We start from the raw sequence: 49,394 nt of genomic DNA on the forward strand, positions 1-49,394 counted from the left end.
GATATTGCCCTTGTACAGTTTGAATTTTACTTCGCCTGTCACATATTCCTGGGTGGACTCAACAAATGCCTGGACAGCCTCGCGCAGAGGTGTAAACCACTTGCCCTCATAAACAATCTGGGCCAGCTTATCAGCCATGGTCTTTTTCGTCTCCATGGTGGCACGGTCTAATACCAGCTCCTCTAACTGCTGATGGGCTTCCATGAGAATGGTTCCGCCCGGTGTCTCATACACGCCGCGGGACTTCATGCCAACCACACGGTTTTCCACGATGTCCACAATGCCGATGCCGTGTTTTCCGCCCAGCTCATTTAACTTGCGGATAATATCGGAAACCTTCATCTTCTGTCCGTTTACGCTGGTGGGAACACCTTTTTCAAAGGTCATGGTCACATACTCGCCCTCATCCGGTGCTTTTTCGGGAGTCACGCCAAGTACAAGCAGATGCTCGTAGTTGGGTTCCTGTGAAGGATCTTCCAACTCCAGGCCCTCATGGCTGATATGCCATAAGTTCCTGTCACGGCTGTAGCTGCTGTCTGCGGAGAAAGGCAGGTCAATGCCGTGCTGCTTGCAGTATTCAATCTCGTCCTCGCGGGACTGCATGGTCCATACATCGGTCATGCGCCAGGGAGCGATGATCTTGATATCCGGGGCCAGAGCCTTGATACCCAGCTCAAAACGAATCTGGTCATTGCCCTTGCCGGTAGCGCCGTGGCAGATGGCTGAGGCGCCTTCTTTACGTGCAATATCAACCAGTCTCTTGGCAATGGCAGGACGGGCCATGGAGGTGCCTAAGAGGTATTTGTTTTCATATACTGCATTGGCCTTTACGCAGGGCATGATGTAATTGTCGCAGAAATCATCTACTAAATCTTCGATATATAATTTGGAGGCACCGGATAATTTGGCTCTCTCGTCCAGTCCGTCTAATTCGCTGCCCTGACCGCAGTCAATGCAGCAGCAGATGACTTCATAACCAAAATGCTCCTTTAACCACGGAATGATTGCGGTGGTATCCAGTCCGCCGGAATAAGCTAAAACTACTTTTTCTTTCATATTGATATCCTCCTGAGATTGCTGTACTGATTGAACTTTCATAAATATACAACATTATGTGATAAAATGCAAGTGCTAAATAAAAATATTTAAAAGATGTTGCATATTATGCATTTATAATGTATAATTATGAAATCCAAACGGGAACCAGGAAACAGGGTTCACAGAAATGCTTCTTTTCATTTAAAGAAAAACTGACTATAATGAAGGCAGCAGCCAATATTTATAAATATAAGGAGATACGGATATGATTAAGGCAGGTATTATCGGTTCCACAGGATATGCGGGAGGAGAGCTGGCAAGGCTCCTGCTCCAGAGGGATGACATAGAGATTAAATGGTATGGTTCCAGAAGCTACATAGACCAGAAATATGCATCCATCTACCAGAACATGTTCCGAATCGTGGACGATGCGTGTATGGATGATAATATGAAGGAGCTGGCAGATCAGGTGGATGTGGTGTTCACCGCCACCCCTCAGGGACTGTGCGCCTCCCTGATGGACGAGGACGTATTATCTAAAGTAAAGGTCATTGATTTAAGCGCCGACTTCCGTATTAAGGATGTGTCGGTTTATGAGAAATGGTATAAGCTGACCCATGCATCCCCGCAGTTTATCGGTGAGGCCGTATACGGGCTGCCTGAAATCAACCGGGAAAAGGTGAAGAAGGCCAGGCTCATTGCCAATCCTGGATGTTTCCCCACCTGCTCCTTCCTGTCCACCTATCCTCTGGTAAAGGAAGGGCTCATCGACCCCAATACCCTTATCATTGATGCCAAGTCAGGCACATCCGGCGCAGGCAGGGGAAGCAAGGTGGACAGTCTGTACTGCGAGGTCAATGAGAACATTAAGGCTTACGGGGTGGCCTCCCACAGACATACGCCGGAGATAGAGGAGCAGCTGTCCTATGCAGCAGGAAAGCCGGTAACCATCAGCTTCACCCCCCACCTGGTACCCATGAACCGCGGAATCCTGGTGACAGCCTATGCATCCCTTACAAAGGAAGTATCCTGCGAGGAGGTAAAGGCTGTATACGATAAATATTATGGGGATGAATATTTTGTGCGCGTCCTGGAAAAGGATGTGGTGCCTCAGACCCGGTGGGTGGAGGGCAGCAATTTTGCAGACGTGAATTTCAAGATAGACACCAGGACCAACCGGGTGGTTATGATGGGAGCCATTGACAACATGGTCAAAGGAGCGGCAGGCCAGGCCATACAGAACATGAACCTGATGTTCGGCCTGCCGGAGAATACGGGGCTTAAGCAGATTCCCATTTTCCCCTGATGGTTCAGGCTGTTGGTTTAAAGACATCTCTGAAAAGGATGAAAGAGGGAAAGAGAAAGGAAATATGAGATCATGGCAGGTACAATGGATATCCTTATCCGCGAAATGACAATAGCGGATTACGACCAGGTTTACGGCCTGTGGACAGAAATCAAGGGCTTTGGAATCAGAAGTATTGACGATTCACGGGAGGGCGTGGAGCGCTTTCTTGGGAGGAATCCCACTACCAGTGTGGTGGCTGTCCAGAACGGTCATATTATAGGAAATATCCTCTGCGGCCATGACGGCAGGACCGGTTGTTTTTATCATGTGTGCGTGGCGCCGGGATACAGGAAACACGGCATTGGATACCGCATGGTGCGCTTTGCCATGGAGGCCCTTCAGAAGGAAGGAGTCAGCAAAATCAGCCTGATTGCGTTTAAGGGTAATGAGGTGGGAAATGCGTTCTGGCAGGGAATCGGGTGGCAGGAACGGGAGGATGTGAATACATACGAATTCATACTGAATGAGGAAAACATCACCCGGTTTGTACGGTAAAATGAAAGGATAGTGCACCGTGATAAAGGCAGGTGCATCTTCATATGACATAAAGGTATGGAAATAAATGGAGGAATGAGTGATATGGATGAGACAGGCATGGGAATCAAAATCATAACCGGCGGCGTAACGGCTGCCAGGGGCTTTAAGGCTGCTTCAACAGCAGCCGGAATCAAATATAAGGACCGTCAGGACATGGCTATGATTTACAGCCAGGAGCCCTGCAGGTCGGCAGGAACCTTCACCACCAATATTGTGAAGGCAGCTCCTGTAAAATGGGATAAGAACCAGGTGACAAGCGGGGCGCCTGCCCGGGCAGTGGTTATAAACGCAGGCATTGCCAATGCCTGCACCGGAGAGGAAGGCATGGGGTACTGCGGACAGACAGCAGAGGCAGCGGCCCTGGCCCTGGGAATTTCTGCTGAAAGCGTCCTGGTGGCATCCACAGGCGTCATCGGCATGCAGCTGCCCATGGACAGGATTACGGCAGGGGTCAAGGCCATGGCTCCTTTGCTGGACGGAAGCCTTGAGAGCGGCACAGGCGCATCCAGGGCCATTATGACTACGGATACAAAGAACAAGGAGGTGGCTGTCCGGTTTGAGCTGGGAGGAACCACGGTGACCATGGGAGGCATGTGCAAGGGCTCCGGTATGATTCATCCCAATATGTGCACCATGCTAAGCTTTGTGACTACGGATGCGGCCATCAGCAAAGAGCTGCTCCAGGAGGCACTCAGCCAGGATATACAGGATACATACAACATGATTTCCGTGGATGGGGACACATCCACCAATGACACGGTTCTCCTTCTGGCAAACGGTCTGGCCGGCAACAAAGAAATTACAGAGAAGAATGAGGATTACCATACCTTCTGCAGAGCCTTAAAGATTGTAAACGAAACATTAGCCAAGAAAATGGCAGGCGACGGCGAGGGCTGCACCGCTCTGTTTGAGGTAAAGGTAGTGGGGGCAGAGACTAAGGAACAGGCCAAGATTCTGGCAAAATCAGTAATCTGCTCCAGCCTTACCAAGGCAGCCATCTTCGGCCATGACGCCAACTGGGGCAGGATACTCTGCGCCATGGGTTATTCCGGGGCACAGTTTGATCCGGAAAAGGTGGACCTGTATTTTGAGAGCGCGGCAGGAAAGATGCAGATTATTAAGGACGGCGTGGCCGTGGACTACAGCGAAGAGCAGGCTACCCGGATACTGTCAGAGCCGGAGGTGACGGCTGTGGCCGACATCAAGATGGGGGATGCAAAGGCCGCTGCGTGGGGCTGCGATCTGACCTTTGACTATGTTAAGATTAATGCGGATTACCGCTCATAACGAGCCGCTGCACTAAGCTCGAAAAAGACCTCGCCAAGTGCCAGTGACATGTATCGCACGTAAGCGCCTGAAGGACAGGCGCTAAGTGCTCATAAGGAGGAGTATGAAAATGAATTTGGAACCAATGCAGAAGGCGGCCGTGCTCATTGAGGCACTGCCTTATATCCAGCGTTTTAACAGGAAAATCGTGGTGGTAAAATACGGCGGAAGCGCCATGGTGGATGAGGAACTGAAGAAAAAGGTTATACAGGATGTGGTGCTTCTTAAGCTGGTAGGCTTTAAGCCCATCATTGTGCACGGAGGCGGGAAGGAGATCAGCCGCTGGGTAGGCAAGGTGGGAATGGAGGCCCAGTTTAAGAACGGACTCAGGGTTACAGACGAACCCACCATGGAGATTGCCGAGATGGTCCTTAATAAAGTCAATAAGAGCCTGGTCCAGCTGGTCAGTGAGCTGGGTATCAATGCGGTGGGAATCAGCGGCAAGGACGGCATGATGCTTAAATGCCGTAAGAAATACGCCGGCGGAGAGGACATCGGGTTTGTGGGAGATGTGGAGGAAGTGAATCCCAAAATCATATATGATTTGCTGGAAAAGGATTTTCTGCCCATCATCTGTCCCATAGGCTTTGATGAGGATTTCCTGAGCTATAACATCAATGCGGATGACGCGGCCTGTGCCATTGCCACGGCAGTGGAGGCGGAAAAGCTTGCTTTTCTCACGGATGTGGAGGGCGTGTATAAGGATTATGAGGATAAGTCCTCCCTTATCTCCGAGATGACGGTGGAGGAGGCCCAGAATTTTGTGGACAGCGGAATGCTGGGAGGCGGTATGCTTCCCAAGCTTCAAAACTGCATCAACGCCATAAAAAACGGCGTATCCAGGGTGCATATCCTGGACGGGCGTATTCCTCATTGCCTGCTGCTGGAAATCTTTACTGACAAGGGTATTGGAACCGCTATCTATAATTCCGAAGAAGACGAGAGGTATTATCATGGCTGATAAACAGTTGATGGAACGGGCAGAACAGGCCCTTTATAAGGTGTACAACCGGTTCCCTGTGGTGTTTGACCATGGGGAGGGAGTGAAGCTCTACGATACAGAGGGAAACGAGTATCTGGATTTCGGTGCTGGCATTGCGGTCATGGCGCTGGGATATGGGGATGAGGAGTATACAAAGGCCGTGGAGGAACAGCTTCACAAGCTGACCCATATCTCCAATCTGTTCTACAACCAGCCCTCCATTGAGGCCGGCGAGAAGCTGCTTCAGGTATCCCATATGGATAAGGTGTTTTTCACAAACAGCGGTACCGAGGCCATTGAGGGAGCTCTTAAGATTGCAAAGCGCTATCACTATAACAAACTTCATGAAACCATGGGAGACGGCTGCGACGGCTGCGAGGACGCGGAGCCGGACATGACCGGGGAAATCATTGCCATGAACCATTCCTTCCATGGAAGGAGCCTGGGCGCACTGGCCGTCACCGGCAATGCCCACTACCAGGAGCCCTTTAAGCCCCTTATACCGGGAATCCGCTTCGCTGATTTCAATGACCTGGACAGCGTGAAGAAGCTGATTAACAGTAAGACATGTGCGGTCATTATGGAGACCATCCAGGGAGAGGGAGGTATCTATCCTGCAACGGAAGAATTCATAAAAGGGGTCAGGGCCCTGTGCGATGAACATGACCTGCTCCTTATACTGGATGAAATCCAGTGCGGCATGGGCCGTTCCGGGGAAATGTTTGCCTGGCAGCATTACGGCGTGAAGCCGGACGTGATGACAGTGGCCAAGGCTCTGGGAAACGGGCTTCCCGTAGGCGCTTTCCTGGCATGGGGCAAAGCGGCCAGCGCAATGGTTCCGGGCGACCACGGCACCACCTATGGCGGCAATCCGCTGGTGACGGCGGGAGCCAGCGCAGTGCTTGATATTTTTGAGAAACGCCGTATCACGGAACATGTAAAGGAGATTGGCGCCTATCTCTATGAGAAGCTGGAGGAGCTGTCAAAGGAACTGGATTGCATCAGGGCACACCGGGGAATGGGATTGATTCAGGGATTGGAGTTCTCTGTACCGGCAGGCCCCATTGTGTCAAAAGCGCTGCTGGAGCAGAAGCTGGTGTTAATCAGCGCCGGGACCAATATCATCCGTTTCGTTCCGCCTCTGGTGATTGAGAAGGCGGATGTGGATGAGATGATGAAACGTCTTAGGGCAGCGGCAGCAGAGTAGGGAATCGGTAACAGCGCAGGGAATAAGCAGCAGAGCAGAGAATAAGCAGCAGAGTAACGGTAACGGACCAAGGAATTGATTTAGAGAAAGAATCGGTTTCAAAGTAAGAATAGGCGGGTAGGGCAAAGGAAGATGCCCTGCCCGCCAAAGGCGGCAGGAAATACCTGTGTTACAGGGACCTGCCGTTTTTTTGTATGGTTGCCCCTTTCCTTAAGTAAATCTTTCGTTTTCATTTATGAAATGTTATGAAAATACAGGATGAAATATTTATGGCAAACCTATATAATAGCCTTATTAAATGAACAGCAATGGCGCAAATGTTTATTTTTTGTTGTATAAGTATGCCATATGTGATATAACTGTATTAATATAAATAATACAGTATCCGCTGGTATTAAGGAGGGAGTCATGGGAACAGAGAAAAAAGCTGGTGATTTAGAGGAAATCCAGGTTTTGGAAGGCATTTCAGAGTCTGAGGAAATTGACCGCCGCGTGGAGGAGCTGATGGCTCCGGAGGAGGAAGGAAACGGAAAGAAAAAGAAGAAAAAGCAAAAGCAAAAGACCGGACACCGGTCATCGGAGGGAGGCTTTCACCCTGTCCGGCGCTTTAAGGGGTTCAGCCGGAAGCGCAAGATAATCACGGTCCTGGTACTGGCGGCAGTGGTTTTGTTTGGGTTCTCCCGTATGTCCGGAGGAAAGAAGGAGCTGGGGATCCCGGTTGCCGTGATGCCCCTTGCCAAACAGGACGTTCAGGAAAAGCTTACGGTAAGCGGTCCTGTATCAGGCACAGACAGCGTGGATGTGGTGTCCAATATTCATGCGGAAATCACTGCTATGAATGTGAAGGAGGGTGATACCGTGACAAAAGGACAGGTGCTGGCCGTGGTGGACAGCACGGATCTGGAGCGGGAAGTGCAGATTGCCCAGAACGCCTACGACCTTGCGGTGGCTAATAAGCAGGAAAAAGATAAGGAAGCAGCCCTTGGATACGAAAAGGCGGTCCAGGATTTCCAGAAGGCCAGCCTGGATCACAGCAGGAACAGCCAGCTCTTTGCCACCGGCGACATTTCACAGATGGAGCTGGAAGCCAGCGCCAATGCCCTGAATGACGCCAGAAGGCAGATGGAAGGCTATACGGTTGAGAATGGGAGAGGCGTTGCAGATTCGTCCTACGGCATACAGATACAGAACGCAGCCTTTGATTTGGAAAAGAAAAAAGAAGAACTGGATAATACCCAGATAAAGAGCACCATTGACGGCACTGTGGTCCGTGTCAATTCCAAGGTGGGCCAGTTTGCGGATAAGGTGGAGGATGATAAACCTATTCTCAGCATCGAGAATCTGGAGCAGCTGGAGCTGGAAATCAAGGTAAGCGAGTTTTCCATCGGCAAGGTAAAGGTGGGACAGATGGCGACCATCACAGCGGATATCCTGGACGGTGAGACTGCAGAAGGCGAGGTCGTAAAGATATCGCCCACAGGCGAGGAAAAAGGCGGCGGATCCACGGAGAGGGTTATTCCCACTACCATACGGGTGGACGGTGGAAGCTCAAAGCTTATTGCGGGAATCACGGCAAAAGCAGAACTTTTAATCAGGGAGGCAAAGGATGTTTTCGTCGTTCCCTCATCGGCGCTTTTTGACGACGGGGAAGTGACATACATAGCCATTGTGCAGGATATGAAGGTTAAACGAATACCTGTGACCATGGGAGTGGACGGCGACGTGGTGGTAGAGGTCATTCCCACAGACGGTACAGTGCTGGAGGAGGGAATGCAGGTTATCACCAATCCGGGACCCCATCTCATGGACGGTGCTGCCGTGCTGATTACCCAGTAGCAGGAGGCGCCGTATGAAGAAGTGGATGAAGTTTTTACACAGGGACAGCATGATTCAGGAAGAGGTCTATGACGGACCCCTGATTAAGCTGGAGAATCTGGTCAAGATATATGATACCGGGGCCATTAAGGTACTGGGACTAAAGAAGATAAACCTTACCATTGAACGGGGGGAGTTTGTGGCCATCATGGGACACTCCGGATCCGGAAAATCCACCCTGATGAACATACTCGGGTGTCTGGACCGGCCTACCCTGGGACATTACTACCTGGACGGCATTGACGTGGCAGACATGACGCCGGACCAGCTCTCCGATATCAGGAACCGGAAAATCGGGTTTGTGTTCCAGTCCTTTAACCTGATATCCAGGACATCGGCCCTTAAGAATGTGGAGCTGCCCATGACCTATGCCAGGGTGCCAAAGGCCAAACGGGCGGTCAGGGCCCAGCTGCTATTGGAACGGGTGGGGCTGGGAGCCAGGAAGGAACATATGCCAAACGAGCTCTCCGGAGGTCAGAGGCAGAGGGTTGCCATAGCCAGAGCCCTTGCCAATGAACCGCCCTTAATTCTGGCAGACGAGCCCACAGGAAACCTGGATACCGCCTCCTCGGTGGAAATCATGGAGCTGTTTACAAAGCTTCACCAGGAAGGGGCTACCGTGGTGCTGGTTACCCATGAGGAGGATATAGCAGCCTTTGCCCACCGCGTGATACGGTTCAGCGACGGGCAGATACAGAGTGACAAATTGAATGCGGCCAGGGTGACTTCTGAGGACGGGAAGGGGGGAGAGCAGAATGCTGATTGAAAACATGAAGATGGCATTTTCAGCCATCCGGTCCAATAAGATGCGTTCCGCCCTGACTATGCTGGGAATCATCATCGGCATTGGCTCCGTCATAGCCATCGTGTCCATCGGAGATACCATGCGCGGACTTTTCTCTGATTTATACAAGGATGTGGGTATTACCCAGGCCTATATATCCATTGGTTACTGGGTAGATGATGTGCGGCAGAGCGATTATTTTACCCTGGACGAGATGGAGCGGGCCAAGGAGGCCTTTAAGGACCAGGTCGCCTATATAGACAGCAGCGCCTATACCAGCAGTGATGCCGAGTATAAGCGGACTAAGATTAAATTTGACTATCAGGGAATTGACTACAATTACCAGGATGTGCAGCCGGTGAACGTGGTGTACGGCCGCTATCTCAACGAGGGAGACATCCTGGGAAGAAGGAAGAATGTGGTCATGGATACCAAGAGCGCCCAGATGCTGTTCGGCACTGAGAATGCGGTTGGGCGGTCCTTCAGAACCACCTTATATGGCTCTACCGACGACTTTACGGTGGTGGGTGTGTACCGCAAGGAGGTCAACGCCTTCCAGGCCCTGATGATGGGCAACAGCGATGACAAGGGGTCGGCATTCATTCCATACACCCTTCTGACCTGGCCCAACGACTATTTTTACCAGCTTCATGTGTATGCAAAGGACGATGTGAACCTGGACCAGTTTTTCAGCCAGTTCAAGGCATATGCGGCCAAGATGCACGGCAGGCAGCCGGAGGATATGTACATGTATACGGCCATGCAGGAAATGACCTCAGTGGACAGCATGATGGGCAGCCTGTCCATGGCAGTGGGCGGTATCGCGGCCATTTCGCTGATGGTGGGCGGAATCGGCATTATGAATATCATGCTGGTGTCCGTGACGGAGCGTACCAGGGAAATCGGCATCCGGAAAGCCCTTGGAGCAAGGACCAGGGATGTGTTAATACAGTTTTTGACGGAGTCAGCCATATTGTCAGCCTGCGGCGGCATTATCGGTGTCATACTGGGAGTGGGAACCGTATCCCTGGGAGGATTCCTTCTGGGATTTGCGGTGGTCATAAAACCGGGGGTCATCGTGGTTGCAGTGTCATTTTCAGCAGTGGTCGGTATCTTCTTTGGATTATATCCTGCATCCAAGGCAGCCAAGGCAGACCCGATAGACGCGCTGCGTTACGAATAGACGGGATATCCCGACGGAGCAAATCAAGGATGCGGCCGGAGGAAATCAATGATGCGGCTGGAGGATATCAAAGGATGCGGCCGGAGGAAATCAAGAATCGAGACAGGAGGAAAGCAAGTGAGACGGATGAGCGGTACATGGAAGAGAGCAGGAGCCATGGGATTGGCCCTGATGCTGGCCCCGGTTCCGGGCATGCTGCGGCCGGTGACTGCATGGGCCAGCCCGGAGTTTGCCTATTCTGCGGACAAATGGGCGGCGCTGAGGGATGATGTGCTGGAATACGGGGAGCTGGCTGACCTGGTCCACGAATACAATGCCACGGTTATCAATAACCGTCTGGAATACGACGACTACAGGGGCAAGGACCACGATGAAATGAAAAATGCCTACCAGGATATTGCTGACAGGCTCTATGATTCCAGCGATAAGATAATGGATTCCGTCAATGAGGACCAGCCGGGATATGCGGGAACAGCGGTGGGGGCCATAAGCGCCCGCCTGCAGGCTGAACAGAACCAGGAGCTGGCTGATTCACAGAATGAGGACGGACGGGTGAAGAAGCTGGAGTACGACAGACAGGAGGCTGTTCTTGTAAAGGATGCCCAGACAAAGATGATATCCTACTGGCAGAAGGCCAAGGCGCGTCCTGCCCTGGAGGAGGATGTGAACCAGGCCAGGTCAAAGTATGAGGCCATGGCAGTGAAAGCAGGCCAGGGCATGGCTACCCAGGCTGAGCTGCTTGGGGCCCGGGAAAAGATGGAGGCAGCCCAGGCAGCCCTGGAGACCAATGACAGGGAGAGGGACGGACTGCGCAGAGAGCTCTGCGTCATGACGGGTTGGGATCACAATGCCCAGCCGGATATCAGGGAAGTGCCGGTGCCGGATGCCGGGGAGATGGATCAGATTGACCTGGAGTTTGATAAGGAAAGGGCCATAGAGCAGAACTTTACCCAGACAGCCAATGAGCGCCGTCTGACATTTACAGGCAACGGGACCCAGTGGGATGTGATGAACCAAAAGGTGGAGACTGGCCGCAGGCAGATTGAGGCGGATGTGGAGGCCAGATATAAGCTTTTGGAGCAGGCCAGGGCTGATTATGAACAGGCGGCGGGCGAGCTGGAGCTGGCCCGTACCGGGGCCCAGACAGCCGAGCGCAAATACAGCCAGGGCATGATTTCCAAAAATGAATATATACAGCAGCAGGGAACCATGGCCTCCAGCCAGTCCGCATGCGACACGGCAGGCCTGAAATACAGGCAGGCCCTGGAGGATTACAGATGGGCGGTCAACGGCCTTGCACAGACAGAGGGGGCATAGGATATGGTGAAAAAATACTTACTGCTCTTCATGGGCCTCTTCTTTGCCTGCCTGTACCCTCTGGAGGCCCATGCAGATGCAATGCCCGATGTCATTCGTTATGAGGAGTTAGAGACGCTGGTAAAAGCCAGCAGCCCCCAGATACAGATGGAACAGGCGCAGTATGACAGCCGCCTGGCGCGGTACGAGAATGCCAGGGAGGAAATCATGGAAACCAGACGTCTTCTCAGGGAGGAGGCCGAGGACCTGGAGAAGAACGGGGACAAAGACAGTGCCGGCCAGTACCGGGCCCAGGCCAAGACCCTGGAGGATGCGGCCAAGGATATGGATAAGCAGATCCGCTCTGCCCAGGGCAGCCAGGCGTCCATGTCCCTTCGCAGGATAGAGGATACCGTACTCTGGACAGCCCAGAATCTTATGGGCACCTATAATACCCTTAAAGCGGAACAGGATGCGGCTTTGGCTCAGGCAGAGTGGAAACAGAGCCAGTATGAGAAGCTGCTGCGCCAGGTCCAGACAGGAAGCGCCTCTGCCGCCCAGGCGGACCAGGCAGGAAAAGAGGCTGATGCGGCAGCTGCCAAGGCAAAGGCTGTACAGGACGAGATGGAACGGGTGAAGAAGGAATTATTCATTCTCACCGGATATCCGGAAGGCTCCCAGGCAGAAGTCGGTCCCATGCCAGCGCCCCGGCCTGAGCGTGTCCTGGAAATGGGAGGCAGCACCGACAAATGGCGCGCGCTGGGCAACAATTATTCCCTGAGGGAACAGAGGAGCGGAGGAGCCAGCTCCAATAAAGAACTCCATGCCCGCCAGCGGGATATCCGCCAGAGTGAGGAGGCTATGTACGGCCAGCTGGATACACTGTATCAGGATGTCCTGGCCAGCCAGACACTCTGGACCAGCGCAGCAACGTCCATGGCATCCCAGGAAGCCGCGTTCCAGGCAGCATCCAACAAGCTGGCCCTGGGAATGCTGTCGCGCCAGGAATATCTGGAGGCAAAAGCGGCCTACATGGATGCCGCCGCTGCCAAAGAAAGGGCAGACACAGGCTTCCAGCAGGCCATGGATACATATGACTGGGCTCTGAAGGGTTTCATGACATAAATAATGACATAAATACCATCGGATTTCATCTATTGGTTGTATAATCCCTTACCGCTTCATCATCCGGTAACCCACTCCCACGTGGGTCTGGATGTACTGGGGCTGTGAGGGATTTTTTTCAATCTTTTTCCGCAGGGAGGCCATGAAAACGCGGAGGGAGGCCACGTCCCCTTCCCAGGCTGCACCCCATATTTCCCGGGTTATGTAGGAGTGGGTCAGGACCTTTCCAACATTGTGGGCAAGGAGGCAGAGAAGCTTGTATTCATAGGGAGTCAGGTGCAGTTCCTCCCCGTCCAGGCAGGCGCATCCCGCCGCATAGTCAATGGTCAGCCCGCCGTTGGCAAACAGGGAGGTCTGTACTTCCTCCAGAGACTGCATATAGCTTAACCGTCTCTGGGTGGAGCGGAGTCTGGCCAAAAGCTCGTCCACGGAAAAAGGCTTGGTCAAATAGTCGTCCGCCCCGGCGTCCAGGGCCGCTATCTTGTCGCTGTCCTCGCTTCTGGCGCTGATGACAATAATGGGGGTATTGGTCCAGGAACGGATTTTAAGAATCACGTCCACTCCGTCCATGTCCGGAAGCCCCAGGTCCAGTAAGATGATGTCAGGTCTCTGGGAAGCAGCGGACAGGATGCCCTGTTCTCCCTTATCCGCCCATATATAATGGTAATCGTGCATCTCCAGGGTGGTGGCGATGAGATTTTTCACTGCTTTGTCATCCTCTATAATCAGGATGGATGGCTTATTCATGTAAGGATACCTCCTTGGCTGGTAATGTAAGCCGGAATATGCTTCCGGCAGGTTTGTTGTCTAAAACTTCGATGGTGCCCTTGTGGGCGCTCAGTATTGCCCTGCAAAGGGGCAGTCCCAGTCCCATGCCCCGCTTTCCGTCTGCGGATTTGTGGCCGGTGGTATAGAACATTTCAAAAATTTTTTCCTTTGATTCATCGGGAATACCGGGCCCGTTGTCGCTGACGTCAATGACGGCAGAGGCGCCTTCCTGGCGGCTGTTTACCATGATGGTGGAACCTTCCGGCGTGTACTTCACCGCATTGTCCACCAGGTTGGTTATGACTTGTATAATCAGCCTGGCATCCATGTCAGCCAGGATATAGTCACCCACCTGATTTACCCTGATGGTGTGGTGTTCGTGACGCCGGTTGATATGGCGCATGGCTTCGTCTATGACTTCCTCCAGCAATTCGGTTTCCATGTGCAGGTGGACGCCCTGGCCTTCCATACGGGTGATGGACAGAAGGTTTTCCACCAGATTGATAAGCCACATGGAATCATCGTATATGTCCCTGTATATCCGGCTACGGTGTTCGGCCGACAGGTTCTCCCCATCGCTCATCAGGACACCTGCATTGCCGGATATGCTGGTGAGCGGGGTGCGCAGGTCATGGGAGATGGAACGCAGCAGATTGCTCCGGAGCTGTTCTGCCCGGGCCATGGCCGCTTCCTCCTCCCGCTTCCTGGAAATATATTCTTTTTCCAGCGCCATGGAACACTGGGCTATGATGGCTACTGCCAGACTGTTTTCAAAGTCGCCGGGAGGCGTGGTGCCCACATGGATTCCCATGACGCCATAGACAGCGCCTGAGCTTTGAAGGGGCAGGAAGTGGTAAGCTGCTGCAGGAAACAGCCCTGTGGCAGCCCCTGTTTCCTTTCCCTCCTGAAAGCATTTCCGGGCAGCAGTCAGTTCCTCTAAGGTGTCAGGGGCCGGTCCCCTTCCTGTTGCGGGAGAAGAGTACTCACGGAAACAAAGGGGGGACTTAAGGCCGGCTCCATCCTGTTCAAAGCAGGTAATGTCCCTTTTGAGCAGCTTGTTCAGCTGTATGGCGGTACAGGTCAGGATATCCGCCGGTGCAGCGGCCTTCTGGAGCATCTGGCTGGTGTCCAGGATGACGCCGGAGCGGTAGGCATCCTGTTGGGAAAGCCGTGCCTTTTCTTTCATCTGCACGGTGAAGGAACTGGTAAATACAGCTGCCAGAAATGTAATCAGAAGGGTAAGCTGGGTGCCTGCGTCCTCTGCCTTCAGGACGAACATGGGCTCTGTAAATATGTAGTTGAACAGCAGTACGCTGGCCAGGGAAGCGCTGATGCTGTACCAGCGGCTGGCTGTGACTGCCGCCACCACCAGGACTCCCAGAATATATACGGTAATGATATTGGCCTGGGACAGGCCAAGGGTTTCTAACAGGAATCCAATGGCAGTGGCTGCGGCCAGGACTGCCATGGTTTTTAGGGTGTCAAGGATTCGGGAATGGGCCATGGAATGAAAAACCTCCTTCATTGTCTACCCGGACAGTATATCATATCTTTGGGTTAAATGACTGTATCTTTATATAATATTTATATAATCTTTATACCGGAGGCGGTTCCGTTATACCTGCTTTATGCCCTTAGTGGTAAGCTTGAAGGCACTAGGAGGTGATTATATGAAGTATCTGGAAAGGCAGTCTCCGGCCAGAATCATTGCCATTGGTTTTCTGGCCGTTATTCTTACAGGATCTTTTTTGCTGATGCTGCCGGTGTGTATAAAGCCGGGAGTCAGGCTTCATTATGTGGATGCTCTGTTTACATCCACCAGCGCAGTGTGTGTTACCGGTCTTATAGCCGTGGACACAGCCGATACCTATACGGCTCTGGGCCAGACCGTGGTGGCTCTTTTGATTCAGATTGGCGGTCTGGGTGTGACCTCAGTGGGCGTGGGCGTGATTCTGGCTCTTGGAAAAAGGGTGAATTTAAAGGAACGCCTTCTGGTAAAGGAAGCCCTTAACCTGGATTCCGGCAGGGGAATCGTGTGTCTGGTGAGAAATGTACTGATTACCACCCTTTGTTTTGAGGGCGTGGGAGCTGTCTTAAGCTTCCTGGTATTTTCCAGGGATTATCCGCCCTTAAAGGCGGTTGGCATCAGCCTGTTCCACTCTGTGGCCGCGTTTAACAATTCGGGATTTGATATACTGGGGGGACTTAAAAACCTGACGGGATATCAGGACAATGTGCTGCTGAACCTGACTACGGCAGGACTGATTATATTTGGAGGGCTGGGCTTCCTGGTCATCATGGATTTGATAAAGAACCGCTCCTTTAAAAAGCTGTGCCTTCACTCCAAGGCGGTGATTGTGACAACCCTGATACTTTTGGCATCCGGCACAGTACTGATTTGGCTGACAGAGGATATTACCTGGCTGGGCGCGTTCTTTACCAGTGTATCGGCCAGGACAGCGGGCTTTTCCACATTTCCTCTGGGAGAATTCACTTCCGCCGGACTGCTGAGCGTTTCCGTGCTCATGTTCATCGGCGCTTCACCGGGGTCCACAGGAGGCGGCATCAAGACCAGCACCTTATTTACTTTGTTTCATACCATCAAAGGTGCTGCCTGCAATGAGGAGCCCCATGCCTTCCATTACCGGATTCCCCAGGAGGCATTTTACAAGGCAGCCATTGTGACGGCGCTGTCGGCCCTGGTGGTGTGCCTGGGAACCTTTTTCATGTGTATCCTGGAGCCTGGGATTCCTTTTGAGGATATTCTGTTTGAAATCACATCGGCTTTCGGAACCGTGGGTCTGTCCACCGGCATTACGCCGGGACTCAGCTCCCTAAGCAAGCTTCTGGAGGTGCTGGTAATGTATATCGGCAGACTGGGGCCGCTGACCATTGTGACGATTTGGGTATTCAAACCCACTAAATCCGTATCCTATGCGGAAGGAAGCATTTCCATCGGATAGGGGAAGATAAGTGAAATAGCGGTAAGCACATTTTGAATGGATAGAGGAGGTTTTATATATGGCACGGAAACAGACAGAGGCAATGTCCTATGGAATCATAGGTCTGGGAAGGTTTGGAAGCGCACTGGCGGCAACCCTGGCAGAGGCGGATAAGGAGCTTATGGTGCTGGACAGAAGCGAGGAAAAAATCAGGCAGGCCAGAAACTACACGGAACATGCGTATGTGGTAAAGGATCTGCAGAAGGAGACACTGCGGGAGACAGGAATACAGAACTGCGATGTGGTGGTGGTCTGCATCGGTGACAAGGTGGATGTGAGCATTCTCACCACTCTCAATGTAATCAATCTGGGTGTGCCCCAGGTGGTGGCCAAGGCCAACAGCCCGGAACAGGGCGAGATTCTGGAGAAAATCGGAGCCCAGGTGGTATATCCTGAAAGGGACATGGCAGTCCGCCTGGCCAGAAGGCTTATCTCCAAGCGCATATTTAATCTCTTTGAGCTGGATCAGAACGTGGATATATCTGAAATAAAGACCACCAGGAAGCTTACGGGCCAGTCTGTGCGGGATGCACAGCTGAGGAACCGGTACGGCATCAACATAATCGCCATCACCAGAGGCGGATGGCTGACCACAGATGTAAGCCCGGATTATGTGTTCCAGGACGAGGATACGGTGATTGTGATTGGGGAGCGGGAGAAGATCAAGCGCCTGGCAGACGATTTGGCGCGGTGACAGAGGATGGGAAGCGTGGGGGAAAGTCATTTAAACAGATGACCAAACAGCTCTTTCTCTTTAAAAATGTAAAAAAACCAGGAGGAAATTTTCTTGATGGAGAGTTCCTTCTGGTTTTTTGCATAGGTTCATAACCGGCCTGTTTCTTCTGCTGTTATACTGTTTCTGTTAACCGGAATAAACAAAATCACACCGTAAAACGGCGTATGCCAGCCGTAAACCGTCCGGCGTTCCGGACACGTTTGGGACAGCTCCTCCAGCTGGCGGATCTATATTAATCATATCGTTATATTTTTAGAAGAATATTGGTTTCGCACAAAGAAAAAGGAGGAATTTCATATATCTGCCAATTATTTTATACAAAATGTAGAAAATGCACAAAAAACACAAGATATATTGACATTGAGTTGTCTATTGTGATAGACTCAAGATGTCAGAAGATGACGCAATAGAATAGAAGTATAAGTATTCAAAACTTATATATGCTCAAGATAGGTTGAGCGTTTCTACCAACTACCGTAATAGTTGACTATAAGTTTTCACATCAGGTACTGCCCGGGGCGCCGGAGACAGGCTGATGTGAAGCCTTAGGAACAGCGGTGGTTTTTTTGTTTGCAAAAAAATGCAGATAGAAGCCCGGGCCCGCCGCTGTACGGGTGAATACAAGGGTGCGCCGGTCACCGGCGTATCACGGAAAAGGAGGAGCATATGGCAGAAAATTTTGTATTAAAGGGCAATATCTGCTACAGCCAGGATTCCCGCACACTGATTTGTGTGGAACAGGGATATCTGGTATGTGCAGACGGCGAATCAGCCGGCGTGTACAAAGAACTTCCGCAGATGTATGCAGGCTTTCCTCTGACGGATTATGGAGACAGGCTGATTGTGCCGGGTCTTACGGACCTTCATCTCCATGCCCCGCAGTATTCATTCAGAGGTCTGGGTATGGACCTTGAACTATTGGAATGGCTGAACACGCGGACGTTTCCAGAGGAGGCCAAGTACAGCGATATGGAGTATGCCGGGAAGGCGTATACCATATTTGCGGAAAACATGAAACACAGTGCAACCACAAGGGCTTGTATATTTGCAACCATGCACAGGGAGGCTACGGAGCTTCTCATGGATTTGATGGAGGAGACCGGACTTAAGACCATGGTAGGCAAGGTGAATATGGACCGGAACAGTCCGGATATCCTGGTGGAGGAGACAGAGGAATCCCTGAGGGAGACCAGACAATGGCTGGAGGACATAAAGGGACGGTACAGGAACACGGCTCCCATTCTCACGCCAAGGTTCATTCCCACCTGCTCCGACACCCTGATGGAAGAGCTCAAGAAGATTCAGATGGAGTATGATCTTCCGGTCCAGTCCCATCTGTCGGAAAACAAGGGAGAGATTGACTGGGTGAAGGAACTTTGCCCGTGGTCTGAGTTTTACGGCGATGCATACGACCATTTCGGCATGTTCGGCAGCGGCGTGAAAACCATCATGGCCCACTGTGTGTGGCCGCCGGAAGAGGAAATACAGAGAATGAGGGACAACGGCGTATACGTGGCCCATTGTCCCCAGTCCAACACCAACCTGTCCTCCGGCATTGCGCCCGTCAGGACCTATCTGGAACAGGGTATCCCCACAGGACTTGGCACGGATGTGGCCGGAGGCGCGGGAGAGTCCGTGTTCAGAGCCATGGCTGACGCCATCCAGGTGTCGAAGCTGCGCTGGAGACTGGTGGATGAGACATGCAAGCCCCTTACGGCAGAGGAGGCATTCTACCTGGGAACAAAGGGCGGCGGCGGATTCTTCGGAAAGGCCGGAAGCTTTGAGGAAGGATATGAGTTAGACGCGCTGGTGCTGAACGACGAGAGCCTTAAGCATCCTCAGTCTCTGAGCTTAAAGGAGCGGCTGGAGCGGTTCATTTACCTTTCGGATGAGCGCCATATTGACGCCAAGTATGTGGCGGGCAGAAAGATATTTTAACAGAAGATGTTTTAAATGAAAATTGAATAGATACATAAAAGGGCGGAAAGGGGTACCGTTCTTTAAAATAGAAACAGCGGAAAACTATAGGTATGAATTCAAGGAGGTATGAAGTATGGAGAACAAATCAAATCAGGGATTCCTGGAAAAAGTATTTCACCTGTCGGAAAACCACACAGATGTCAAAACAGAGGTAATTGCCGGTATCACCACGTTCATGACAATGGCCTACATCCTTGCAGTGAATCCGAACATCCTGAGCGCCACGGGAATGGACAGAGGTGCTGTCTTTACAGCCACTGCCCTTGCATCCCTGGTTGCCACCCTGCTGATGGCTGCATTTGCCAATTATCCTTTTGTGCTGGCGCCCGGCATGGGACTGAATGCTTACTTTGCATACACCGTAGTACTCCAGATGGGTTATACCTGGCAGATGGCTCTGGCAGCCGTATTTGTGGAAGGCCTTATCTTCATCGCACTGTCTCTTACCAATGTGCGTGAAGCTATTTTCAATGCCATTCCCATGAATCTGAAACACGCAGTATCCGCAGGTATCGGGCTTTTTATCGCCTTCATCGGTCTGCAGAACGCTAAAATCGTGGTGGAGAGCGCCACCCTTGTATCCGTATTTTCATTCAAAGGCTCTCTGGACGCAGGAACATTTAATTCTGTTGGAATCACTGTACTGCTGGCCCTTATCGGCGTACTTATTACCGGTATCCTGGTTGTTAAGAACATAAAGGGAAACATCCTCTGGGGTATTCTCATCACATGGATTTTAGGTATTATCTGCGAAGTGACAGGGCTGTACCAGCCAAATGCAGAGCTGGGAATGTTCAGCGTACTTCCTGATTTCTCCAGCGGTTTCGGTATCCAGAGCATGGCGCCCACCTTCTTTAAGATGGATTTCAGCGGCATCCTGTCCCTGAACTTTGTAACCATCATGTTCGCGTTCCTGTTTGTGGATATGTTCGATACACTGGGAACACTGATTGGCGTGGCATCCAAGGCCGACATGCTGGATAAGGACGGAAAGCTTCCTAAGATTAGAGGCGCCCTTCTGTCTGATGCCATCGGTACCTCCCTTGGCGCTGTATTCGGTACCTCCACCACAACCACATTCGTTGAGAGCGCTTCCGGTGTTGCGGAAGGCGGAAGAACCGGACTTACATCCGTAGTGGCAGCTATATTCTTTGGTCTGTCCCTGTTCCTGTCACCGATTTTCTTAGCCATCCCGTCCTTTGCAACGGCACCGGCTCTGATTATCGTAGGTTTCCTGATGATCAGCTCAATTTTGAAGATTGATTTCAACGACTTTACAGAGGCAATTCCAAGCTACATCGCCATCATCGCCATGCCTTTCATGTACAGCATTTCCGAAGGTATTGCAATGGGCGTTATCTCCTACGTGGTTATCAACGTTGCAACCGGCCATGCGAAGGAGAAGAAAATCAGCCTTCTGATGTATATATTGGCTATATTATTTGTACTTAAGTATGTATTAATTTAAAACGAGCAGCATATAATGCAGACGCCTGGAATACAGGCGTTTGCGCATTCAGGATAAGGAGGTAGAGCACACCATGGGAATTGGTAAAAACATGACCCGCGTTGACGCATTTGACAAAGTCACAGGCAGTGCCAGGTATACAGCCGATTTAGAGCCACAGGGTCTTCTGGTGGCAAAGGTAATACGCAGCACCATCGCCAACGGCGTGGTAAAAAGCTTTGATTTGGAAGAAGCACGGAAGGTGCCGGGGGTAGTGAAGATTGTTACGTGCTTCGATGTGCCGGACATCCAGTTCCCCACACCCGGCCATCCATGGTCCGTGGAAACGGCCCATCAGGATATTGCGGACAGGAAACTTCTCAATACCAGGGTGCGGGTCTATGGAGACGATATTGCAGCCGTGATAGCGGAGGACGATATAGCGGCAGCCAGGGCAGCCAGGCTTGTGAAGGTGGAGTATGAGGAGTATGCTCCCCTGCTGACCATGGAGGACGCCATGGCAGAGGGCGCATCCCGACTTCACGATGAAAAACCGGGAAATGTCATTGCCCATTCTTCTTTTGTGGTGGGCGAAGGGACTTACGGGGAAGCAGTGAAGGAGGAGGGACTGGTGGAGATAGAAAAGGACTACCGGACCCAGAGCGTGCAGCACTGCCACATAGAAACGCCCATCTCCTTTGCCTATATGGAAAAGGGAAGAATCATCGTCACCACATCCACACAGATCCCCCATATTGTGCGCCGTGTCATCAGCCAGGCGCTGGGACTGCCCATGGGCCGAATCCGTGTGATAAAGCCCTACATCGGCGGCGGATTCGGCAACAAGCAGGATGTACTCTATGAGCCCTTAAATGCTTTCCTTACCACCCAGGTGGGAGGAAGAGGGGTAAGGATGGAGATATCCAGGGAAGAAACTCTGGGATGTACCAGGGTGCGCCATGCCATCGAGTTCAAGGTAAAGGCAGCGGCCAGGAAGGACGGCACGCTGGTTGCCAGGAAGCTGGAGGCATATTCCAACCAGGGCGGATACGCGTCCCATGCCCATGCCATCGTAGCCAACTCCTCCAATGAGTTCAAGCAGATTTACAAGGATGAGAAGGTGCTGGAGTCCGATGCCTGGACTGTGTACACCAATCTGGCCACGGGCGGCGCCATGAGGGGATACGGAATTCCCCAGGCAGCGTTTGCCGCGGAATGCATGGCAGACGACCTGGCCCTGGCCCTTCACATGGACCCGTTGGAATTCAGGAAAAAGAACTGCATGAGGCCGGGATACGTTGACCCCCACACTCATGTGAAATGCAATACATACGGCCTGGCGGAATGTATGGAAAAGGGCCGGGAATTCATCCGCTGGGATGAGAAACGCAGGGAATATGAAAACCAGACAGGACCCGTGCGAAAGGGAATCGGTATGGCTATCTTCTGCTATAAGACAGGCGTATATCCCATATCCCTGGAAACAGCGTCCTGCCGCATGATACTGAACCAGGACGGCTCCATGCAGCTGCAGATGGGGGCAACGGAAATCGGCCAGGGCGCCGACACCGTGTTTACCCAGATGGCGGCAGAGGTGACCGGAATCACGGAAGATAAGGTAAATGTGCTGTCCACCCAGGATACGGACGTAAGCCCCTTTGATACCGGCGCATATGCTTCCAGGCAGACCTATGTCAGCGGTATGGCAGTGAAGAAAACCGGCGCTATATTTAAGGAAAAGATACTGGATTACGCTGCTTATATGCTGGAGAAGCCCCAGGATACCCTGGATGTGAGGGATAACCACATTGTGGATAAGGAGACCGGAACGCAGCTGCTGCCCATGGAGGAGCTGGCCACCACGGCATTTTACAGCCTGGACCGCTCCGTACATATCACGGCAGAGGCCACCAGCCATTGCAAGACCAATACATTTGCCACGGGTGCCTGCTTTGCGGAGGTGGAGGTGGATATGCCTTTGGGCAAGGTGAAGGTGACCAATATCGTCAATGTACATGACAGCGGGAAACTGATTAACCCCAAGCTGGCTGCTGCCCAGGTACACGGCGGCATGAGCATGGGACTGGGCTACGGACTCAGCGAGGAGCTGCTCTTTGACGCAAAAGGGAGACCGTTAAACGACAATTTGCTGGATTATAAGCTGCCAACAGCCATGGATACTCCGGACTTAAACGCACTCTTTGTGGAGTTGGATGATCCCACAGGTCCCTTTGGAAATAAGGCGCTTGGGGAGCCGCCGGCGATTCCGGTTGCCCCGGCTGTGCGCAACGCAGTGCTTAACGCCACAGGCGTTGCAGTGGACAGTCTGCCCATGGATCCACAGAAGATGGTGAAGCATTTCAAGGAAGCAGGATTAATATAGAAAGGGCGGTGAAACAGCATGTATGATATCGGAAAATTTTATCAGGCAGCAGATGTGCAAGATGCGGTGCGCGCCCTAGTGGAAGACCCTGAGGCAGTGGTCATCTCCGGAGGCAGCGATGTGCTGATTAAAATCAGGGAGGGAAAGCTGGCCGGCTGCTCCCTGGTTAGCATTCACGGGATTAAGGAGCTGGAGGGCATAAGAATGGAGGAGGACGGAACCATTGTCATAGGTCCGGCCACCACATTTTCCCATATTACCAATAATGACATCATTCAGAAGCATATTCCCATGCTGGGAGATGCGGTGGACATGGCAGGCGGTCCCCAGCTGCGCAACATCGGAACCATAGGCGGCAATGTGTGCAACGGCGTGACCAGCGCGGACAGCGCCAGCAGCCTGTGCTGCCTGGCCGCGGACCTGGTCCTTAAGGGGCCTGACGGCGTCAGGGAGGTGCCTATCAGCCAGTGGTACACCGGGCCGGGAAGGACTGTGAGGAATCACGATGAAGTGCTGACGGCTATCCGGATAAAGAAAGAGAACTACCAGGGCTACGGCGGTCAATATATCAAATACGGCAAGAGAAATGCCATGGAGATCGCCACCCTGGGGTGTGCTGTAAGCGTGAAGCTGACAGAGGATAAGAAACACATACAGGACCTTCGCCTGGCATACGGGGTGGCTGCGCCCACTCCGATCCGCTGCCATACGACGGAAGAGGCTGTAAAGGGAATGGAAACAGGGGAGGCCCTGGCCCAGGCTGTGGGAAAAGGCGCTCTGGAGGAAGTAAATCCGCGTTCCAGCTGGAGGGCTTCCAGGGAGTTCAGGCTGCAGCTGGTGGAGGAGCTGGGAAGGCGTGCCGTAAAGCAGGCCGTAATCAACGCAGGAGGTGAGTGGGATGCTTAACATAGTGCATATGACTGTTAATGGAAAAGAAGTGGAGTTGGCAGTGGACCCAAGAGAATCCCTTCTGGAGACATTGCGGAACCGCCTGGGACTGACCAGTGTGAAAAAGGGCTGTGAAGTAGGGGAGTGCGGCGCCTGCACAGTGCTGGTGGACGGAGAGGCCATAGACAGCTGCATCTACCTGACCATGTGGGCGGAAGGCCGCAGCATCATGACAGTGGAAGGGTTAAAAGGGCCAAACGGCGAGCTGAGCACCATCCAGAAGGCATTTATAGAGGAAGCGGCAGTTCAGTGCGGTTTCTGTACGCCGGGACTGATCATGACAGCGGTGGAGATCGTAGGTACCGGAAAGCGGTATAACCGCGATGAGCTGCGCAAGCTGATATCCGGCCACCTGTGCAGATGCACAGGGTATGAAAACATTCTCAACGCCATGGAGCGTATTGTGGAGGAGACGTACAAGGTGGTGGGAAAATAAAAGAGGTATGCAGGTGCGGTAAAGGCGGCAGCCCTGAGGAAGCTGCGGCTGACACCTGGGTATACAGGATTTTAGGATAAGAAACGAAGGACCATAGTGAAAAAGAAGGGCGCCGCGGAATGGAAGCGGAGCCTTTCTTTTTTAACCACTTATTTTTAACACAGGTGGTTACTAACATTGCGGAGGCAGATTAAAATCACAAATATAATAAACCAGTTGAAAAAATACATATTTTAGGTAAAATATGGAGGGGCATTATTTGTATTTTCATGGATATACAACTGGTCTTACAATGACATTTATGTTAACATATAAATAGGACCTGACGGCTGAGGAGGATACAAATAGGAGCACACAAAGAGAAGCAGATTCTCTTTGAATACGGGATGATAGGTGAGCATGAATCATGTTTGATATAACATCGGATAAGGTATATGTAAAAACCTTTGGTGGTTTTGATTTGTATTATCAAGGTGAGCTGATATACTTTTCCAGCAGCAAAGCCAAAGAACTTCTCGCAATACTTGTGGACTGGAGCGGAAAGGAAGTAACATTATCTCACCTGGCTGAGATTTTAAATGAAGGAGAACGGGACGAAACCGCAGCCAAACAGGCTGTCCATTTAGCGTGGCACAGACTGAAGCAGACATTGAAGAAATATGGGATTGAGAAGATTGTGGTGAAGGGCAGAGGAACCTATGCCATTAATAAGGAGGCTGTGGTCTGCGACAGCTACGATATGGTCCGCCAGGTTCAGGGGGCTTCTAACTTTTTCGTCGGGGAGTATATGCCGGAGTATAGCTGGGCGGAGGTTACTTTGTCGAATTTGATAAGGGATTATTTTGAGGAGGGGGAGTCGTAGAATTATATAGTACATATGCTTAACTGTGTGAAGCGTTCTCATATGAACGCTTCCTTTTTTTGTAAAAAATCACCATAACCCCCCAGATTGGCAGGCTTTAGGATCAATGATATGATAGTTCAACACAGACAGTTAAGACTGACTGCAAAAATATTAGGGGGAAGATAAATAAATGGAGAAGATGTTGATGCAGGAATACATTGAGGATTATGCCAAATTTCTATGTTTGGAAGAAAATGAAGGAACTCTGTTTTATTTTTTATCGAATAGAGATAGACATATTGCAGTTGGGAGAGATCCCGGAGTATTCCAGGATAAAAACAGCCTGGATATATACCAACAAACGGAAAAGAACATAATAAAATACTATCTAAATTAGGACTTGTCTATAGGGAAATCACATAATCAGAATTATGTGATGTTTGACCTTCTTACTGTAAATCCAATTTTAAACAAATTCAAGCTTCTTTACGGCAGCGGCTGCAAACACATAATTTTGATTATGTGTTTAAATAGGTTATTTTTGTGATTTATACCCATTTTAAGTGGATAAATTATATTTAAAATTTCCATAATACTACAAAAGTTGCCAAAAAGTGCCTTCTGAAACGGTTTTGTAACGATATTGAAAGCAATTGAGTGGTATATCCTTACAAAGAATGGTGGCATGCGGCCTGGAATAACGGGAGAAATAACGCTAATGGCAGATACGGAAAATGTAAATATATTTATAAAGACATTCGACGGATTCGATGTCTATGTGAATGGCAAAATGTTGTATTTTCCCAGCAGCAAGGCAAAAGAAATGCTTGCTATCATGGTTGAAAAGCGTGGAAGCAGCGTATCCTTATCCCAGATGACGTATCTGCTGTATGAAAATATAGAAGAACGTACAGCAAAAAATAATTTAAGGGTTGTATACTATCGTCTTCGCATGAACTTAATGGAACATGGGATTGAACAGATACTGATTAAAAAGAGAGGAAGCTATGCCGTTGATACGGAACTGTTTATTTGTGATTTCTACGAATTTATCAAGGGTAATTCGGATTACATAACTCTTTTTTCAGGGAGTTATATGCCTGAATATGCATGGGCAGAGGATATGCTTCCTTACCTTCGAAATCTATATCGAAAATATAACGGGGGACTCATATGACTGGAATTATTGACATTCATGCCCATATTCTTCCTGGAATTGACGATGGTTCCAGGGATTGGGATGAGAGCAGGAGAATGCTGGAAGAGTCTTACCGCCAGGGAATCAGATACATTATTGCGACCCCGCATTATTCAAGACGCGGCCTGAACCCTGACATATACGATTTGTCAGAAAAGCTGAAAGAAGAAGCACGGAGGATTGCACCTGATTTTTGGACTGGGCTGGGACAGGAGACATATTATCACGATGGATTGGTTGAGAATCTTAGGGATGGAAAAGCCCTTACCCTGGAAGGAAGCCAGTATGTACTGGTGGAATTTGACCCTCAGGTACCTTACATGAAGATGTACCAGGCTGTCAGGAAGCTGACGATGGCCAGATATATTCCAATCATAGCACATGTAGAACGTTATGCATGTCTGAGAGAAGATACCAATATGTCTGAACTATTCCAGTGCGACTGCAGGCTGCAGATGAATTTCAGCAGCCTGAAGGGAAACAGCATATTGGATAAAGAGGTTCGATGGTGCCGAAAACAGATTATGCAGGGCAGGATTTATTGTCTGGGAACTGACATGCACCGAATGGATTACAGAAAACCGGAAATTGATGAGAGTTTCCAATGGCTGGTTAATCATTTGGATGGTCTTAAATTGCATGGACTGTTGCGGGGAAATGCAAAGAATGTGATACGGAAAAGATAATATAAAAAAGTAAAACAGGAGAACAGAAGACACATGGAAAAGACTTATGATGACGACGAAATTGAAATCGACCTTTTGGAACTGCTGGGGGAGTTTCGGCGGAAGATATGGATTATATTGGGCACCATTATACTGTTTGGCGGTGCAGCAGGTGCATTCAGTGCATTTGTACTAACTCCTCAGTATAAATCCACTGCAATGGTTTATATTCTTTCAAAAGAAACCACATTGACATCATTGGCAGATTTGCAGATAGGAAGCCAGCTGACAAAGGACTATAAAATCATTGTGACAAGCAGAAGAGTCCTCAATCAGGTAATTGAAGATATGGAATTGAACCTTACATATAAAGAGTTAGTGGAAAAGGTAACCATTGATAATCCTCAGGACACGCGTATTCTCTCCATCTCCGTGGAGGACCCGGACCCCGCCATGGCAAAATTGATTGCAGACAAGATAGCTGTTACTTCTTCTGACTATATTGGCGACATCATGGAAATGGTACCGCCTAAACTGATTGAGGAAGGTGAGGTTCCGATTCTTAAATCTAGTCCGAGCAATACAAAGAACGCATTAATAGGCGGTTTTATAGGGGCAGTATTGGTATGCGGTTTCATTACAGTGAATGTAATTCTGAACGATACAATCCGCACCGAGGAAGATGTTACAAAGTACCTTGGATTGTCTGTCCTTGCATCGGTGCCAGAACGTGAGGGAGAGAAACCAGAAGATAAAGAGGCAATGATTTCCTCTAAACCAAAGAACAAACCAGCAGTAGGAAAATCCAGAAAGAAGAAAAGAGGAGGCCATGCGTCATGAGTCAATTTGTTACATTAAACAGGATAATGAAGGATGACTATCATTATAACGAAGCCATCAAGACGTTGAGGACCAATATACAATTCTGTGGAAACGGCATTAAGACAATCATGCTGACCAGTTCTCTTCCCGATGAGGGAAAAAGTGACATAACATTTGCCATGGCCTCATCCCTTGCCCAGATTGGAAAACGGGTAGTGATGATAGACGCGGATATTCGTAAATCAGTTCTGGTTTCACGTTACCAGCTGGAACATGAGGTGCCAGGATTGTCACAATATTTAAGCGGACAAAGGCCGCTTGAGCATGTCCTCTATGATACGAATATAGAAAATCTCAGCATCATATTTGCAGGACCTTATTCGCCGAATCCGGCGGAGCTTTTGGAGGAAAGCCTGTTCAGCGACATGATTTCAAAATTAAAGGAAAAGTATGATTATGTCATCATTGATACGCCACCCATGGCAAACCTGATAGATGGAGCTATTGTGGCCCGTCAATGTGATGGGGCGGTGATGGTGATTGAAAGCGGTTCAATAAGCTATCGGCTGGAGCAGCGGGTAAAGGGACAGCTGGAAAAAAGCGGGTGCCGTATTTTGGGGGTAGTTCTCAATAAGGTAAGCATGGAACGAAATGGCTACTATAGTAAGTACTATGGAAAATACGGGAAATACTCTAAATATGGTCATTATGGAAAATATGACAGATACGAGAAGGCAGAGGCATGAGTTGGATCCGAAACCATAAGAATTTGGTGTACCGGATAGCTGTGGGAGCTGCAGCACTTTCACTTACCTGTTTCATTTGGACTGGTGTTCAACTGTATCGGGGCAGGAAGGTCCTGGAGGCAGAGATTGCAGCCAGGAATCATGGGAAACAGTATGAGGTACAGGAAGACAGCATGTGCAGTTTTAGCGGAGATGTTGTGAAATATAAGGGAAAGCAGTACAGACGCAACAGCTATGTCAAGGCTATTTTGTGTATAGGGGTGGACCGGTCAGGAAATATGACGGAGAAGACCACCACCGGATTTGGGGGACAGGCAGACGGTTTATTTTTAATTGCCCAGGATACGGTCCGGAACACGGTGAAAATACTGATGATACCCCGGGACACCATGACGGATATCATGCTCACTGATTTAAGTGGAAATGAGTTGGGAAAAGACCTGCAGCATTTGAATCTGGCATATGCGTATGGGGATGGGCGGGAGAGAAGCTGTGAGTATATGGCGGAAGCAGTATCTGAGCTTTTTGGAGGATTGAAAATAGAGTGGTACATGGCAGCTGACACAAGTGCCATCCCCGTGTTGAATGATGAGGTCGGTGGGGTTAGCGTAACCATTGGAACAGATGGAATGGAATCCAGGGACCCTGCGTTGGTGAAGGGGAAAACTGTAACCCTGAAAGGAAAACAGGCGGAGATATTCGTCCGTTACAGGGATATTCGTGTTGACCACTCGGCAATATACCGTATGGACCAGCAGCAGCAATACATAAAAGTTTTTTTTGAGGCAGTCCAAAAGCATTCGGCTAAGGACAGCGGGCTTGTGGTCAGGTTATTTGACCGGGTTCAGGAATACATGGTTACTAATATGGCCAAGGACCAGTATCTAAAAGTAGCTATGGACGTAGTAGGAAGCGGGAAACTGAGTGATGAAGATTTCTACACAGTGCCTGGTGAAGGCGTGGTGACTCCCAGATATGATGAATTTTATGCTGACAAAGAGGCATTGACGCCTATACTGCTGGAGCTGTTTTATAGGGAGATAGAATAGGACGGCAGGACAGAGAACCGCCATACCCGCGGTGCAGTAAAATACTGCAATATCCAGCATGGTATTATGCTGTTTATTGAATATAACTACTCTTAGGAGAGAAAGGAGAGGTGAAGGATATGAAAAAGAAATGCATAGCAGCTTTAGTGCTGGCAGCAGCTCTGGCATCTCAGCCTGCATGGGCTTTTGCAGCAGGCAGTGCTTCCAGCAGCGGCAGTGATGGTAGCGGTTCCATTAGCTCATCCAGCAGCAGTAGCAACAAAGGCACTACAAGCTCTAAGTCCAACACCACAGTATCTGTATCATCTACTGGTGTCAAGACTACAGGCGCCACAACCAGTGCAAGCCCAACGGGCAGTACGATTGGCGTTGCAGTAGACACAGTAACGACTACAGGACAGCAGGTAACAACCAATTCCAAAGGAGAGGCTGTTATCGGCGACACCGCTGTTGCATTTGCAGACAGCATTGCAGCAACAACAGGACTTCCTTCTAATGTGGTATCAGCTATCAACGATATCAATGCAGGGAAGCCTCTGAATGAAGCTGTACAGGGGGTTGACCTGACAGGTTATAATGCCTTGACAGGAACACACGCAATCATCACAAAAGATGCGGCTACCGGCGCGGTTAAGACTGGTGCGGTAGAGGTATCCCTGTATGTGCCTAACCTGGTTTCAAACGTAAACAACGTACAGGTATTGTTCTATGACAATGCTACTGGCCAGTGGCAGCTGATTCCGGCTGTTAAGGTGGATCCGGTAACAAAAACAGTAGCTGTCAATGTTCCTGGGTCTGGTACATTATCCGTAGTGTATAAGAACTAGCGGCATTGAGTAAATGCTGGCCGGGGGCAGTAAATGGCTGAGGCCGGGCCCCCGGTTTTACAGAAGTGCTGTGGAGAAAAGAGTGGTGGGAGAGAGATGTATCGAAAAGCAGATAAAGGCTGGCTGAAGCATTGTGACTTTACCTTAATAGATTCAATATGCCTTCAGGCCGCATATATTGCTGCATACTTTATACGACAGGGGAGCCGTTGGCCTTATGCCAGCCAGTTGTACCGAAATATGGCATTTGTATTTCTGTTCATACAAATTTTTGTGACCTTTTTTGGCGAGAGCTTTAAAAATGTGTTAAAAAGGGGGAAATTTAAGGAGCTTACAGAAACTATAAAACACGTATGCCAGGTTATTCTAATTGCGGCTTTTTATCTGTTTGCGACCCAAAAAGGGGAGGAGTATTCCAGGATAACCTTAGTGACAACAGGCATTTTATATGTTGTTATTAGTTACATAGCCAGAATTTATTGGAAGAAATATTTATTGACAAGAGGTTTGGAAGGAAAAGGCAAGCGTTCTTTACTTATTCTTACATCCAAGGGAATGGTGGAAGAGGTGGTACAGAATATACTAAATAAAAATTACGAACGTTTCCACATCATAGGTGTATCTCTGATGGATGCGGATTGGGCTGGCAAAACTATAAATGGAGTAACCATAGTGACAGACCAAAATGGGATTGCAGAGTATGTGTGCCGCGAATGGGTGGATGAAGTGTTTATAAATCTGCCAAAGGATATGCCTTTGCCACAGGAGCTTATGGATGATTTCATTGATATGGGAGTCACAGTACATTTGAAGTTGATAGAGATGGGAAGGCTAAAGGGACAGATACAGCATGTGGAACGTTTGGGAAGTTATACGGTTCTTACCAGCTGCATTAATATGGCGTCATGGAGACAGGCATTTATTAAGCGGGCCATGGATATTGTAGGTGGGATATTAGGTTGCATATTGACAGGAATAATGTTCTTGTTTGTGGCGCCCTGTATCTGTGTTCAGTCACCGGGACCGATTTTTTTTTCACAGGTGCGCATTGGAAAGAATGGTAAGAGATTCAAATTATATAAGTTCCGCAGTATGTACATGGATGCGGAAGAACGGAAAAAGGAATTAATGAATCAGAACCGTGTAAAAGACGGGATGATGTTTAAAATAGAGAATGACCCCAGGATTATAGGCGGAAAAAGAGGAATTGGAAATTTTATCAGGAATTATTCAATTGATGAATTTCCACAGTTCTGGAATGTGTTAAAGGGAGACATGAGCCTGGTTGGCACCAGGCCGCCTACTGTGGATGAGTGGGAGAAATATGATTTGCACCATAGGGTCAGATTGAGTGTAAAGCCTGGAATTACAGGTATGTGGCAGGTTAGTGGAAGAAGTGAGATTACGGATTTTGAAGAGGTCGTGAAGCTGGATAAAAAGTATATAACTGAGTGGAGGATGGGGTTGGATGTTAAGATTCTGTTTCAGACTGTGCGGGTTGTGCTGGGGAGAGACGGGGCGATGTAGGGATAGTGATGGAAACAAACGTAATAAGCTACTTTTGTGGTGAGAATGGAGAGCTATATTAATTGAAAAATATCTGGCTGAGGATGCATCTGGAATAAGAACTTTAGATCTGGTGGCCACATTGGATGCAGAAGTCGCATATTCAGATATAAATTTTGTGGTTATTGCTACACCAACGAATGGCTGGGCTAAATTTTTAGTGGCTTTGGAAAACGGTATGATGACCGGAAAGTACATGAATATGGGTTGAAAAAGATGGTTTTGTGTAAAAGCGGTTTAATAGAGATTTCTTCATTATAAAGCGAAAGTTATGTCACAAAGATGCATGTAGAAATATTGTCCACACCACTGAAAGACTGATAAATTAAGAATTTTTAAGAATTGTTCGTTACAGGATGACAAGTTTGCTCAAATGATGTTAGTCGCATAGAAATCGCCATTTTTCGATTATTATGTACAAAGAGTGTCTATCCAAATGGAATTATTGAGGTTAATAGAAGCAAATAAAGTATTAAAATAGACTGAATAAATTACTTGGCAGAAAGGACACTGTGGAAATCATAAAGATGTTATGTATACTGGAATGATTATCCGCAGTGAATTCGATCATAGAGAAAAAGAAACAAAGGGGAACCACGAGATGAGTTATGTGGATTTGAAAAGCAAAACTATTTTGGTTACAGGTGCTGCAGGTTTTATAGGATCTAACCTGGTAAAGCGTCTTTATGAAGATGTGGAGGATGTGACAGTCATCGGCATCGATAACATGAATGACTATTACGATGTGCGATTGAAGGAAGCAAGACTTTCTGATCTGTCAGCGCATCTTTCCTTTATTCTTGTTAAAGGCAGTATTGCGGATAAAAAGCTGGTTAACAAGATATTCGAACAGTACAGACCACAGGTTGTTGTAAATCTTGCTGCCCAGGCAGGTGTTCGCTACTCCATTATTAATCCGGACGCTTATATCGAGTCCAACTTAATTGGTTTCTATAACATCCTGGAAGCCTGCAGGCATTCTTATGATAAAGGTCATACTCCTGTAGAACATCTGGTCTATGCGTCCAGTTCATCTGTCTATGGTTCTAATAAGAAAGTTCCCTACTCCACGGATGATAAGGTGGACAACCCGGTTTCCCTTTATGCTGCTACGAAGAAATCAAACGAACTGATGGCTCACGCTTATGCGAAGCTGTATAACATTCCATCAACTGGACTTCGGTTCTTTACAGTGTACGGCCCGGCTGGTCGGCCAGATATGGCATATTTTGGCTTCACGGATAAACTGAGGGCAGGAAAAACGATCCAGATATTCAACTATGGTAACTGCAAGAGAGATTTTACATATATCGACGATATTGTGACCGGTGTGGAAATGGTGATGGCCAAAGCACCTGACAGAGCCACAGGTGAAGATGAATTACCGGTGCCGCCGTATGCCCTTTATAACATTGGCAATAACCATCCAGAAAACTTGCTGGATTTCGTACAAATACTAAGCGAGGAATTGGTAAGGGCAGGTGTGCTGCCAGAGGATTATGACTTCGATGCTCACAAAGAACTGGTACCGATGCAGCCTGGTGATGTCCCAGTAACTTATGCTGATACATTAGCATTGGAACGTGATTTTGGCTTTAAGCCGAGTACGGCTCTGAGAACCGGATTAGGACGATTCGCTGAATGGTACAAGGGGTTCTATATGTAAGACCTGTAAATGAGCTAGTAGAGATACAAGAACTGGGAGGAGAAAACGATTATGAGAAAGTTTAAAGATTCGAAGATTGCGGTTGCCGGAACCGGTTATGTGGGTCTTTCAATTGCCACACTGCTGTCACAATATCATCAAGTGATGGCCGTGGACATCATCCCCGAGAAGGTCGAACTGATTAATAATAGGAAGTCTCCAATTCAGGATGACTACATTGAAAAATATCTTGTTGAGAAAGATCTTAATCTGACAGCTACCTTGGACGCGAAAGAGGCTTATACAGATGCAGATTTTGTGGTTATTGCCGCACCTACGAACTATGACAGCAAGAAAAATTTCTTTGATACTTCTGCAGTTGAGAATGTGATTGGACTGGTTATGGAGTATGCTCCAGACGCAATCATGGTTATCAAATCTACCATTCCGGTTGGATATACAAAGAGCATTCGTGAGAAAACTGGTAGTAAGAGTATTCTTTTCAGCCCTGAATTTTTGAGAGAGTCAAAGGCTTTGTATGACAATTTATATCCCAGCCGCATCATAGTGGGTACCGATTTAGAAGATGGTCGTTTAGTTGAGGCGGCACATATTTTTGCTGAGCTTCTGCAAGAAGGTGCCATCAAGGAAAATATCGATACATTGTTTATGGGCTTTACAGAAGCCGAGGCTGTGAAACTGTTTGCTAATACCTATCTCGCACTTCGAGTAGCGTACTTCAACGAGTTGGATACCTACGCGGAAATGAAGGGACTTAATACTCAGCAGATCATCAAAGGCGTATGTCTGGATCCGCGTGTTGGAGATTTTTACAACAATCCTAGCTTTGGTTATGGCGGTTACTGTCTCCCCAAGGATACAAAGCAGTTGCTGGCAAATTATCAGGATGTTCCAGAGAACCTGATTGAAGCAATCGTGGAGAGCAACAGAACAAGAAAGGACTTCATCGCAGACCGTTTACTGGAGATTGCTGGTGCATATGGAGCAAATGATAGCTGGGATGAGAGCCGTGAGAAAGAAGTTATCGTTGGAGTGTATCGGCTGACTATGAAGAGTAACAGTGATAACTTCCGTCAGAGCAGCATCCAGGGCGTTATAAAGCGGATCAAAGCAAAAGGAGCTACGGTAATTATTTACGAACCGACTTTGAAAGATGGGGATACTTTCTTCGGAAGTAAGATCGTAAATAATTTGGATAAGTTCAAGAGACAGAGCCAGGCAATCATTGCTAACCGGTATGACAAGTGCTTGGATGATGTGAAAGAGAAAGTGTATACGAGAGATATTTTTAGACGCGATTAATGGAGACGATATGGATAGGAGAACTAAACATAAGCATGATAAACCAAGGCTTTGCCTTGTGTCTTCATCAGGCGGACATTGGGAACAGCTGCAGAAATTGCAGCCATTAATTGATAAGTACGATGGATTTATGATTACTGAAAAAACGCAGTTCCAGGAAAATGCGAAGTACCTTATGATGCAAACAGACCTGAAGGATAAATTTATGCCATTTAAGATGGCTATAAACAGCATTAGATCTCTTGTAATATGGATCAAAGAACGTCCGGATTTTGTGATTACCACAGGAACTATGGTCGCTTATCCGTTTTATCTACTAGCTGTGTTGTTCCGCAAAAAATTTATTTATATAGAGACGTTTGGCAGGGCAAATATGCCCACTGTTGCAGGAAAGAAAATGGAGAAACACTCTGACTTATTTATTGTGCAATGGGAATCTCAAAAGAAGTATTACAAGAAAGCTATTTATGGAGGATGCCTGTATTAAAGATTATACGGGAACCTATGGTTGTGGAGGATACATGAACGAATGATATTTGTAACTGTTGGATCAAGAAAATATCCCTTTGATCGATTATTTAAAAAATTAGATGAGTTGTACGAGGATGGGACTATAGGTGAACAAATGTTTGCTCAGACAGGGACATCTATATATCAACCGAAACATTATAAATTCAAGAATTTTATTTCGCCTGATGATTTCATGGAGAAAATTAATGAGGCGGATATTGTTGTATCGCATGGTGCATCTGGTTCCATTATGAAAGCTCTTAATGCAGGCAAAAAGGTAATTGCAGTAACACGGCTTGAAAAGTATGGAGAACATATTAATGACCATCAGATACAAAATAACGAAGCGTTCAGCAGCAATGGATATGTACTGATGGCCGATTTAGAGCTTAGTGATCTCGGAGAATGTTTTAAGAGAATACATGACGGAACCGATGGAATGCGGCCGTGGGAAAATAAAGATCCTCTGGCTATAGTGAATTTGATAGATAAATTTATTCAGGAGAATTGGTAGCATAAGGAAAGCTGGTAATGATGAAGAAAAAGCCTATTCGAATACTGCATGTCGTGCAGCGGATGGAAGCCGCCGGACTGCAGTCATTTATCATGAATATATACAGAACGATCGACAGGTCACAGATGCAGTTCGACTTCCTAACGCATTACAAAGAGCGCCAGTTCTATGACGATGAAATCGAGCGGCTGGGAGGAAGGATTTACCGTCTCTCTGTGAGGGAGGATAAGAATCCTGTCAAGTACTTAAAGGAACTCAAGAAATTCTTCCGTGAGCATCAAGAATACGAGATCGTACATGGCCATATGGATAGCCTTGGCCTCTTCTATCTGGAAGCCGCAAAGTTGTCCGGGATAGATAATAGGATTGCTCATGCACATACCGTGATCATCGGCGGGGATTTAAAAAAACGGTTACGGAATCTCCTCAACAAGGGATACAAGGTCAACGCTACATGCCTTCTGGCATGCTCCGAGGATGCCGGTATGTACATGTTCGGAGATTCTGATTTCAAGGTGATACATAACCCGATAGACGTTCAGCGTTTCGCTTATAACGAGACAGTGAGAAATATAGTCCGCGCTGAGTTGGGAGTGCAGGATAAGATTGTCATCGGTCATGTGGGCAGGTTCTCATACTCCAAAAACCACGAATTCCTCCTACAGATATTTCAGCAGATAACTAAGATTGAAGACAGGGCTGTTCTGGTTCTCGTAGGACAGGGGGAACTGGAGACAGAAATTCACCATCAGGCCAAGGAATTAGGTATAGAAGACAGGTTTTTTTATCTAGGTGTAAGAGCTGATGTGGAGAGACTTTACCAGGCATTTGACAGCTTTGTGTTCCCTTCTAGATTTGAAGGATTGGGAATCGTAGCAATCGAGGCACAAGCGGCCGGACTTCCGACCGTATGCTCAGACAGCGTTCCACAGTTTGCGAACGCTACGGACTTGTTTACAACAATGCCTTTGTCAGCGTCCAGCAAGGAATGGGCGGAGACGGTCATGGACAGGATAAATATAGGCAGCAGAAAGGGAAGGTCACAGGAACTTATGGATGCAGGATATGACGTTAACAAGGTTTCCGTAGAATTGATTGAATTGTATGGAAATATGATTGGTGGGGGGAGGGGGGGGGGGTAAATGTTTTTCTTCTCCTCATACCGTTCATTGGGAGCCCGGCTAGCGGGTGCTTATCTACTGAACAAAACAGTTTAAGTGACAGAGCAGCAGCTTAATCGGGCGGCATGACGGAAGGATGTGAGGTGAAGGAAATGGGATTTACTGAGATTGAAAAAGCAGGGAAGCAGATCTTTGAGCAGTTTCCAGTCATAAAGAGAACCGCTAAGCGTGTCTACCAGCTGGCGAATGTGGCTACATCAGGAGAGGCGTTCAAAGTGGAAGGCGCTGTGACAAGAGTATCACCGGATGATGGTTATGAGTACTTCTACGGCTATTATGACAAATCTCCTTGGGATGCCACAGACCGTTATATGATCGCCCTTAAGATGAAGCAGACTTATAAGTCTGTGGCACCGAAGGAAGTGGGGGCAGTCTGTTTAATAGACACCAAGAAGGACAATAAGATCTACAAGATCGGTGTGACACATTCCTGGAATGTACAGCAGGGATGTATGGCGCAGTGGATGGGACCTGATTTCAAAAGCCGGGTTATCTACAACGATTTTCGCGATGGGAAGTACTGTAGCGTTATCTATAGCCTCAAGGAGAAGCAGGAAGTTAAGGTGTTTCCGCTGCCTGTATACGATGTGAGTCGTGACGGAACATACGCTTTAAGTCTTGATTTCAACCGTCTTCACCGTATGCGTCCCGGCTACGGTTATAGCAACCTTCCTGATGCCTCAAAAGGAGTCCTTTGCCCGGAAGAAACTTGCATTTGGAAGATGAATATTGAAAACGGGGAAGTAGAAGACCTGTTCAAGTACACAGACTTCGCTGCCTTCGGGCACGATGCATCCATGGATGGGGCCGAGCACAAAGTCAATCATCTTATGATCAGTCCGAACGGGAAGCGTTTCATGGTTCTCCACCGCTGGTTCCAGAAGGGAAGGAAGCACACGAGGCTTGTTACGGTAAATCTCGACAAAACTGAGATGTACAACCTTAGTGATGATGTCTTCGTGTCGCACTGCTACTGGAAGAATGACAAAGAGATACTGTCCTTCCTTCGGAAGAAGGAGACTGGTGACCACTATTACTTGATGAGAGATAAGACGCAGGAGTATAAGCTCTATTGGCCTGAACTCAACACCGATGGCCACTGCAGTTATTCTCCTGATAGGAGGTACATTATTACGGATACATATCCAAACAGAAAGCGTATCGCGTCAGTTTATCTTTGTACAGAAGAGGAGAATACGTCAAGAAAGATAGCGAGAGTATTCTCGCCCTTCCGTTACGATAATGACTGCCGCTGCGATCTGCATCCGCGTTGGAGCCGTTCCGGGGACAAGATTTGCATAGATTCAGTTCATGAAGGGAAGAGAGGGGTGTATGTGATTCCTGTGCCGGTATATTCAAAACCGGCTCCTTTAAAACTATCTCAGGATGAGAAAATTCCAAGGATCCTCCACAGTGTGTGGATGGGCGGCGGACCGAAGAGCGATGTTGTAAAAAAGAGCATGCAGAGTTGGAAAACTTACTGTTCTGACTACCAGGTGATGGAGTGGTCTGAGGACAACGTAGATTTGGAAAATACCTGCGAATATGTGAAGCAGGCGTATGAAAAAAAGAAATGGGCATTCGTATCTGATTATGTTCGACTTAAAGCTCTCTACGAATACGGAGGCATTTACATGGACACAGATATGGAAGTGCTCAGGAATATCGATGAATTTCTTACATACGATGGATTTGTATGCGCTGAGAGCCATCATACGGTCTGCACGGCGATCATAGCTGCAAAGCCGCATGCCGAGTGGGTGAAGGAACTTCTTGATGAATATCAGCATATATCCTTTGTGAAGGAAGACAACTCTCTGGATACTTTGCCGAATACTAAGCGGTTGCAGAGATACCTTGAGAAAAAGTATTCCTATCATTGGGCGGATACAGTTCAGGAGCTTGAAGAAGGTTTCATGATCTTCCCTCAGAAATATTTTTCTCCACTTAATTGTTTTACAGGCGTTTTGAATTTAACAGATAACACTTATACATTCCACCATTATGACAATACTTGGAAGAGCAGCAAGGATAAGCTGAAGAAGAAAGTTATGCAGGTGGTAACCAAAGTGATTGGAGAAGACACCAGGTATAAACTGGTGGAATTAAAATCCGGTTCTGGAAAGGAATGATGGAGGATGCCTATGAAGAAATTGCTTATCGTCCTCTGGTTTGGAAAATTTCCAAACTACTTTGAACTTTATCTTGATTCCTGCTCCCATAACAGAAGCTGGAATTGGATGATTTTTACTGATCAGGATGTAGACGAATATAGCGTTCCGGAAAACGTAGAAATCGTCAGGACGAGGTTTTCAGAAATCAAGGCGAGGATATGTAAGTGCCTGAAAGTTAACTTGTCAAATAAAGCAGGACCCTATAAGCTGTGCGACTTCAGGCCCTTTTATGGTTATATTTTCAGTCACGAGATAAATGGCGTTGGGGGTGAGGGGTATGAATATTGGGGACATTGTGACATCGATGTGATCTGGGGAAACCTCAGCAAGTTCTATCCTGACGAGATTATCAGGCAGTATGACAGGTTTCTGATCTGGGGACATCTCACTATGTACAGGAACACGCCTGACAATAATGAGATGTTCAGGAGACTAGATTTTAAAAATGTCAACTACAAAATCATTGTAAACAGTAAGTATAACTGGGCGATCGATGAATACAGCAAATATTCCCTGCTCAGGATCCAAGAGAAGCTGGACTGCTACCAGATATACAGGGACAGAGATGCGATCGCCGACATTGCTCCTTATGACGGCTATCAGATTTGTGACGGCGCGGGATACATTGCTCCGTCAGTCATGAGCCCATTGGATTATGTGAGGGTCGAGCCGGGAGCAATATATATAAAACGGAGCAAAGACGAAGCTGAAGAAGAAAAAGCATATGCCCATTTCCAGAAGCGGGATTTTGACATTCTTCCGCTGAATGATGACGGTCAGTATTATGTGTTATCCAACACGATCTGTACCGACAAGGACTACAAAGGAAGAGTAACCATAAAGAAAAGCAATCGCAAGTGGGAGATAAAGCGGGCGCAATGCGGGAAGATACTTGAGATCATATTTTCAAGGTACCGGAAGAACAGACGATAAAGATATTAAAGACAGAACAGATAGGAAAAGATATACATGGCCGATGCACACAAAGCGGAATATAAGATCACGGTCCTAATGACCGTATATAACGAGCCGGTCGAATTCGTGGAGAAAGCGATCAGTTCCATCCTGACGCAGAAATTTAAGGATTTTGAATACATCATAATTCTGGACAAACACGACAACTATGAGATGCGTTCATATCTGGAAGGAACGGCAAAGGAGGATGGCAGGATCCGGTTCTATGTAAATGAGCAGAACATGGGACTGGCCAGAAGCCTGGACAAAGGAATAGATCTGGCGAAAGGTATGTATATAGCACGTATGGATGCGGACGACATCTCAAAACCAGATAGGTTAGAGAAGGAAATTCATTTTATAGAAGAGACTGGAGCAGATATGGTCTGCTGCTTGGTCGATAAGATCGATGAAAAAGGCGAGAGATGGGACGAGATCAAGCCTTTTCCTGATTCGGCTGAATTCATAGGGAAGATGTTGCCTGTTCAGAATATTGTTGTACATCCCACCGTGATGATGAACACGGAAAGAGTCAAGGTTCTTGGCGGATATCGCCCGTTTGCATCCTGCCAGGATTATGATCTGTGGCTCAGGATGCTGACCAACGGATATCAGATAAAAATTTTAAATGAAAACCTGCTTAATTTCCGCAGGCATAAAAACAGTATTACAGCCAGTAAGAGATATGTCCAGCTTTTGAATGAGGTTTACATTAGGCAGTTATATAAGGAACGTGTCAGCACGGGGAAAGACACCTTCTCGGAAGAAGCTCTGGTCTGCTTCATGAAATCCCATCACGCCGATAGCAAAGCCGTGAATGAAAAAGAGAATAGCAAGTCCGCTTTATATAGGGAAGGTGTTGAGGATCTTAAACGCAGGAAGCTGGCGAGTGGAGGAGTAAAAATATTGAGGTCGATTAGTTCTTACACTGTGAGGGAGAGCATCAAGGTGACCGTTAATGCAAGAAAAGTAAAGAAACAATTCATTCAAAGATTAAGAAAAAGGGAACTATAAGGAGCACAAAATAGTGGGAATCAAAGGAGCTTTAAAAAATATATTCGGAGAGGCCAAGCTTTCAGCAATAAAGGGTATGGTCTGTCACTGCGGATGTAAGGCGGGAATGCTGGTAAAGCGTTCTCCAGCTTTAAAGATAGTGGGAAATGTGAAGATCAAGCATGTTCTGGAGGCGGACGGATACCACGTTTACAGAGGTTATTACGATCTGAACTATCTGAACAGCGGAAGGTTCTTATGCCACAGGCTTCCAGTGGGGGCAACGGATAACAGGGGTACAAAGTGTGATATAGGATATTACGATCTGGAAGCGATGAAATTCCATAAGGTGGCTGACACGAATGCATGGTGCTGGCAGCAGGGGAGCAGGCTCAGATGGCATCCTATCGAGAAGAACCGCATCCTTTTTAACTCCATTGAGGGTGACCATTACTGTGCAAAGATTTGTGACACTGATGGAAATCAGATCAGGATTATCGACCGGCCACTGTATGATGTTACACCGGATTTTAAATATGGCATCAGCCTGAATTATTCAAGACTTCAGAGGATGCGTCCGGGATACGGGTACAACTATTTTGAGGATGAAACAAAGGATGTCTATGCACCGGAGAATGACGGGCTCTTCCTTGTTGATTTGGAAAGGAATGAGAGCCATCTGATCTATTCGCTAAAGGAGCTGGCCACAGTAATAGACCCGGCGGGGAAGTGCATCCATTACTTAAATCATGTGAGTATAGCTCCCAACGGAAAACATTTAATCTTCTTCCACATTTTTGTCGATCCGAATGTGAAGGGATGGAAAACGATCCTGTATGTCTCTGATATCCAGGGGCAGGAGCTGAAGGCTCTTGAAAAGACAGATAAAGTCTCCCATTACTGCTGGATGGATGATGAGTCCCTTATGGTTACCTGTGTGAAGGCATCGGGTGAGACATATTACTGCACTTATAGCATCAAGGACGGTGAAAAGAAAAGCGTTGATATAGAAGGACTGAATACGGACGGACACCCGGGACGGATTTATGGGACGGATGTCTGCATCACGGACACATATCCGCTTGGCAAGAGCCGCCAGAAGCTGATGAGCTTTGCTCTGGATGATGAGAAGACGACAACGTTGGCTTTTGTTTACCACGATTACAGGCTGCGCGGAGAAAAACGGTGCGACCTGCATCCCAGTACCGCGGATGGAGAACGTCTGGTATCCGTGGATACTACTTATCAGAAGAAGAGACGGTCGATCGTGATATTTGAGCGGAATTGAGAAGAGTCTGAGGTTGAGATGACACTGATACATGATTTGGATGAGATCGATACAAAGCTGAGGTGAAACCGGGATAAAGCCGAGACGGAGACTATAAAAAATAGCTGGATAAACAGCATGGGAGGATAGATAATGAGCAAGGTAAGTGTGGTCGTTCCGATCTATAAGGTCGAGAGGTACCTGGGTAACTGTATTGAATCACTGATAGGACAGACATTAAAGGATATAGAGATCATCCTTGTTGATGACGGAAGCCCTGATAACTGCCCGTCAATCTGTGATGAGTATGCGGCAAAAGACGGACGCATCAAGGTCATCCATAAGCCGAACGGCGGAGTGAGCGCCGCAAGGAACGACGGACTTAAAGCGGCAACCGGAGAATACATCATATTCTGCGATTCCGATGACTGGATGGAGCTGGACGCTTTCGAGGTGCTTTATGAGGCGGCAACAACCAACGACTCGGATATCGCCATCGGTGATGTCTACATGACCTATGGGGATGGTGGCAACAAATACGTGAAGTTTTATAAGGACGGATTTACGACATTAGACAGGAGTTATATCACTGAACTGATCAAGGCGGATATATATCGCACCTACTGCCCGATGCCTCCCGCAGAAGGAGCTGCGTTCGGATACGGCGGACCATGGAACAAGCTGGTCAAAAGGGAACTTCTGATAAAGAACGTCATTGAATTCGACCTGAGGGTCAAGGGAATATTCGATGACATCCTTTATACCGCCCATATTTTGGCTGACGCAGAGAAGGTCACATACGTCCAGAAGCCAGTCTATTACTACAGGATCATCAATACCTCGATCACACGCACATTCAAGCCGAATGTGGTTGAGATCAACACGGCTATCTTCAACAGCTGGGAAGAGTTTTTTGCTTCACAGCCTAATGGAAACGAGTATAGGGAAGCTTTCTGTGCATGCGTGTTGAGAAGGCTTGAGGAATCGATCAGGCTGTATTTTATCAATGATAAGAATGAGAAGTCAAAGGCGGAACTTAAGAAGGAACTCTCGGATCTTATAAAGCAGGAACCATACAAAAGCGCAGTCAGGAGAGCCGACTTTTCTAAGGTTTCTAAGAAACAGAAGATGATTGCGATACTTGGGAGATTTGGATGTATTGGGCTTGTTTATAAGATTAGGGCTTTTAGATAAGGAATGCATTCGTGCTTTTCACTAACGAAGGGATCATTAAATGCTAGTTATATTGATTTTGGTTTTATTAGTAATATTGTGGGTTGCCTACAACATTTCACATAAGGAATTATCAGCACCGGCATTTATTTTTGTGGCACCTTTTATCCTCATGTGTGCGATAGCCTTGGCATTCAGCAACATGTGGGATTTTGAACTGCACTGGAACACATTTCTGGTGATATTCATTGGGAATATTGCATTTGTTTTGGGATGTGCATTTGGTGACAGAATTGCTATCGGGAAAACTTTCCATTATGGAACATATTGCACGGCTGAAAATGTACGAGTCGTAAAGTCTTGGAAATATATCCTGCTGTTGCTTCTTCAGGTAGTCTGCTACAGCGTGAAGCTTATGTACATCATGCGGTTTGGAACATCTCATGGAGTGGCTAATACGATAAGTGTCTGCTTGGTTTATTACAATAATACGGTTAAGTTCACAACCAACGAGACGATCAGCTTTCCGTCATGGCTGTCACTTGGGTTGGACATTTCTACGGTATTTGGTTTTGTGTGTGCCTGCTTTCTTGCACAGCAGCTTGTACTTAGAAAAAAGGAAAAAAAGAATCTGATACTCCTGTTAGTGAATTTTGTTCTCGCAATAGTTGGTGGTGTAACCTCAGGAGGACGTGGCGGATCTGTTCAGGTTATAATTGCCTTTATAATGGCTTATCTCGTTTTGTATCAGAGAAAGTTTGAATGGAAAAAGAGCATTCCGTTTAAAACAATATTGTTTGTCGTCATTGCCTGTGTGGGTATAGTCGCACTTTTCTGCGCATCTGTTACGTGGGTAGGGCGGTATGAAGTACATTTGTTTGGTCGGTACATTGCAAATTACTGCGGTGCACAGATCTTTAACTTGAATTATTGGCTTAATAATAACCCAGAATTCTCCAGATTTTTTGGACAGCAAACGTTCTATCCAATCATAGAAAAGTTTGCCAGCATACTGGGTATCTCAGAGTGGGCTGATTATCACGTTGGAGTTGACAGTGTATACGCGGCTGGATACAGCACAGGAAATGTTTTTACAACATTTTATTCATACATAATGGACTGTGGATATGTTGGCATAGTTATAATGCCGATTATATTTGGGATATTTTCACAGATGGTATATAAGTTTGCAAGGAAATCACCGTCAAAGTATCCGATTAATGCTGGTATGATTTTCTATTGTATGATTGCGTACAGTATTGCGTTTTCATTCTTTGGTGATAAATTTGGAAGTTTGGTATTCACCTTTAATATGATGAAGAGAATCATAATTTTGATAGTACTTAGCTTCTTCTTGTACTATTTCGACATACGTGGGCTGAAGATAGTGATAAGAAAATCGGATGTATTAAGCAGAATTCGCATAAAAATGTGATTTATTTGTAGAGTATTTTGCGCGCGAGGATTTGTGGATGAAACAAATTGGAATTATGACATATCATGCGGCACATAATTTTGGCTCCGTGTTGCAAGCATATGCCACACAAAAGCTTTTAAATGAACTTGGATATTCAAATGAAATTATAAACTATAGACTTCCAAACCAAAAAGAATATTACAATAAATTATATTCTACAAGATTTGGATACAAGGAATTCTTGAGACGATTGATTCGTTTTCACGAGACTGATAGCCGGAAATTACGCATAGATAAGTTTGAGGATTTTATACACCGCAAGCTAGTACTTACAGAAACAGAATATAACAATTATTTGGAACTACGTAATGCGAATTTTTCATACCCGGTTCTTTTGGCAGGGAGTGATCAGATATGGAATGAGCATTGCAGGGCGGAATATTGGACCGAGCCGAGAGAGTCAATTCTTGGCTATTATTTGGCGATTGGTAATGCTGCTGCTGCGAGGATATCTTTTTCATCTAGCTTCGGTGGAATGAAGAAGGACGAGATTGAAAAATATCTGAATTATCTTGAGAAATTTCAGTCTATATCTATTCGTGAATCAGAGGGAGCGGAGTTACTTTCATCAATGCTTGGAAGAACTGTATATAATACATTAGACCCTACACTAATGCTTAATTCTGAGGGATGGAAACTGGATGGAACTTATAGTGTAGACGAAGATTATATCTTTGTGTACACATTGAACAGGTTCAAGGCAGCAAATGAGTTTGTAAAGAACGCTAAAGATCTGGCTAAAAAGTTAGGTAAAAAGGTGGTCTGTGTTTCTCCATTGAGCAATATTCTTGATAAGGATATCGAAACGCATGCGGATTTTGGACCGCTTGATTTTCTGTCATACATACGATGTGCATCATTAGTTATTACAGATTCTTTTCATGGCACGGCGTTTTCTGTAAATTTTCGAGTTCCTTTTTACAACATTGGGAAAGGACAGGATTCGAGAAAAGTTCAGTTATTAAAGAAGCTTGGGCTAGAGAGCCGTATTTGTGGAAATTTTGAAGAACTGATATACTTAAATGATTGCGCGTGTGAATTTGACGAAGCTACAAAACGACTAAATGAGGAGAGATATAAAACCAGACAGTATTTAGCTACAACGCTTAGGGAGGTATTGCCACTTGATTAATATATGTGATACAAGCGTGTGCACCGGCTGCGCAATGTGTGCTTCGGTATGCAGAAAAAATGCAATTACAATGGTTGAGAGTCCTGAAGGATTTCTTTATCCGTATATTGATGTCGATAAGTGCGTTGAATGTCATGAATGCGAAAAGAAATGTCCGGCCATCCTCTGTGCAGTACGGAATCCGGAATCGGATTTTTATATGGGCTGGCACAAAGATAAAGATGTCCTCTTGTCTAGTTCTTCTGGAGGCATATTTACTGCTATAGCAGACTATATTTTTGATAACGGAGGAGTGGTATTTGGTGTAGTTAGGGATCCTGAAATAAACCGAGTATACCACACTTATACTGAATGCAGGGATAATTTGGATCCATTTCGACTGAGTAAATATTATCAGAGTGAGGTTGGAGAAATATATAAAACTATTGCAAGCTTTTTGAAAAAAGGAAGATTGGTATTATTTACTGGGTCAGCATGTCAAATCGTTGGGTTATATTCTTATCTAAACAATAAAAGATTTGAAAACCTGATTACTATGGATGTTTTATGTCATGGTGTTGCGAGTAAAAAGGTGATTGATTCATATATTGAAAGTCAGGAAAAAAGATATCATAAGAAGATCTCAAATCTTTTCTTTCGTACCAAGGAAGAAAAGAACGGATGGTGCAGGGGGGAGGGGGCTAAAATGAAACTAGAATTCGCTGACGGCACCTCTCATCTGTCTGAAGGGCCTTATGACACCTATATGCTTGGCTTCAATAATAATTTCTTCCTTCGAGAATCTTGTTACAAATGTAAATACTGTGGGACAGAACGAGTTGCTGATATTACAGTCGCTGATTATTGGCGATGCAATGATAATCGAATTCCCGAGGAACAGATGAGGCTTGGAGTTTCCTTGATTTTGACAAATTCTGTAAAAGGGAAAGAAATTCTCTCCCATATAGAAAAAGATTGTGTAATATACAGCATTAATCCAAAGGATGCCATTCCCGGTAACAGAGCTCTTAGCAAACCTCAGATACGACCAGTAGTCAGAGATACTTTTTTCCAACAGATGGACAAATACGGGTATCGAGGAGCAATCGAACGTCAGTTTAAAAAGAGGTTTCTTAAATACAATTTAAAGTGTTTTATTCGAAAGGTTATTCCTAAAAGGGTGGTTGCAAGGATTCTTAAAAATCCGTAATGCTGTCTTATATAAATATATGTCCAATGGATTGTCCATATGTCATTGATGAGGGAGAGACTTTGGTGGGGGATTTTCTTATATGAAGACGCAGAGTATCAAGAAAAACTATATTTTAAATACTGCTTATCAAGTGTTGACATTAATAACACCGTTGATTACTGCTCCTTATATTTCACGGATTTTAGGACCAGAACGCGTAGGAATATATAGCTATACTGCCTCAGTCGTGGCATTTTTTACAATGTTTGCAGTATTGGGAACAACAACTTACGGACAGCGAGCTATAGCACAATGTAGGGATGATAGGGAGAAGAGAAGCCGTACTTTTTGGGAAATTGAGGCAATCAGCATTATCTCAACGATTATCTGCATTGTGGCATGGATTGCTCTCATACTGGTATCAACTGACTATAAGCTATATTTTATAATCCTGTCGGTAGAGCTCCTTGCTGCTGGATTTGATATTATTTGGTATTACAGTGGACTAGAAAGATTTGATGCAATAGTTGCGAGGAATGTTGCTATTAAATTCAGCAGCGTCCTTTTGCTGTTCGTGCTAGTAAAAAATGAAAATGATCTCTGGAAATACATAGCAATTCTTTCTGTCAGCAAGTTTGCCGGTAATATTTCTATGTGGTTTCCTTTGCGAAAAACGGTTGACAGAGTTGATTTGCAAGCTCTTAAAATTGGGCCGCATTTTAAACAGACATTAGTTTATTTTATTCCCACAGCAGCAGCCTCGATATATTCATATCTTGATAAAGTTATGTTGGAGATGTTTACTGATACCACAGCAGAAAATGGATTTTATGAACAGGCCAATAAAATAATAAAACTTTGCTACACAGTTACTATTTCACTCAATACCGTAATGTCCGCCAGGATGTCATACCTTTTCTCAGCGGAACGTTTTGATGAGATACGGGAGAAATTGGAAAATGCTTTAGCGTTTATGGTTACGTTGAGTATTCCAATGGTCTTTGGTATCGCAGGAATCGCTAACAATTTTGTGCCGTGGTTTTTTGGAGATGGGTATGACAAGGTAATCATTCTTCTGGTGATAGAAAGCTCATTGGTTTTGATTCTGAGCATGCATAATTTTTTGTCTGCTCAGTATTTAATTCCATCCGGACAAAGAGTGCGTAGCACAACTGGCGTCATAGTAGGAGCAGTGACAAATTTCGTTTTTAATTTGATTTTGATACCCAAATTTCAGTCGGTTGGAGCAATTGTTGCAACTCTTATAGGTGAAAGTTCAATATGCATCTGCTACTTCTATATGAGTAAGGAATATGTGCCGATTTCTATGTTTCTAAGGTATCTTCCAAAGCAAATTGTATCTGCGGCTGCGATGCTAGTGATTGTTTTGCTTATTGGTCAAGGGCACAGCGGAAGCATTTTGATTACTATTATACAAATTGCTGTAGGGGCTGCGGTGTATGGAGTAGCGTTGCTTCTACTAAGAGAGAAGCTTGTAATCAGCATGCTCAAGCAGATGCTAGGCAAGCTGAAGAGACTACATTAGATTTAATCCAGAACCAAATAAGAAAGAGGTAAATTGATGAAAGATGTATACACTATATCAAATGAAGAATCTCAGCGCATAGAAATTATGAAGGTGATTATGTGCTTCGGTGTGTGCTTCGTCCATTCATACTCCGACAGATTCGCCGGTCTGGATTGCTGTGGGGGGGGGGGGTCAAAGCTGATATATGCTCTTAGTTTTTTAATGTGTAATATC

Annotated in this window: 43 protein-coding genes and 1 riboswitch (1 of these 44 running past the window's edge); of the genes, 40 read left to right on the forward strand and 3 right to left on the reverse strand. The window is 47.1% G+C overall.

Annotated elements, in window-relative coordinates; all coding sequences use genetic code 11:
* On the reverse strand, positions 1-1,056 hold the 5' portion of the coding sequence (locus tag LI015_RS04275; protein WP_002568459.1) for an argininosuccinate synthase. Its footprint begins 177 nt before the window's first position; only the first 1,056 of its 1,233 coding nucleotides appear in the window; it begins with the start codon at positions 1,054-1,056; its stop codon lies beyond the left edge, outside the window.
* 247 nt (positions 1,057-1,303) lie between these two features.
* Between LI015_RS04275 and argC the strand changes: the two genes are divergently transcribed.
* The 10 genes from argC (at position 1,304) to LI015_RS04325 (ending at position 12,701) form a co-directional block, all read left to right on the forward strand.
* Positions 1,304-2,344, forward strand: a complete 1,041-nt coding sequence (gene argC / locus LI015_RS04280; protein ID WP_118018702.1) for an N-acetyl-gamma-glutamyl-phosphate reductase — start codon at positions 1,304-1,306, stop codon at positions 2,342-2,344.
* A 72-nt stretch (positions 2,345-2,416) separates the two neighbouring features.
* Entirely contained in the window at positions 2,417-2,881 is a 465-nt protein-coding gene (locus LI015_RS04285; RefSeq protein WP_002572077.1) for a GNAT family N-acetyltransferase, read from the forward strand.
* Positions 2,882-2,965: 84 nt separating this feature from the next.
* Positions 2,966-4,210 (forward strand): bifunctional glutamate N-acetyltransferase/amino-acid acetyltransferase ArgJ, encoded by a 1,245-nt coding sequence (argJ, locus tag LI015_RS04290; RefSeq protein WP_002575801.1) that lies wholly within the window; start codon positions 2,966-2,968, stop codon positions 4,208-4,210.
* 109 nt (positions 4,211-4,319) lie between these two features.
* Positions 4,320-5,210, forward strand: a complete 891-nt coding sequence (gene argB / locus LI015_RS04295) for an acetylglutamate kinase (RefSeq protein ID WP_002568455.1) — start codon at positions 4,320-4,322, stop codon at positions 5,208-5,210.
* Complete coding sequence (locus tag LI015_RS04300; protein ID WP_002572079.1) at positions 5,203-6,438, forward strand: aspartate aminotransferase family protein; 1,236 nt, start codon at positions 5,203-5,205, stop codon at positions 6,436-6,438. The genes argB and LI015_RS04300 overlap by 8 nt, the downstream gene beginning before the upstream one ends.
* A gap of 408 nt (positions 6,439-6,846) precedes the next feature.
* A complete protein-coding gene (locus tag LI015_RS04305) occupies positions 6,847-8,274 on the forward strand; it encodes an efflux RND transporter periplasmic adaptor subunit (RefSeq protein ID WP_002590716.1) in 1,428 nt (475 codons plus the stop codon).
* Positions 8,275-8,287: 13 nt separating this feature from the next.
* Entirely contained in the window at positions 8,288-9,079 is a 792-nt protein-coding gene (locus LI015_RS04310) for an ABC transporter ATP-binding protein (protein WP_002572081.1), read from the forward strand.
* Positions 9,069-10,280 (forward strand): ABC transporter permease, encoded by a 1,212-nt coding sequence (locus tag LI015_RS04315; RefSeq protein WP_002569833.1) that lies wholly within the window; start codon positions 9,069-9,071, stop codon positions 10,278-10,280. Before LI015_RS04310 ends, LI015_RS04315 begins: the two co-directional genes overlap by 11 nt.
* Positions 10,281-10,397: 117 nt before the next feature.
* Positions 10,398-11,597, forward strand: a complete 1,200-nt coding sequence (locus tag LI015_RS04320; RefSeq protein ID WP_319638713.1) for a TolC family protein — start codon at positions 10,398-10,400, stop codon at positions 11,595-11,597.
* A 3-nt stretch (positions 11,598-11,600) separates the two neighbouring features.
* The gene (locus LI015_RS04325) at positions 11,601-12,701 is read left to right on the forward strand and encodes a TolC family protein (protein WP_227124217.1); all 1,101 of its coding nucleotides are present in this window, start codon (positions 11,601-11,603) and stop codon (positions 12,699-12,701) included.
* A 48-nt stretch (positions 12,702-12,749) separates the two neighbouring features.
* Here the strand turns inward: LI015_RS04325 and LI015_RS04330 are convergent, their stop codons facing one another.
* Together LI015_RS04330 and LI015_RS04335 are read right to left on the reverse strand one after the other, a co-directional pair.
* Positions 12,750-13,448: a response regulator gene (locus LI015_RS04330; protein ID WP_002569830.1), complete on the reverse strand. Its 699-nt coding sequence runs from the start codon at positions 13,446-13,448 to the stop codon at positions 12,750-12,752.
* Positions 13,441-14,973, reverse strand: coding sequence for an ATP-binding protein (locus tag LI015_RS04335; protein WP_117625359.1), 1,533 nt, complete (start codon positions 14,971-14,973; stop codon positions 13,441-13,443). The genes LI015_RS04330 and LI015_RS04335 overlap by 8 nt, the downstream gene beginning before the upstream one ends.
* Before the next feature lie 166 nt (positions 14,974-15,139).
* Here LI015_RS04335 and LI015_RS04340 point away from each other — a divergent pair, with 166 nt between their 5' ends.
* From LI015_RS04340 to LI015_RS04485, 30 genes are all read left to right on the forward strand, one after another.
* Positions 15,140-16,432, forward strand: a complete 1,293-nt coding sequence (locus LI015_RS04340) for a TrkH family potassium uptake protein (RefSeq protein WP_002575795.1) — start codon at positions 15,140-15,142, stop codon at positions 16,430-16,432.
* 58 nt (positions 16,433-16,490) lie between these two features.
* Positions 16,491-17,165, forward strand: coding sequence for a potassium channel family protein (locus tag LI015_RS04345; protein WP_002569827.1), 675 nt, complete (start codon positions 16,491-16,493; stop codon positions 17,163-17,165).
* A gap of 456 nt (positions 17,166-17,621) precedes the next feature.
* Positions 17,622-17,717, forward strand: a riboswitch (purine riboswitch).
* A gap of 156 nt (positions 17,718-17,873) precedes the next feature.
* A complete protein-coding gene (locus tag LI015_RS04350; protein WP_227124218.1) occupies positions 17,874-19,145 on the forward strand; it encodes an amidohydrolase family protein in 1,272 nt (423 codons plus the stop codon).
* Between the two features lie 115 nt (positions 19,146-19,260).
* Entirely contained in the window at positions 19,261-20,655 is a 1,395-nt protein-coding gene (locus LI015_RS04355; RefSeq protein ID WP_002569825.1) for an NCS2 family permease, read from the forward strand.
* Between the two features lie 73 nt (positions 20,656-20,728).
* Positions 20,729-23,017 (forward strand): xanthine dehydrogenase subunit XdhA, encoded by a 2,289-nt coding sequence (xdhA, locus tag LI015_RS04360; protein WP_227124219.1) that lies wholly within the window; start codon positions 20,729-20,731, stop codon positions 23,015-23,017.
* An 18-nt stretch (positions 23,018-23,035) separates the two neighbouring features.
* Complete coding sequence (gene xdhB / locus LI015_RS04365; RefSeq protein ID WP_227124220.1) at positions 23,036-23,923, forward strand: xanthine dehydrogenase subunit XdhB; 888 nt, start codon at positions 23,036-23,038, stop codon at positions 23,921-23,923.
* Positions 23,916-24,401, forward strand: coding sequence for a xanthine dehydrogenase subunit XdhC (xdhC, locus tag LI015_RS04370; protein ID WP_002569822.1), 486 nt, complete (start codon positions 23,916-23,918; stop codon positions 24,399-24,401). The genes xdhB and xdhC overlap by 8 nt, the downstream gene beginning before the upstream one ends.
* Positions 24,402-24,807: 406 nt before the next feature.
* Positions 24,808-25,263, forward strand: a complete 456-nt coding sequence (locus LI015_RS04375) for a hypothetical protein (RefSeq protein ID WP_002572086.1) — start codon at positions 24,808-24,810, stop codon at positions 25,261-25,263.
* Positions 25,264-25,435: 172 nt separating this feature from the next.
* Complete coding sequence (locus LI015_RS04380; protein WP_007037027.1) at positions 25,436-25,642, forward strand: hypothetical protein; 207 nt, start codon at positions 25,436-25,438, stop codon at positions 25,640-25,642.
* 321 nt (positions 25,643-25,963) lie between these two features.
* Entirely contained in the window at positions 25,964-26,422 is a 459-nt protein-coding gene (locus LI015_RS04385; RefSeq protein WP_002569819.1) for a hypothetical protein, read from the forward strand.
* A complete protein-coding gene (locus LI015_RS04390) occupies positions 26,419-27,129 on the forward strand; it encodes a CpsB/CapC family capsule biosynthesis tyrosine phosphatase (RefSeq protein WP_119204885.1) in 711 nt (236 codons plus the stop codon). The genes LI015_RS04385 and LI015_RS04390 overlap by 4 nt, the downstream gene beginning before the upstream one ends.
* Positions 27,130-27,162: 33 nt before the next feature.
* A complete protein-coding gene (locus tag LI015_RS04395) occupies positions 27,163-27,948 on the forward strand; it encodes a YveK family protein (protein WP_227124221.1) in 786 nt (261 codons plus the stop codon).
* Positions 27,945-28,676 (forward strand): CpsD/CapB family tyrosine-protein kinase, encoded by a 732-nt coding sequence (locus LI015_RS04400; RefSeq protein WP_002569816.1) that lies wholly within the window; start codon positions 27,945-27,947, stop codon positions 28,674-28,676. The genes LI015_RS04395 and LI015_RS04400 overlap by 4 nt, the downstream gene beginning before the upstream one ends.
* Positions 28,673-29,725: an LCP family protein gene (locus LI015_RS04405; RefSeq protein WP_227124222.1), complete on the forward strand. Its 1,053-nt coding sequence runs from the start codon at positions 28,673-28,675 to the stop codon at positions 29,723-29,725. Before LI015_RS04400 ends, LI015_RS04405 begins: the two co-directional genes overlap by 4 nt.
* 119 nt (positions 29,726-29,844) lie before the next feature.
* Positions 29,845-30,552: a hypothetical protein gene (locus LI015_RS04410; protein ID WP_119204914.1), complete on the forward strand. Its 708-nt coding sequence runs from the start codon at positions 29,845-29,847 to the stop codon at positions 30,550-30,552.
* A 96-nt stretch (positions 30,553-30,648) separates the two neighbouring features.
* Positions 30,649-32,079: a sugar transferase gene (locus LI015_RS04415; RefSeq protein WP_227124223.1), complete on the forward strand. Its 1,431-nt coding sequence runs from the start codon at positions 30,649-30,651 to the stop codon at positions 32,077-32,079.
* A gap of 640 nt (positions 32,080-32,719) precedes the next feature.
* Positions 32,720-33,784 (forward strand): NAD-dependent epimerase/dehydratase family protein, encoded by a 1,065-nt coding sequence (locus LI015_RS04420; protein ID WP_119204883.1) that lies wholly within the window; start codon positions 32,720-32,722, stop codon positions 33,782-33,784.
* 51 nt (positions 33,785-33,835) lie between these two features.
* The gene (locus tag LI015_RS04425) at positions 33,836-35,086 is read left to right on the forward strand and encodes a nucleotide sugar dehydrogenase (RefSeq protein WP_227124224.1); all 1,251 of its coding nucleotides are present in this window, start codon (positions 33,836-33,838) and stop codon (positions 35,084-35,086) included.
* Positions 35,087-35,096: 10 nt separating this feature from the next.
* Complete coding sequence (gene pssD / locus LI015_RS04430) at positions 35,097-35,573, forward strand: PssD/Cps14F family polysaccharide biosynthesis glycosyltransferase (RefSeq protein WP_119204882.1); 477 nt, start codon at positions 35,097-35,099, stop codon at positions 35,571-35,573.
* A gap of 42 nt (positions 35,574-35,615) precedes the next feature.
* Positions 35,616-36,110, forward strand: coding sequence for a glycosyltransferase (locus LI015_RS04435; protein ID WP_119204881.1), 495 nt, complete (start codon positions 35,616-35,618; stop codon positions 36,108-36,110).
* A gap of 17 nt (positions 36,111-36,127) precedes the next feature.
* A complete protein-coding gene (locus LI015_RS04440) occupies positions 36,128-37,252 on the forward strand; it encodes a glycosyltransferase family 1 protein (RefSeq protein WP_227124225.1) in 1,125 nt (374 codons plus the stop codon).
* Positions 37,253-37,383: 131 nt separating this feature from the next.
* The gene (locus tag LI015_RS04445; RefSeq protein WP_227124226.1) at positions 37,384-39,423 is read left to right on the forward strand and encodes a glycosyltransferase family 32 protein; all 2,040 of its coding nucleotides are present in this window, start codon (positions 37,384-37,386) and stop codon (positions 39,421-39,423) included.
* A 12-nt stretch (positions 39,424-39,435) separates the two neighbouring features.
* Positions 39,436-40,398 carry a DUF6625 family protein gene (locus LI015_RS04450; RefSeq protein WP_227124227.1) on the forward strand — a complete coding sequence of 321 codons (963 nt, stop codon included), beginning with the start codon at positions 39,436-39,438 and terminating at the stop codon, positions 40,396-40,398.
* Positions 40,399-40,434: 36 nt separating this feature from the next.
* Positions 40,435-41,433, forward strand: coding sequence for a glycosyltransferase (locus tag LI015_RS04455; RefSeq protein WP_119204877.1), 999 nt, complete (start codon positions 40,435-40,437; stop codon positions 41,431-41,433).
* A gap of 13 nt (positions 41,434-41,446) precedes the next feature.
* Positions 41,447-42,700 (forward strand): hypothetical protein, encoded by a 1,254-nt coding sequence (locus LI015_RS04460; protein ID WP_119204876.1) that lies wholly within the window; start codon positions 41,447-41,449, stop codon positions 42,698-42,700.
* A 132-nt stretch (positions 42,701-42,832) separates the two neighbouring features.
* Positions 42,833-43,873 (forward strand): glycosyltransferase family 2 protein, encoded by a 1,041-nt coding sequence (locus LI015_RS04465; RefSeq protein WP_119204875.1) that lies wholly within the window; start codon positions 42,833-42,835, stop codon positions 43,871-43,873.
* A 40-nt stretch (positions 43,874-43,913) separates the two neighbouring features.
* On the forward strand, positions 43,914-45,287 hold the full coding sequence (locus tag LI015_RS04470) for an O-antigen polymerase (protein ID WP_119204874.1): 1,374 nt from the start codon (positions 43,914-43,916) through the stop codon (positions 45,285-45,287).
* Positions 45,288-45,324: 37 nt separating this feature from the next.
* The gene (locus LI015_RS04475; RefSeq protein WP_119204873.1) at positions 45,325-46,461 is read left to right on the forward strand and encodes a polysaccharide pyruvyl transferase family protein; all 1,137 of its coding nucleotides are present in this window, start codon (positions 45,325-45,327) and stop codon (positions 46,459-46,461) included.
* On the forward strand, positions 46,454-47,650 hold the full coding sequence (locus LI015_RS04480; protein ID WP_227124228.1) for a Coenzyme F420 hydrogenase/dehydrogenase, beta subunit C-terminal domain: 1,197 nt from the start codon (positions 46,454-46,456) through the stop codon (positions 47,648-47,650). The genes LI015_RS04475 and LI015_RS04480 overlap by 8 nt, the downstream gene beginning before the upstream one ends.
* An 82-nt stretch (positions 47,651-47,732) precedes the next feature.
* Positions 47,733-49,178: a flippase gene (locus tag LI015_RS04485; RefSeq protein WP_119204870.1), complete on the forward strand. Its 1,446-nt coding sequence runs from the start codon at positions 47,733-47,735 to the stop codon at positions 49,176-49,178.
* The last annotated feature ends 216 nt before the right edge of the window (positions 49,179-49,394 follow it).

It is taken from the genome of Enterocloster sp. 210928-DFI.2.20 (genome assembly GCF_020554465.1).
Taxonomy (GTDB): domain Bacteria; phylum Bacillota; class Clostridia; order Lachnospirales; family Lachnospiraceae; genus Enterocloster; species Enterocloster bolteae.

Bases quoted from the DNA above. Each gene is read 5' to 3' on its own strand.
- argC (WP_118018702.1), top strand. From the start codon at position 1,304: ATGATTAAGGCAGGTATTATCGGTTCCACAGGATATGCGGGAGGAGAG.
- LI015_RS04285 (WP_002572077.1), top strand. From the start codon at position 2,417: ATGGCAGGTACAATGGATATCCTTATCCGCGAAATGACAATAGCGGAT.
- argJ (WP_002575801.1), top strand. From the start codon at position 2,966: ATGGATGAGACAGGCATGGGAATCAAAATCATAACCGGCGGCGTAACG.
- argB (WP_002568455.1), top strand. From the start codon at position 4,320: ATGAATTTGGAACCAATGCAGAAGGCGGCCGTGCTCATTGAGGCACTG.
- LI015_RS04300 (WP_002572079.1), top strand. From the start codon at position 5,203: ATGGCTGATAAACAGTTGATGGAACGGGCAGAACAGGCCCTTTATAAG.
- LI015_RS04305 (WP_002590716.1), top strand. From the start codon at position 6,847: ATGGGAACAGAGAAAAAAGCTGGTGATTTAGAGGAAATCCAGGTTTTG.
- LI015_RS04310 (WP_002572081.1), top strand. From the start codon at position 8,288: ATGAAGAAGTGGATGAAGTTTTTACACAGGGACAGCATGATTCAGGAA.
- LI015_RS04315 (WP_002569833.1), top strand. From the start codon at position 9,069: ATGCTGATTGAAAACATGAAGATGGCATTTTCAGCCATCCGGTCCAAT.
- LI015_RS04325 (WP_227124217.1), top strand. From the start codon at position 11,601: ATGGTGAAAAAATACTTACTGCTCTTCATGGGCCTCTTCTTTGCCTGC.
- LI015_RS04330 (WP_002569830.1), bottom strand. From the start codon at position 13,448: ATGAATAAGCCATCCATCCTGATTATAGAGGATGACAAAGCAGTGAAA.
- LI015_RS04335 (WP_117625359.1), bottom strand. From the start codon at position 14,973: ATGGCCCATTCCCGAATCCTTGACACCCTAAAAACCATGGCAGTCCTG.
- LI015_RS04340 (WP_002575795.1), top strand. From the start codon at position 15,140: ATGAAGTATCTGGAAAGGCAGTCTCCGGCCAGAATCATTGCCATTGGT.
- LI015_RS04345 (WP_002569827.1), top strand. From the start codon at position 16,491: ATGGCACGGAAACAGACAGAGGCAATGTCCTATGGAATCATAGGTCTG.
- LI015_RS04350 (WP_227124218.1), top strand. From the start codon at position 17,874: ATGGCAGAAAATTTTGTATTAAAGGGCAATATCTGCTACAGCCAGGAT.
- LI015_RS04355 (WP_002569825.1), top strand. From the start codon at position 19,261: ATGGAGAACAAATCAAATCAGGGATTCCTGGAAAAAGTATTTCACCTG.
- xdhA (WP_227124219.1), top strand. From the start codon at position 20,729: ATGGGAATTGGTAAAAACATGACCCGCGTTGACGCATTTGACAAAGTC.
- xdhB (WP_227124220.1), top strand. From the start codon at position 23,036: ATGTATGATATCGGAAAATTTTATCAGGCAGCAGATGTGCAAGATGCG.
- xdhC (WP_002569822.1), top strand. From the start codon at position 23,916: ATGCTTAACATAGTGCATATGACTGTTAATGGAAAAGAAGTGGAGTTG.
- LI015_RS04375 (WP_002572086.1), top strand. From the start codon at position 24,808: ATGTTTGATATAACATCGGATAAGGTATATGTAAAAACCTTTGGTGGT.
- LI015_RS04380 (WP_007037027.1), top strand. From the start codon at position 25,436: ATGGAGAAGATGTTGATGCAGGAATACATTGAGGATTATGCCAAATTT.
- LI015_RS04385 (WP_002569819.1), top strand. From the start codon at position 25,964: ATGGCAGATACGGAAAATGTAAATATATTTATAAAGACATTCGACGGA.
- LI015_RS04390 (WP_119204885.1), top strand. From the start codon at position 26,419: ATGACTGGAATTATTGACATTCATGCCCATATTCTTCCTGGAATTGAC.
- LI015_RS04395 (WP_227124221.1), top strand. From the start codon at position 27,163: ATGGAAAAGACTTATGATGACGACGAAATTGAAATCGACCTTTTGGAA.
- LI015_RS04400 (WP_002569816.1), top strand. From the start codon at position 27,945: ATGAGTCAATTTGTTACATTAAACAGGATAATGAAGGATGACTATCAT.
- LI015_RS04405 (WP_227124222.1), top strand. From the start codon at position 28,673: ATGAGTTGGATCCGAAACCATAAGAATTTGGTGTACCGGATAGCTGTG.
- LI015_RS04410 (WP_119204914.1), top strand. From the start codon at position 29,845: ATGAAAAAGAAATGCATAGCAGCTTTAGTGCTGGCAGCAGCTCTGGCA.
- LI015_RS04415 (WP_227124223.1), top strand. From the start codon at position 30,649: ATGTATCGAAAAGCAGATAAAGGCTGGCTGAAGCATTGTGACTTTACC.
- LI015_RS04420 (WP_119204883.1), top strand. From the start codon at position 32,720: ATGAGTTATGTGGATTTGAAAAGCAAAACTATTTTGGTTACAGGTGCT.
- LI015_RS04425 (WP_227124224.1), top strand. From the start codon at position 33,836: ATGAGAAAGTTTAAAGATTCGAAGATTGCGGTTGCCGGAACCGGTTAT.
- pssD (WP_119204882.1), top strand. From the start codon at position 35,097: ATGGATAGGAGAACTAAACATAAGCATGATAAACCAAGGCTTTGCCTT.
- LI015_RS04435 (WP_119204881.1), top strand. From the start codon at position 35,616: ATGATATTTGTAACTGTTGGATCAAGAAAATATCCCTTTGATCGATTA.
- LI015_RS04440 (WP_227124225.1), top strand. From the start codon at position 36,128: ATGATGAAGAAAAAGCCTATTCGAATACTGCATGTCGTGCAGCGGATG.
- LI015_RS04445 (WP_227124226.1), top strand. From the start codon at position 37,384: ATGGGATTTACTGAGATTGAAAAAGCAGGGAAGCAGATCTTTGAGCAG.
- LI015_RS04450 (WP_227124227.1), top strand. From the start codon at position 39,436: ATGAAGAAATTGCTTATCGTCCTCTGGTTTGGAAAATTTCCAAACTAC.
- LI015_RS04455 (WP_119204877.1), top strand. From the start codon at position 40,435: ATGGCCGATGCACACAAAGCGGAATATAAGATCACGGTCCTAATGACC.
- LI015_RS04465 (WP_119204875.1), top strand. From the start codon at position 42,833: ATGAGCAAGGTAAGTGTGGTCGTTCCGATCTATAAGGTCGAGAGGTAC.
- LI015_RS04470 (WP_119204874.1), top strand. From the start codon at position 43,914: ATGCTAGTTATATTGATTTTGGTTTTATTAGTAATATTGTGGGTTGCC.
- LI015_RS04475 (WP_119204873.1), top strand. From the start codon at position 45,325: ATGAAACAAATTGGAATTATGACATATCATGCGGCACATAATTTTGGC.
- LI015_RS04485 (WP_119204870.1), top strand. From the start codon at position 47,733: ATGAAGACGCAGAGTATCAAGAAAAACTATATTTTAAATACTGCTTAT.